Annotated in this window: 52 protein-coding genes, 1 pseudogene and 1 riboswitch (1 of these 54 cut by a window edge); of the genes and pseudogenes, 25 read left to right on the plus strand and 28 right to left on the minus strand. The window is 65.8% G+C overall.

Annotated elements, in window-relative coordinates:
- The coding region (locus tag CHB86_RS19340) for an integrase core domain-containing protein (protein WP_141134936.1) at positions 1–417 on the plus strand (417 nt) is incomplete at its 5' end.
- A gap of 154 nt (positions 418–571) precedes the next feature.
- Here the strand turns inward: CHB86_RS19340 and CHB86_RS19345 are convergent.
- Complete coding sequence (locus CHB86_RS19345; protein ID WP_089234932.1) at positions 572–1291, minus strand: methyltransferase family protein; 720 nt, start codon at positions 1289–1291, stop codon at positions 572–574.
- Positions 1292–1469: 178 nt separating this feature from the next.
- Here CHB86_RS19345 and CHB86_RS19350 point away from each other — a divergent pair, with 178 nt between their 5' ends.
- Positions 1470–1904 carry a hypothetical protein gene (locus CHB86_RS19350; RefSeq protein WP_089234759.1) on the plus strand — a complete coding sequence of 145 codons (435 nt, stop codon included), beginning with the start codon at positions 1470–1472 and terminating at the stop codon, positions 1902–1904.
- 312 nt (positions 1905–2216) lie between these two features.
- Here the strand turns inward: CHB86_RS19350 and CHB86_RS24305 are convergent, their stop codons facing one another.
- From CHB86_RS24305 to CHB86_RS19395, 10 genes are all read right to left on the minus strand, one after another.
- Positions 2217–2573, minus strand: a complete 357-nt coding sequence (locus tag CHB86_RS24305) for a hypothetical protein (RefSeq protein WP_141134937.1) — start codon at positions 2571–2573, stop codon at positions 2217–2219.
- 564 nt (positions 2574–3137) lie between these two features.
- Positions 3138–5729, minus strand: coding sequence for a calcium-binding protein (locus CHB86_RS19355; protein WP_089234760.1), 2592 nt, complete (start codon positions 5727–5729; stop codon positions 3138–3140).
- Between the two features lie 491 nt (positions 5730–6220).
- Positions 6221–6463, minus strand: a complete 243-nt coding sequence (locus tag CHB86_RS24310) for a hypothetical protein (protein ID WP_141134938.1) — start codon at positions 6461–6463, stop codon at positions 6221–6223.
- Positions 6464–6739: 276 nt separating this feature from the next.
- A complete protein-coding gene (locus CHB86_RS19365; protein WP_089234762.1) occupies positions 6740–7621 on the minus strand; it encodes a nucleoside hydrolase in 882 nt (293 codons plus the stop codon).
- On the minus strand, positions 7618–8988 hold the full coding sequence (locus CHB86_RS19370) for a M20/M25/M40 family metallo-hydrolase (RefSeq protein ID WP_089234763.1): 1371 nt from the start codon (positions 8986–8988) through the stop codon (positions 7618–7620). Before CHB86_RS19370 ends, CHB86_RS19365 begins: the two co-directional genes overlap by 4 nt.
- Positions 8985–10310, minus strand: coding sequence for an amidohydrolase family protein (locus CHB86_RS19375; RefSeq protein ID WP_089234764.1), 1326 nt, complete (start codon positions 10308–10310; stop codon positions 8985–8987). The genes CHB86_RS19370 and CHB86_RS19375 overlap by 4 nt, the downstream gene beginning before the upstream one ends.
- Complete coding sequence (locus CHB86_RS19380; protein WP_089234765.1) at positions 10307–11368, minus strand: ABC transporter ATP-binding protein; 1062 nt, start codon at positions 11366–11368, stop codon at positions 10307–10309. The genes CHB86_RS19375 and CHB86_RS19380 overlap by 4 nt, the downstream gene beginning before the upstream one ends.
- Positions 11365–12153, minus strand: a complete 789-nt coding sequence (locus tag CHB86_RS19385; RefSeq protein ID WP_089234766.1) for an ABC transporter permease — start codon at positions 12151–12153, stop codon at positions 11365–11367. The genes CHB86_RS19380 and CHB86_RS19385 overlap by 4 nt, the downstream gene beginning before the upstream one ends.
- A 4-nt stretch (positions 12154–12157) precedes the next feature.
- Positions 12158–12985 (minus strand): ABC transporter permease, encoded by an 828-nt coding sequence (locus CHB86_RS19390; protein WP_089234767.1) that lies wholly within the window; start codon positions 12983–12985, stop codon positions 12158–12160.
- Positions 12986–13050: 65 nt separating this feature from the next.
- Positions 13051–14067 (minus strand): ABC transporter substrate-binding protein, encoded by a 1017-nt coding sequence (locus tag CHB86_RS19395; RefSeq protein WP_089234768.1) that lies wholly within the window; start codon positions 14065–14067, stop codon positions 13051–13053.
- A gap of 331 nt (positions 14068–14398) precedes the next feature.
- On the opposite strand from CHB86_RS19395, the gene CHB86_RS19400 reads away from it, so the two are divergent.
- From CHB86_RS19400 to CHB86_RS19415, 4 genes are all read left to right on the plus strand, one after another.
- On the plus strand, positions 14399–15505 hold the full coding sequence (locus tag CHB86_RS19400) for an ATP-binding protein (protein ID WP_089234769.1): 1107 nt from the start codon (positions 14399–14401) through the stop codon (positions 15503–15505).
- A 56-nt stretch (positions 15506–15561) separates the two neighbouring features.
- Positions 15562–15659, plus strand: a riboswitch (TPP riboswitch).
- Positions 15660–15695: 36 nt separating this feature from the next.
- Positions 15696–16676 (plus strand): thiamine ABC transporter substrate-binding protein, encoded by a 981-nt coding sequence (locus CHB86_RS19405; protein WP_089234770.1) that lies wholly within the window; start codon positions 15696–15698, stop codon positions 16674–16676.
- Positions 16652–18160, plus strand: a complete 1509-nt coding sequence (locus CHB86_RS19410; RefSeq protein WP_089234771.1) for an ABC transporter permease subunit — start codon at positions 16652–16654, stop codon at positions 18158–18160. The genes CHB86_RS19405 and CHB86_RS19410 overlap by 25 nt, the downstream gene beginning before the upstream one ends.
- On the plus strand, positions 18147–18848 hold the full coding sequence (locus CHB86_RS19415) for a thiamine ABC transporter ATP-binding protein (protein ID WP_089234772.1): 702 nt from the start codon (positions 18147–18149) through the stop codon (positions 18846–18848). Before CHB86_RS19410 ends, CHB86_RS19415 begins: the two co-directional genes overlap by 14 nt.
- 103 nt (positions 18849–18951) lie before the next feature.
- On the opposite strand, the gene CHB86_RS19420 is transcribed toward CHB86_RS19415, so the two are convergent.
- Genes CHB86_RS19420 through CHB86_RS19430 form a run of 3 tightly spaced genes read right to left on the minus strand, consistent with a single transcriptional unit; the run spans position 18952 to position 20561 of the window.
- The gene (locus CHB86_RS19420) at positions 18952–19188 is read right to left on the minus strand and encodes a thioredoxin family protein (RefSeq protein ID WP_089234773.1); all 237 of its coding nucleotides are present in this window, start codon (positions 19186–19188) and stop codon (positions 18952–18954) included.
- Between the two features lie 39 nt (positions 19189–19227).
- The gene (locus CHB86_RS19425; RefSeq protein ID WP_089234774.1) at positions 19228–20289 is read right to left on the minus strand and encodes a permease; all 1062 of its coding nucleotides are present in this window, start codon (positions 20287–20289) and stop codon (positions 19228–19230) included.
- Positions 20286–20561: an ArsR/SmtB family transcription factor gene (locus CHB86_RS19430; RefSeq protein WP_245838193.1), complete on the minus strand. Its 276-nt coding sequence runs from the start codon at positions 20559–20561 to the stop codon at positions 20286–20288. The genes CHB86_RS19425 and CHB86_RS19430 overlap by 4 nt, the downstream gene beginning before the upstream one ends.
- Positions 20562–20922: 361 nt before the next feature.
- On the opposite strand from CHB86_RS19430, the gene CHB86_RS19435 reads away from it, so the two are divergent.
- From CHB86_RS19435 to CHB86_RS19450, 4 genes and pseudogenes are all read left to right on the plus strand, one after another.
- Positions 20923–23250, plus strand: coding sequence for a DUF1989 domain-containing protein (locus tag CHB86_RS19435; RefSeq protein WP_089234776.1), 2328 nt, complete (start codon positions 20923–20925; stop codon positions 23248–23250).
- A 29-nt stretch (positions 23251–23279) separates the two neighbouring features.
- Positions 23280–24245, plus strand: coding sequence for an ABC transporter substrate-binding protein (locus CHB86_RS19440; RefSeq protein ID WP_089234777.1), 966 nt, complete (start codon positions 23280–23282; stop codon positions 24243–24245).
- A gap of 59 nt (positions 24246–24304) precedes the next feature.
- A complete protein-coding gene (locus CHB86_RS19445; RefSeq protein ID WP_089234778.1) occupies positions 24305–25354 on the plus strand; it encodes a quaternary amine ABC transporter ATP-binding protein in 1050 nt (349 codons plus the stop codon).
- Between the two features lie 9 nt (positions 25355–25363).
- Positions 25364–26868: pseudogene (locus CHB86_RS19450) on the plus strand (ABC transporter permease).
- Positions 26869–26906: 38 nt separating this feature from the next.
- Here CHB86_RS19450 and CHB86_RS19455 read toward each other — a convergent pair.
- The 3 genes from CHB86_RS19455 to CHB86_RS19465 all read right to left on the minus strand — a co-directional run bounded on the left by CHB86_RS19455 (position 26907) and on the right by CHB86_RS19465 (position 29295).
- Positions 26907–27929 (minus strand): LacI family DNA-binding transcriptional regulator, encoded by a 1023-nt coding sequence (locus tag CHB86_RS19455; protein ID WP_176442940.1) that lies wholly within the window; start codon positions 27927–27929, stop codon positions 26907–26909.
- A 136-nt stretch (positions 27930–28065) separates the two neighbouring features.
- Positions 28066–28863, minus strand: coding sequence for an aspartate dehydrogenase (locus CHB86_RS19460; protein WP_089234780.1), 798 nt, complete (start codon positions 28861–28863; stop codon positions 28066–28068).
- 51 nt (positions 28864–28914) lie between these two features.
- Complete coding sequence (locus CHB86_RS19465) at positions 28915–29295, minus strand: winged helix-turn-helix transcriptional regulator (protein ID WP_089234781.1); 381 nt, start codon at positions 29293–29295, stop codon at positions 28915–28917.
- A gap of 132 nt (positions 29296–29427) precedes the next feature.
- On the opposite strand from CHB86_RS19465, the gene CHB86_RS19470 reads away from it, so the two are divergent.
- From CHB86_RS19470 to CHB86_RS19485, 4 genes are all read left to right on the plus strand, one after another.
- A complete protein-coding gene (locus CHB86_RS19470; RefSeq protein WP_089234782.1) occupies positions 29428–30036 on the plus strand; it encodes an NAD(P)H-dependent oxidoreductase in 609 nt (202 codons plus the stop codon).
- A complete protein-coding gene (locus CHB86_RS19475; RefSeq protein WP_089234783.1) occupies positions 30023–30739 on the plus strand; it encodes a glutathione S-transferase family protein in 717 nt (238 codons plus the stop codon). Before CHB86_RS19470 ends, CHB86_RS19475 begins: the two co-directional genes overlap by 14 nt.
- 425 nt (positions 30740–31164) lie before the next feature.
- On the plus strand, positions 31165–31779 hold the full coding sequence (locus tag CHB86_RS19480) for an NAD(P)H-dependent oxidoreductase (RefSeq protein ID WP_089234784.1): 615 nt from the start codon (positions 31165–31167) through the stop codon (positions 31777–31779).
- Positions 31779–33659, plus strand: coding sequence for a monovalent cation:proton antiporter-2 (CPA2) family protein (locus CHB86_RS19485; RefSeq protein ID WP_089234785.1), 1881 nt, complete (start codon positions 31779–31781; stop codon positions 33657–33659). Before CHB86_RS19480 ends, CHB86_RS19485 begins: the two co-directional genes overlap by 1 nt.
- Positions 33660–33788: 129 nt before the next feature.
- Here CHB86_RS19485 and CHB86_RS19490 read toward each other — a convergent pair whose 3' ends face one another.
- On the minus strand, positions 33789–34826 hold the full coding sequence (locus tag CHB86_RS19490; protein WP_089234786.1) for a zinc-dependent alcohol dehydrogenase family protein: 1038 nt from the start codon (positions 34824–34826) through the stop codon (positions 33789–33791).
- A 140-nt stretch (positions 34827–34966) separates the two neighbouring features.
- On the opposite strand from CHB86_RS19490, the gene CHB86_RS19495 reads away from it, so the two are divergent.
- Positions 34967–35443, plus strand: a complete 477-nt coding sequence (locus tag CHB86_RS19495) for an Lrp/AsnC family transcriptional regulator (protein WP_089234787.1) — start codon at positions 34967–34969, stop codon at positions 35441–35443.
- A gap of 129 nt (positions 35444–35572) precedes the next feature.
- Here the strand turns inward: CHB86_RS19495 and CHB86_RS19500 are convergent, their stop codons facing one another.
- Positions 35573–36253: a type 1 glutamine amidotransferase domain-containing protein gene (locus tag CHB86_RS19500; RefSeq protein WP_089234788.1), complete on the minus strand. Its 681-nt coding sequence runs from the start codon at positions 36251–36253 to the stop codon at positions 35573–35575.
- 375 nt (positions 36254–36628) lie between these two features.
- Entirely contained in the window at positions 36629–37807 is a 1179-nt protein-coding gene (locus tag CHB86_RS19505; protein ID WP_089234789.1) for an MFS transporter, read from the minus strand.
- Positions 37808–37904: 97 nt separating this feature from the next.
- Between CHB86_RS19505 and CHB86_RS19510 the strand changes: the two genes are divergently transcribed.
- From CHB86_RS19510 to CHB86_RS19540, 7 genes are all read left to right on the plus strand, one after another.
- Positions 37905–38798, plus strand: coding sequence for a LysR family transcriptional regulator (locus tag CHB86_RS19510; protein ID WP_089234790.1), 894 nt, complete (start codon positions 37905–37907; stop codon positions 38796–38798).
- A 266-nt stretch (positions 38799–39064) separates the two neighbouring features.
- Positions 39065–40081, plus strand: coding sequence for a LacI family DNA-binding transcriptional regulator (locus CHB86_RS19515; RefSeq protein WP_089234791.1), 1017 nt, complete (start codon positions 39065–39067; stop codon positions 40079–40081).
- A gap of 27 nt (positions 40082–40108) precedes the next feature.
- Positions 40109–41044, plus strand: a complete 936-nt coding sequence (locus CHB86_RS19520) for a substrate-binding domain-containing protein (RefSeq protein ID WP_089234792.1) — start codon at positions 40109–40111, stop codon at positions 41042–41044.
- The gene (locus CHB86_RS19525; RefSeq protein ID WP_089234793.1) at positions 41041–41826 is read left to right on the plus strand and encodes an ATP-binding cassette domain-containing protein; all 786 of its coding nucleotides are present in this window, start codon (positions 41041–41043) and stop codon (positions 41824–41826) included. The genes CHB86_RS19520 and CHB86_RS19525 overlap by 4 nt, the downstream gene beginning before the upstream one ends.
- Positions 41826–42830, plus strand: coding sequence for an ABC transporter permease (locus tag CHB86_RS19530; RefSeq protein ID WP_089234794.1), 1005 nt, complete (start codon positions 41826–41828; stop codon positions 42828–42830). The genes CHB86_RS19525 and CHB86_RS19530 overlap by 1 nt, the downstream gene beginning before the upstream one ends.
- The gene (locus CHB86_RS19535; protein WP_089234795.1) at positions 42827–43891 is read left to right on the plus strand and encodes a phosphotriesterase family protein; all 1065 of its coding nucleotides are present in this window, start codon (positions 42827–42829) and stop codon (positions 43889–43891) included. Before CHB86_RS19530 ends, CHB86_RS19535 begins: the two co-directional genes overlap by 4 nt.
- Before the next feature lie 16 nt (positions 43892–43907).
- Positions 43908–44672: a glutamine amidotransferase gene (locus CHB86_RS19540; protein ID WP_089234796.1), complete on the plus strand. Its 765-nt coding sequence runs from the start codon at positions 43908–43910 to the stop codon at positions 44670–44672.
- A gap of 21 nt (positions 44673–44693) precedes the next feature.
- On the opposite strand, the gene CHB86_RS19545 is transcribed toward CHB86_RS19540, so the two are convergent.
- Entirely contained in the window at positions 44694–45572 is an 879-nt protein-coding gene (locus CHB86_RS19545; RefSeq protein WP_089234797.1) for a PfkB family carbohydrate kinase, read from the minus strand.
- 32 nt (positions 45573–45604) lie between these two features.
- Here CHB86_RS19545 and CHB86_RS19550 point away from each other — a divergent pair, with 32 nt between their 5' ends.
- Both CHB86_RS19550 and CHB86_RS19555 read left to right on the plus strand, forming a co-directional pair.
- Positions 45605–46447 carry a BtpA/SgcQ family protein gene (locus tag CHB86_RS19550; protein WP_089234798.1) on the plus strand — a complete coding sequence of 281 codons (843 nt, stop codon included), beginning with the start codon at positions 45605–45607 and terminating at the stop codon, positions 46445–46447.
- Positions 46440–47105, plus strand: a complete 666-nt coding sequence (locus CHB86_RS19555; protein ID WP_089234799.1) for a TenA family protein — start codon at positions 46440–46442, stop codon at positions 47103–47105. Before CHB86_RS19550 ends, CHB86_RS19555 begins: the two co-directional genes overlap by 8 nt.
- Here the strand turns inward: CHB86_RS19555 and CHB86_RS19560 are convergent.
- Positions 47075–48169, minus strand: a complete 1095-nt coding sequence (locus CHB86_RS19560) for a M20 family metallopeptidase (RefSeq protein WP_089234800.1) — start codon at positions 48167–48169, stop codon at positions 47075–47077. The genes CHB86_RS19555 and CHB86_RS19560 overlap by 31 nt on opposite strands.
- Positions 48170–48304: 135 nt before the next feature.
- Positions 48305–49216, minus strand: coding sequence for a hydrogen peroxide-inducible genes activator (locus tag CHB86_RS19565; protein WP_089234801.1), 912 nt, complete (start codon positions 49214–49216; stop codon positions 48305–48307).
- A gap of 99 nt (positions 49217–49315) precedes the next feature.
- Here CHB86_RS19565 and CHB86_RS19570 point away from each other — a divergent pair, with 99 nt between their 5' ends.
- Complete coding sequence (locus tag CHB86_RS19570) at positions 49316–50281, plus strand: sodium-dependent bicarbonate transport family permease (RefSeq protein WP_089234802.1); 966 nt, start codon at positions 49316–49318, stop codon at positions 50279–50281.
- A gap of 61 nt (positions 50282–50342) precedes the next feature.
- Here the strand turns inward: CHB86_RS19570 and CHB86_RS19575 are convergent, their stop codons facing one another.
- The 5 genes from CHB86_RS19575 to CHB86_RS19595 all read right to left on the minus strand — a co-directional run.
- Positions 50343–51761 carry a radical SAM/SPASM domain-containing protein gene (locus tag CHB86_RS19575; protein WP_089234803.1) on the minus strand — a complete coding sequence of 473 codons (1419 nt, stop codon included), beginning with the start codon at positions 51759–51761 and terminating at the stop codon, positions 50343–50345.
- A gap of 133 nt (positions 51762–51894) precedes the next feature.
- On the minus strand, positions 51895–53082 hold the full coding sequence (locus CHB86_RS19580; protein ID WP_176442941.1) for a HupE/UreJ family protein: 1188 nt from the start codon (positions 53080–53082) through the stop codon (positions 51895–51897).
- Between the two features lie 102 nt (positions 53083–53184).
- The gene (locus tag CHB86_RS19585) at positions 53185–54522 is read right to left on the minus strand and encodes a nucleotide disphospho-sugar-binding domain-containing protein (RefSeq protein WP_089234805.1); all 1338 of its coding nucleotides are present in this window, start codon (positions 54520–54522) and stop codon (positions 53185–53187) included.
- A gap of 57 nt (positions 54523–54579) precedes the next feature.
- Entirely contained in the window at positions 54580–55740 is a 1161-nt protein-coding gene (locus tag CHB86_RS19590; RefSeq protein WP_089234806.1) for an acyl-CoA dehydrogenase family protein, read from the minus strand.
- A gap of 72 nt (positions 55741–55812) precedes the next feature.
- Positions 55813–56380: the end of a non-ribosomal peptide synthetase gene (locus CHB86_RS19595; protein WP_176442942.1), read on the minus strand. Its footprint extends 4166 nt past the window's final position; only the last 568 of its 4734 coding nucleotides appear in the window; its start codon lies off the right edge, out of view; the stop codon is at positions 55813–55815.

Raw genomic sequence — 56380 nt, forward strand, 5'->3', positions numbered from 1 at the left:
TCAAATCAAGAAGGGCAAAGGTGGACGACTTTTACGCCGCCCGCAGCAGGGTCATCCCGCCGCTACCGTGGCCGACTTTCTCACCGCCGTTCTCAGCATCACATCGCTCTGGGCAAACCGATGCAGAACGGCATCTTAGAAAGCCTCAATGGCCGCATGCGCTATGAGCTTTTGAACGAGACCATGTTCCACGACATGGCCCTTGCCCGCTCCGCAATCCGGGCTTGGGCAGCAGATTACAATGAAGAAAGGCTCAATTGCGCCCTCGACTATCCGACCCCGAAGACGTTCGCCGAGCACCTGTCAACCGAAACCAACAGCCGCGCTGCGTCACAGGAAACCTCCGCGCACCTGTCGGTTGCTCCACCTGCGCCAATCGGCGTATCAACCCAAAGGGCTCCGGTTTCCGCTGGATGAAAGTTCACTGGCATGTCAGTGGCCATTCAGATTAGCGGATAAACTCAATCAGAATCCGTCGGCTAACACTGGGTCGGATCAGCGATAGGCGCCCTGGATTGAAACGAAGCTCTATCGATTTCGCCCCAAATAACCCACCCGTTTTGCGTCACTTTCAATATAGGCCCGGCACCAACCGATAGCGTACGCGAAGCGCGTAGTCTCGATAGCCTGGCAACTCCTCCTGCAAAGTCCGATCTTCGAGAGCCGTTCTCAAAACTGAAACGACCAATGCTACCGTCGCAGGTAGCAATGTCCACAACGAGCCCAATGCCAGAACGATACCGAACAGCGCAATGATATTTCCGGCGTAGCCCGGATGACGGACAATCCGGTACGGACCGCTTTCACACACCACGTGCCCTCTATCGATCCGAATTACTACCACGCTGTAGAAAAAGCGATTCTCTTCGATTGCCCAGGCTGCGAAAGCGTATCCAAGCGCTATCAACATGAAACCAAAGAGATTCAGCCAGGGCAGAAAGTCCGGAGACCATGAGTGGCGATGGTCCAGCCCGGCAACGATAACCATCGGATAGCTGATACTCACTGCCAATAGTGGCGCAAGAACCTTATCCCACGATTTCGCATTCTGCAGATTTTCGCTGCTCTGTCTTTCGGCAATCAATCCGGGATGCCTTTGCTCTGCCCACAAGCGCCCGCCAATTCCAAAGCCGATAATGAGCACGGCAAAGAACCACGCTTGCAACCAACCGGGGTCGCCGCTGCATATCAATAACAGCAGTGGAACGAGAAGATACGCCAGCACCAGTTTGATCCACTGACCTAGCGATCCTTTTGGAACTGGCCATTCTGGGCCACTCTTCGATGTCATGTAACACCCCGGGAGGTCAGCTTTGAGCATACACCTGCCTGAAATTAGCATCAAACGGCCAGTCGAGGCAGCCTGAGTCCGCTCTATTCGCATGCCGGGTCTTTTTCATTCACCGCGCAATGTCGTGCTGCGGCCAGATATCATGTTACCCTGACTTCACTCGCGACGGAGGTCAAACATGTCGATTGCTGCTTTTTGGCTTATCCAAGCCCCGGGTTGGTTGCTCTTTGCCTACCTCGCAGTGGCACAATGCACCGCCGCGGTGAACTATTCACTCGGGGTTCAGATGGGGACACAGGAGCCGGCCGACCGGATAACCGAGGTGGGCGTAGCATTTTTCAAAGGCTATGCGGGTGCTGATCTGGTCTTCTACACGCCAGTATTGGGTTTGGGCCTGATCGGGCACCTAATCGGATCGTCATGGGCCGGAATTGCTCTCGGTGCGGCTCTTGGGGTAACCGTGTATTGGCCGACCGCCTGTCTTTGGACGGTGAAGGCCGCTCGGGGCGCCGCTGGCTGGGACTTGCCCAAAGAAGAGCAATACTGGATTGTGCTGCCCCTTATCGCAGGGTGGGGTGCTCTTGGCCTCGCCCTTCTGCTTCTCGGAAAATGACTTTACACGAATTTTATCCCTTCGGCCGGGCGCGGCTCGTCAGCCGTGAAGGTATGAGAGAACTAATGGCCGCATAAGGTTTGGAATTCCTTCGCAGGACCAATCAGCAATCTGCCATTGCGGACCAAAGAGATCACCCAGGAAAAGGACGCCTGCAGCGCCCGAAACCATCAACCCAATGGTATAACACCAACGATATTTCCCTCCCCTGAACAACATGCTTAGGGGGACGCGAGCCGCAGCTTCCACGATCAATCACAATGGCATTAAGAAGCCGCCACAGCACTGCGAAAAATGAGAAATCCGCAATCCTCAATACACATACGGCCTATTGCAGCTTCCGCTTGTCGCAATAGGGCTGACGAGGTCGTAAGGGCCTGGAGAGCAAAGGCAGTTGTTCTGTTGCTGCCCGTGATTCAGCGAACTACAGCAAGTGTTCAGGTTGTTTGCGGCCTGCTCGATCACGGCTTGCTCGTCAGGATCGTCGGATTCTGCATACAGGTTGAGGAGATCGTTGTAGGCGCTGATGGTATTTCTGGCACTGCAGGTCGTGCTTGCACTTGGCTCAGCGGGCGCGATACCGGCGGCGAACAAGTAACTGATAACAAGTCCGCAGCCGAGAACACGAGCCGCGCTCGAACCAACGTTTGCAAACAGTTGTGTCACCATCTTGATCAGCTCCCGGATAGGTCTCGTTCGCGCTTGCTACTCCTGCAACTTGGCGGTCGAATGAGCGATGAGGGGCTTGTACCGACCTTTCCCAAGTAAGTTTTGTTGGGGTCATGGTGCTATCTGCGCGGCTCGCCCGCAACGCTTTTCGTCCTGTAGCGTCTCTTGAAACCTATCAAGTGCGTCCAACAGGCGCGACACAGGCCTTGGTTCGCGCTTCAGTGGCATGGTTGCCGATCGAGAGGACACCGCGGATAATTCGGTCGAGCCGAAGGCCTTCGATCGCGAGGGTCGGACCTGTCAGCATCTCAAGGCCGAAGCTGCCCGTACTCACCGGCTCGCCTCAACGATCGCACGGATCATCGGCTGTTACACAGCCACTTCGATCGGCTGGAAGCTGTTGGCGCGCGCGTGGCGCACCGCCAACCAGCGCGCCGCGGCCAGTGCCATCCACCGCATCTGCTTGCTCAGGCCAGGCAAGCCCTTTGGGACTATGTCGACTCCGGCCCCTACAGCGTGCCGTGAGGGAACTTGTCGCCGGGACACCGGCCCGGATTCTTCGCGTCATGCGATCACTGTGAAGTCCAGGACATCGTAGTTTCCGGACTGACCCTCGATGCGGATTTCGAACAGCTCGACTTCCGCAACCTTCAGGTCGATCGCCGCCAGCGTATTCATTGCATCCACGACGTAGCCACTTCCGAGCTGGGACACGACCGCTGCGGCAGTGGCCGCGTCGGCGACATACAGGATCGCCGTGTCCAGCCCGAGGGCTCCGTTGAAGGTCTGATTTGCGTAGTCCCCCGAAGGGCCGTTCGGTCCGATGACGAAACTGTCGTCGATCGCCGTCAGGTAATCGTCGCCAACGATGTAATCAGTGACGCCGGACGCGTGGTCGGAGGATTGCCGCCAGACAAAAACGTCGTCGCCCAGTCCACCCACGGCCATGTCCGACCCTTGTCCACCGAAGGTCAGGTGATCCCCGTCTTCCTGGCCGAACATCCGGTCGTTGCCGCTGCCGCCGGTAAGTGTGTCTCGCCCCGCATCACCGATCAGCACATCGTCACCGTCGTCGCCGTCAAGCGTGTCGTCGCCGTCACCAGCGCGAAGGACATCGTGGTCGGATAGACCCGCAAGCATGTCGTTCCCCGCCTGACCGACAATGAAGTCGTGGCCCGAACCTCCCCGCAACAGGTCGTTTCCCGCACCGCCGTCGAGGTAGTCGTTGTCTGCCTTGCCGTCGAGTTCGTCGTCGCCGTCCTCACCGATCAGGACATCGTCGCCGCCATCGCCATCGAGCACGTCTTTGCCCCATTGACCGTTGAGCCAGTCGTTGCCGTTCCCTCCGGAGGCATAGTCATTGCCCGCGCCGGCAAATACGGTGTCGCGCCCATCCTCGCCGATGATGTGATCGTCTCCGCGGTTGCCGTAGATCGTATCATTGCTCCATTGGCCGTTGAGCCAATCGTTGCCGTCGCCACCGTAGATCAGATCGTCGTCCGCGCCGCCGAAAACGGTATCGGAACCTTCCCCGCCTTCGATCTGGTCCGGACCACGGTTTCCGAAGAGCGTGTCGTCACCGTCGCCACCATCCAGACGGTCACCATCATCTCCGCCGTGGAGCTGGTCAGCCCCCGCCGCGCCGCGCAACAGATCACGTCCTGCACCGCCGTCGAGGTAATCGTTGTCCGCCTTGCCGTCGAGTTCATCGTCGCCGTCTTCGCCAATGAGCACGTCATCGCCTCCGTCGCCGTCGAGCACGTCATTGCCCCACTGGCCATTGAGCCAGTCGTTGCCGTTTCCGCCAGAGACATAGTCATTGCCGCCGCCCGCGAAGACCGTATCGCGTCCATCCTCGCCGATGATGTGATCGTCGCCGCGGTTTCCGTAGATCGTATCATTGCCCCATTGGCCATTGAGCCAGTCGTTCTCGTCACCGCCAAGGACCATGTCGTCTCCACTGCCGGCGTAGACGCGATCGGCACCGCCTTCTCCTTCGAGAGTGTCATTGCCCTGATTGCCGAAGAGTGTATCGTCGCCGTCTCCACCGCGAAGCCTGTCTTGGCCATCCCCGCCGTAGAGCATGTCATTGTGTCTCTCGCCGTCGATCCAGTCAGCCTGCGCTCCGCCGTAGATCGTGTCCCTCCCGTCACCGCCGAGAAGGACGTCGAGCCCGCCCATCCCACGGATCGTGTCGGCACCAGCGAGGCCCTTGAGGATCTCGTTCGCAGGCGTGCCCACGATCTTGTCCACGCCCCGCGTGTCGCGGATCTCAAGTGGACCGGTCGCCGACAGGACGTAGGCGCCGGTGGTGAAACGCGAGAAGCGAGTGTCGACCGGAGTGTCTTCGGGAAGGGTGCCGTGCACCTGCAGCCGGAAATCGCCAGTGTCTTGCGCCTGGAATTCAAGCGTCACCCGTTGGTCGCCATTGGCGTTGTCGCTAGCTGCAACCACCTGACCAGATGGCGACAGCACCGTCAGTTCGGGGGTCAACTGGCTGGTAGCGATTCCGCTCCGGGGCGCGTTCACGGTAAATCGGTACGTTGCGCCTTCCTGAAGCGCGATCGCGAAGACATCCTTATCGCCGTGGTAGTCGACGGATGATCGGATCGCGTCACGTGCATTTGCGAACTCGGCTATCGGGAAGACCGCCGACGTTGTGCTGTAGGCAAGCGCCAGCATGCCCTCCCAGCCATCGGAATGCAGCACACCGGGCAAGGCCAGCGACTGCGTCTTACCATGGTCATCCGGCGGCCCCGGCGCGATGTCGATCTCGCGCATCTGGATGTTGAAGCGGCCAAAGTCCTTCTTCTCATCAAAGACCTTCAGGTAGAAGGTGCCCTCTTCGAGATCGTTATGGAAGAACAGAGCGGCATTGTTGCCCGCCCCGCCGTCCTCGTCGGAGATCAGAACCGTGCCGGTGCGCAGAATGTCACCGTTCCAACTCCGCAGTTCGACGGCCGGGTCCGGCAGACCCTTGGCACGTGGCTTGCCCTCTGACCGGATGTCGAGCTGGTAGGTCTTGCCCAACTCCAGATCGACCTTGAACCAGCCTTCCCGCTGGCCGGCCCATTGGATCCTGTAGTCAGTGCTGGAGATGGGGCCGATCTCTACGGCGTTCATCGGGTTCATGATGCGTGGAAGATTCTCGCCCATTGTAGTCCCCCCTTGGATGTGTCGGTTGGTCTACCGAGGCTCCACGCGCCGAGAGGCTGGCCCGATCACAAGGTGCTGGCGTCACCACCATCTCCATCCGGGGGCTTCCCCGCCGCATGAACCCTCGATCTCTATTTAACCAGCATACAACACACGAGACTTGCCGGCATTGATGCGGGTCAGATGACAATGCCAGCCGGTGTCGCTCAAAGCGAATTGGGTTGGGGACGCCACCATCGAGCAAACGGCTGCGTTCTGATTTTTCGGACTGGAGGGCCAACTGGAGTTTATCCGACCCGCCAAAGGAAACCGGACAGCTTACGCAACCTCGCTCGCGCGATACCCATCCCCCTAGCTTCCAGCCGTAGTGGAGCACGCAGCGCGCAATAGCTGTCGGCGTGCTTGGGATGATCGTTTCATGAACAAGGCCGAGCCAAGCTGACTGCGGCAGGCTTTGACGAGCTGCGCACTGTAGCACCACCCTTGGGATATCATGGATGTGATGTTTGACTCGGCTGCCGGCCAAGAAGGGCACGTTGCGTAAACCACATGGAAACGCTCACCGGAATGATCGGTCCAAGCAACACCTGAAGGACGTCTAATTCGGCGCCTCGCGTCAGGCGTTTCGCGCCCACCTTCCGGTGCGGCACCTTCGGGATATCATGAATGTAATACGCCGGCTTGCGCACCTGCACCGGCAGGTGGCACGCCATAACCTGAACCACCAGACCCATTGGCTCGGTCCGGTCGGGCACGCTCCTCCGGAGACGCAGCATACCGCATCCCGCGACAGGCATACTGGACCCGCTTTCCGCTGCGGCACCAAGAGATACCAATCGCATGATAAACCTCAGCTGGATGCCAGCCCGGGCGAGGACGTGCTCCATCGCGGCTTTGCGAGACGTCCTGCCGACATCATGCCGGACTCCCGTGCGGCGGCGATGCTGCTCAAGCTCCGGCTGCGCCACTTGTATGAAAGACAGCCCAGAGAGGGTCGAACGGGAACGCGCTCAGCGCGCGAGTCCCTCGAGCAGCGCAGTCCGCAGGGCGTCCGCGTCCAGGCCCATCGCGACGTTCAGCCTGTGCGGCCCGGGCACCAGGGCGCCGGTGTCGAGTTCCACATCGAGGCTGCGTTCCTCGATCCTGAACAACTCCGGGTGCTCAGCCAGCAAGGGCACGCAGGGGTCGTGGAGCGGGCGGCTCTCGGCACCGTTCGTGGCGGCGAAATAGGCCTCGATCAGCGCCGCCGCGGCGATGGCCGGCGACTGGCCGGTTGCACGAAGGTCGGCGATATAGGCGGCGTCGGCCCGCAACTGGCGCGTGGCATCCAGCGGGATCAGGGTCAGCGGCAAACCGGCTGCCAGCACCGCGGCCGCGGCGTGCGGGTCGTGGGCGATATTGAACTCGGCCTTCGGGCCGACATTGCCGGGCTCATCGACCGCGCCGCCCATGGCGATCACCCGGCGGATCCGGCGCGCCACTTCGGGTGCGCGCTCCAGCAGCAGCGCGAGGTTGGTCAGCGGACCGAGACAGTGCAGGTCGACCGTCTGCGGCGGATGCGCCTCGAGCAGCGCAACCATCGCGGCGACGGCATCCGCGCTCGCGGGGGCAGCCTCGGGTTCCGGGAATTCCACGCCGCCGAGGCCGTCGTTGCCATGAATGCCGGTCTCGGGGCGCGGCTCCTTGCCAAGCGGCGCGGCGGCGCCTGCGTAAACCGACGTCGGAACCCTGGCCAGCGCACAGATGCGCCCGGCGTTGCGGGTGGTCACCGAAAGGCCGATGTTGCCCGCCACCGTGGTCAGCGCGGCGACCTCGAGCCGGGGATGCTGCAGCGCGTAGAGAATGGCGATCGCGTCGTCGATGCCCGGATCGGTGTCGATGATGATGGTCATTGCCCCAGCCCCTCCATGATGCGCACCCAGGAGCGCATGCCGCCCCGGAAGCTCGACAGATCGTATTTCTCGTTCGGGCTGTGAATGCGGTTGTCGAAGCGGGCGAAGCCCACAAGCAGCGCATCGACGCCCAGTTTCTCGCGCAAGGCTCCGATGATCGGGATCGTGCCGCCTGTCCCGCAGGTGGTCGAGCGGCCCCATTCCTGCGCCAGCGCTTCAAGCGTCGGCGCGAGGAACGGGTTGGCAGCATCCATCGCCCAGGCAGGCGAAAGGCCGTGATCGGTGAATCTGACGCTGCAATCGGCGGGCAGGTGCGCGCGGACATGGGCCTGGAAGGCGTCGCGGATCTGCGCGGGGTCCTGCCCCGCGACCAGCCGGAACGACAGCTTTGCATGGGCCTGGCAGGGGATCACGGTCTTGAAGCCCGGATCGGTATAGCCGCCCCAGACACCGTGGATCTCGCAGGAGGGCCGCGCCCAGACCTGGTGGAGCACCGGACGCCCCTGCTCGCCCGCAGGCACACTCAGGCCGACATTCCCGAGAAACCCGGCCTCGTCGAAAGGCAGAGCGGCCCATTCGGCGGCGGTCGCTTCCGGCAGTTCGGCCACGCCGTCGTAGAACCCCTCGATGGCGACCCCGCCCTGCGCGTCGCGCAGCGAGGCGAGCACCGTCGACATGACCCCGAGCGCGTTCGCGGCGGCATTGCCGAACATGCCGGAATGCAGGTCGCGGTCCCCGGCGGTGATCGTCATCTGCTGCCCGACCAGCCCGCGCAGCATGGTGGTGACGGCGGGCGTCTCGCGGTCCCACATGTCGGTGTCGCAGACGAGGACCACGTCGCAGGCCAGTTCCTCCGCCGCGTTTTCGAGGAATCCGGGCAGCGAGGCCGAGCCGCTTTCCTCCTCTCCCTCGAACAGGAAGCTGACGCGGATCGGCAGTCTCCCCCTGGTCTCGATCAGAGCGCGGCAGGCCTCGACAAAGGTCATCAGCGCGCCCTTGTCGTCAGAGGCGCCGCGCCCGACGATATGGGTGTCGCCGTCGACCGGGACCAGCACCGGCTCGAAGGGCTCGGTGTTCCACAGGTCCAGAGGATCGGGCGGCTGCACGTCGTAATGCCCGTAGAACAGCACATGCGGCGCGTCCGCCGGGCCGTCGAGATGGCCGACCACCATCGGATGGCCGGTGGTCGGGTGAACCTTCGCCTCCGCCCCCATGTCGCGCAACGTCTGCGCCAGCCACTTGGCAGCGCGGGCGACGTCGGGCGCATGGGCCGGGTCGGTCGAGACAGAAGGGATGCGGATGAAGTCGAACAGCCGCGCAAGACGGTCGTCCATCGTGGCGTCGATATGGGTGAGTGTGTCGGTCATCGGGTCTTTGCGGTCCTGTCGATTTCTACGATGCGGGCCTTGAAACGGCTTGCCACCTGAAGCGCGTCGGCAAGTGCCTTGTCCGCGTCGAGGGTCGAGACCTGGCGGTCCTGCATCAGCCATTGCCCCGCCACCATCGTGCCGCGCACGTCGGTCGGCAGGGTGGCGAAAGTCAGCATCGAATAGATGTCGTAGATCGGGTGGAGGCGCGGGTCCTCAAGCGAAATGCGGATCAGGTCCGCCTGCTTTCCGGCCTCGAGCGAACCGATCCGGTCGGCCATGCCGAGCGTCGCCGCGCCTTCGATGGTCGCCATGCGGAGCACCTCGGTGCAGGGCAGGATGCCGCGCGAGCGGCCGGCGATCTTCTGGAACATCGCGGCCGGTCCGAACTGGCTGAAGAGGTCCAGCGTGTTGCCGGACATCGGTCCGTCGGTGGCGATACCGACGTTGATGCCGCGCACGCGCAGATCGGTGATCGGCGCGATGCCGCGCCCCGCCTTGCCGTTCGACCGGGCGTTGTAGGCGACATGGACGCCGCGTTCTGCCATCAGGTCCATGTCGGCCTCGGTGGGGTACATGCAATGGGCCGCGACCAGCGCCGGGGTCAGCAGGCCGGCGCGGTCGGTCACTTCAACCGTGGTGCAACCGTGGGCCTTATGCGCCCATTCGAGCTCGGGCTCGGTCTCGGCCAGGTGCATCTGCACCGGCAGGCCGGGATGATCGGCAGACCATCTCGCGACCCGGGCCATGACCTCGAGCCCCGTGGAATAGGGCGCGTGCGGCGCGGCCGAGGCGGTGATGCGCGGGTGATCCCGATAAAGATCCGCCAGCGCGTCGAGCCGCGCGAAGCCCTCGTCCATCGTCGCGTGATCGGGGGCAGCGAAATCGGCAAGCGTCTGCCCGACGACGCCGCGCAGGCCGGCGCGGTCCAGCACCGTGCCGATCCGGTCCTCGAAATAATACATGTCCGCGACGGTGGTGACGCCACCCCGGATCAGCTCCAGCGCCGCCAGTTCCGCCCCGATTTCGACCACCTCGGCGGAGACCAGCGCCCGTTCCAGCGGCAGGATGTAGCGGAAGAGGCGGTCGTCCACGTCCTCGCCCAGTCCGCGGAACAGGGTCATCGGCATGTGGCAGTGCGGGTTGACCATGCCGGGCATGACCAGATCGCCACCCATGTCCTGCACCGCGCCCAGGCCCTCGGGCGGGTCCCCTGCCCCGAGCGACGCGATCCGGTCGCCGTCGAGCGCGATCCAGCCGCGCTCGAACTCGGTCATCTGCGCGTCCATGGTCAGGACGCGGGCATTCGCCAGGACCGTCATTCCGCTGGCAGCAGGCAGCACTGCTCGGGTTGCGGGACGAGGGTGACGTTGGCGCCGCTCTCCAATGGCGCGCTCAGCGGGCCGTTGGCCGCAACGCTGCCGCCCGGTGTTTCGCAGGTGTACTGATAGGCGCGGCCGATATACGTGCGCAGACCCAACGTCGCCGGAATGCCCTCGGCCCCGGGCGCGGCGCTGACCAGCAGCCCATCGGGGCGCGCGGCAAAGATGAACTTCTTGCCCGGCACGGTGAACTGGCTCTTGGGCAGCACGATCTGCGCCCCGCCGTCCATCTCCGCCGTGACGCTTTCGCCCATGTCCGAAATCACCCGCATGTCGACCATGTTGTCGAAACCGACGAAATCCGCAACGAAAGCGTTGGCGGGCCTGGAGTACAGCACCTCGGGTGTATCGAGCTGCATGATCCGCCCGCCCTTCATGATCGCCACCCGGTCCGAGATCGAGAACGCCTCTTCCTGGTCGTGCGTGACGTAGAGCGCGGTGGTGCCGTTCGCCTGCTGAAGCCGCCGGATCTCGACCCGCATGTCGACACGCAACTTGGCGTCGAGGTTGGACAGCGGCTCGTCGAACATCAGCAGCGGCGGATCGATGACCAGCGCACGTGCCAATGCCACGCGCTGCCGCTGGCCGCCCGACAGGTTCGCCGGGTGCCGGTCTGCCAGCGCGCCGAGGCCGACACGTTCGATCATCTCGTCGACGCGGCGGGTGCGCTCGGCACCGCCGATCTTTCGCTGTTTCAGGCCGAAGCCGACGTTGTCGCGCACGGTCAGGTGCGGGAACAGCGCATAGGTCTGGAAGACGAGGCCGATGTCGCGGGAATGGGCAGGCAGCCGGGTCAGGTCGCGCGCGCCGAGGCGGATCGCGCCCGAGGTGGGCTCCAGGAAACCGGCGACAAGGCGCAGCGTGGTGGTCTTGCCGCAGCCGGAAGAGCCCAGCAGCGACACCAGCTCGCCCTCGGCGATGTGCAGCGACAGGTCCTCCAGCACCTTGGTGGTGCCGTAGTGGGCCGTGATGTTCTCAAGCGTCAGGGATTGGGTCATTTTGTCAGGAATGTCAGTCCAAGGGTCCGCTCGACCACCGCCATGACGGCCACGGTCACGCCCATCAGCAGAACCGACACCGACGCGATGGTCGGGTCGAAGAACTGCTCCATGTGGGCCAGGAGCTGGATCGGAAGGGTCGAGACGCCGGGTCCGGTCAGGAAGATCGAAATCGACACGTCGTTGAGCGAAGTGATGAAGGCGAGGATGAAGCCGGCGATGATGCCCGCGCGGATGTTCGGCAGCACGACGATGAAAAACGCCTTGAGCCGGGGGCATCCCAGCGACACGGCGGCCTCCTCGATCGAGAAATCGAAGCTGTTGAGCGACGCGCCGACCACGCGCACCGTGTAGGGCAGCACCAGCAGCGCATGGCCGATCAGCAGTGCCGCCATGATCGGCAGGCCGATGCCCGCAGCCAACGACTTCATCAGCGAGAAGCCCAGCACGATCTCGGGGATCAGGATCGGCAGCACAAAGACGTTGCCGAGGAAGGCCGGCAACTCGACCCGGTAGCGCGCCATTGCATAGGCCGCCGGGATGCCGATCAGCATCGACAGCGTGGTGCCGCCGACGGCCAGCATGAACGAGGTGCCCATCGTGCGGGTGAAGGCCGAGATCTCGAAGATGTTGCTGAACCAGCGCAGGGTCAGGCCCTGCGGCGGAAAGGTCAGGAAGCTCGTGTCCGACAGGGCCGCGCCGATGATGACCACCAGCGGCCCCAACAGGAACAGGAAGGTGACGACTGTGGCGGCGATCAGAAGCGGGTGAATGCGGTGTTTCATGTCGTCAGCCCGCCACCGGGTTCAGCTTGCGGGCGACCTTGGACATCACCAGCACCGTGGTCAACGTCACTACCACCATCACTGCCGCGATGGTCGAGGCCCCGACCCAGTCGAAGGTGACCATCGCCCGCTGATAAAGGAACGTGCCCATCATCATCTGCCGTTCGCCGCCCAGCAGTTGCGGCGTCGCGTAGGAGGTGAAGGAGCCGGTGAAGACCAGCACTGAGCCGACGATCAGCCCCGGCACCGCCATCGGCAGCACCACCTGCCGGAAGGTCGCCGCGGGTGTCGCGCCAAGCGATGCGGCGGCGTCCGTCATGTCCTGCGGAATGCCCTCCAGCACGCCCACCAGCGTCAGGATCATCAGCGGCACGAACAGGTAGACCATCGCGACGATGACCGAACCTTGAGTGTAGAGCATCGATAGCGGCTCGGAGATGACGCCGATCTTGAGCAGGAAGCTGTTGAGGATGCCGTTCTTGCCGAGGATGACCAGCCAGGCGAATGAACGCACGACCACGCCGGTCAGCAGCGGAAAGACCGCAGCGATGATCAGCAGGCTTTTCAGGCGCGACGGCGCACGGGCAACGACCCAGGCGGTGACGAAGCCGATCGCGACCGAGATGATGGTGGTGATCAGCGCGACCTCCATGGTGCGCCAGAGCACGGTCATGCGGAACTTGGAATTGAAGAAGGCGGCGTATGTCGAGAACGGCCCCTTCGGATCGCCGAAGGTCGTCAGGAACGTCGCCAGCACCGGAAGTCCGAGGAACACGAAGACCAGCAAAGTAGCCGGTGCCACGAACAGCCAGGCGCGCAGGCGGGTAGACATTCTGTTTCCTTGAATGGGGATGGCAGGGCGCGCGCGGCGCCCCGCCCGTCAGGCAAAGGCCCGGATCAGAGGCCGAAGACCTCGTTCCAGCGGTCGATCCAGTCGATCTTGGCCGCGTTCATCTTGGCGTAGTCCATGCGGTTCAGCTTGGCGATGGCCTCGGCGCCATAGGTCCAGACCGAGGCCTGCTCCGGGGTCAGCTCGACCTCGGCGTTCACCGGGGCGTCGACGCCCTGCGCGCCGTTGGCGTGCTGGACTTCGGTGGAGAGCACGAAGTTGATGAACTCGTAGGCCAGGTCCACGTTCTCGGCCCCGGTGGGGATGTTGATCGTGTTCAGGGTAGCAATGTCGCCGTCCTCGAGCTCGGCCCAGGTCATCGACGGCACGGCCTCTTTCAGGGAGGCCAGCGTGAAGTCCTGCGCGATCGCGACCGAGGCTTCGCCGGTCGAGATCAGGTTCACCATCTCGGACCCGGTGTTGTAGTTCTTGACCGAGTTCGGCTCCAGCGCGGCGATGGCTTCGAAGGCGGCGTCGGTGTCCTCGTAGGCGTCGACACCGGCGTATTTGCCCGCCTGCACGACGACCATCGGCCCGGCGGTCGTGGTGATGCCCGGCAGGGTCACTGCCCCGGCCAGGTCCTCGCGCCAGAGGTCGTTCCACGAGGTGATCGGCTCGACGGTGTCGGCGTTGTAGACGATGCCGGCGCGGCCGACGGCATAGGCCGGGCCATAGCCGCCCTGCGGGTCCTGCGCGATGTCGTAGAGCTTCTCGATGTTCGGGATGCGCGAGCGATCGATTTCCTGGAAGGTGCCCGCCTCGATGCCGATCTGCGAATAGCTGTCGGTCAGGTAGATCACGTCGACACCGCGGCCGCCGCGCGCCTGCAGCTTGCCGAGGCGGTCAGCGTTGTTGCCGGTCTCGAACACGACCTCGCAGCCGCAGATCTCCTGGAACGGCTCGACGATGTTCGCCTGGAGCTTTTCGCCGTTGTAGCCCCACCACGAAATGGTGAACGTCTCGGCGTGTCCGGCACCGGCCGCCATCGCGGCGATGCTCGCAGCTGTCGCAAACACAATCTTCATCGCATGATCCTTCTCATTCCGTGGGGACATCCCGAGGTGAAGCGCCATACCGGAATCCCCCCTCGTTGCAAGCGAGCCTGCCCATTATTTCGGCCATTGGGAAATATCTGCTGCAATTTGCTCGAACATGCCTATCGCGGAGGCAATCGATGAATGCCCGACCTTCCCGCCGCCCGCCGAATGGGCGACCGGGAGCGGCCTCGTCCGGGTGCCTGAAAACGCGATGGCATCGAGCGTAAATGCGTATCCGGGCTTGCATTATCCTCGGAGTACCCCAAAGTATCTGCATAAGGTATACCGCACGCTTCAGATCGACACTCAGGAGCACCCCATGGCGACCTCCCTGTTCGTTCCCCGCCCCGAGGAGGCCGCGCGGATAGCAGACCTGCTGACGCCCGACCCGCTTTTCGGCGAAATCGCCGGGCTTTTCCTCGCCGCGCCGCGTCGCACCGGCAAGAGCACGTTCCTGAGGCGGGATCTCATGCCGCTCCTGCAGGAACAGGGGCGCATCGTCCTCTATGTCGACCTCTGGGCCGACAGGGAGGTGGATCCCGGCAAGCTCATTGTCACCTGCATCGCCCGGGCCCTCGAAGAGAGCGACGGGCCGATCGCGAAACTGCGCAGGAACGTCCCCTTTTCCGGCGTCGGCGCGCTCGGTTTCCGCGTCGAACTCAAATCCGCCGGCACGTGGGAAGGAACGATTCCGGATGCGCTGCTCCTTCTCGTCAAGGCGACCGGCAAGGATGTGGTGATGATCGTCGACGAGGCCCAGCACAGCCTGATCTCCGAGACCGGCAAGAACGCCATGTTCGCACTGAAGGCCGCCCGGGACGCGGTCAACCAGTCCGATCTGGAGGGGAAGCTCTACCTCGTCATGACCGGATCACACCGGGACAAGCTTGCCGCGCTGGTCCACGATCACCAGGCGCCGTTCTTCGGCGCGAGCGTCAGGGACTTTCCGCCGCTCGGCAGGGAATACACGGCGGCGCTCACCGGGCATCTCAACGCACGGCTGGCGGACAATGCAAAGCTCGACCCCGATCTTGTCGAAGCGGCCTTCGACCGGCTTGGCCGTCGTCCGGAGCGGCTGAATGCCTGCCTGAGGGAGATGATCCTCGGAACCGAGTTCGGCGAGGCGGCGCTGAACAAGCTCGTGGACGCGAGCATCGACGCGGCGCGGGAACAGCTGCTCTCGGAGATCTCGACACTTTCCGACCTGCAACAGGCCCTCCTGCGACGGATGGCAGAGGACGGCATCGAATTCGCCCCATTTACCGAAGCGACGCGGAAACGACTGGGTGCGCAGGGCAAGGCACCAAGCAAGGGGGCGGTCCAGAAGGCCCTGAACGCGCTGCGGGACAAGGGGCTGGTCTGGCGCCCCGGTTTCGGCCGCTACGTGCTCGAAAGCGCCGAAGTCGCCCAGGCCCTGCGGGGATAGCTGTGAAGCGGCGGGCAGGATTCACCCTTGTTTGATTGGCCCGGGTGCACTACTTCGATCCCACCTCGGGGTGCTCTGAGAGCTGAGATGCGCACGCGAACCCGTTGAACCTGAACCGGTTAGAACCGGCGGAGGAAAGGTCGACACTCCCAAGCCGTCCAGACTCCGCCCACAACCCAAGGAGTCTGCCATGAAGGCATATCCTCTTGTTGCGGGCCTGATATTCGCCACCTCCGCGGTGGCCGAGACGCCCACACTTACCGTCTACGCACCCGACTACTTCGCCTCCGAATGGGGCCCCGGCCCCGGCATCGAGACGGCCTTCGAGGAACGCTGCGGCTGCGACCTGGTCTACAAGACAGGTGAACTGCTGCCCCGCCTGCTGCTCGAAGGCGAGAAGACCGAGGCCGACGTGGCCATCGGCTTCAACTCCGACATCACAAAGAAGGCGCGCGAAAGCGGGCTCTTCGCACCGCATGGGCTCGACACGTCTGCTCTGACCTTGCCCGTCGACTGGTCGGACGACACCTTCCTTCCGTTCAACTACGCCCACACGGCCTTCATCTACGACAATACGAAGATCACCGAGCCGCTCACCAGCTTCGACGCGCTGCTGGAGGCACCGGACGACCTGCGGCTGGTGATCCAGGACCCGCGCAGCTCGATCTCGGGCCTCGCGCTGGTGCTCTGGGTGAACCACGTCTACGGCGACGAGGCCGCTGACGCCTGGGCCAAGCTCGCGCCGAAGATCGTGACCGTCACCAAGGGCTGGTCCGAGAGCTACGGCATGTTCACCGATGGTGAGGCCGACATGGTGCTGAGCTATACGACCTCGCCGGCCTATCACATCATCGCAGAGGAAGACCTGACCAAGTCGGCGGCGATCTTCGAGGAAGGACATTACTTCATGGTCGAACTGGCCGCGAAACTGGCCGGGACAGACAATCCCGACCTCGCGGACCAGTTCATGGCGTTCATCCTCACCGAGGAGTTCCAGTCCATGATCCCGACCTCCAACTGGTCCTTCCCGGCGGCACTCCCCAAGGACGCCTGGCCGGACGGGTTCCAGGACCTGCCGGTCCCCGAAAAGGTGCTGTTCTACAGCGAGGATGAAGCCGCGGCGATGCGGGATGAGGCCATCGAGGCATGGCGCAGCGCGCTGTCGCAATAACCACCGCAACGCTGGTTGCGGGGATGGTCCTCCTCCCCGTGGCCGCGGTGCTCTGGCGCGGGGGCGGCCCGGGAACGCTCGGGCCGGCCGACTGGGCGGCGCTGCGTTTCACGCTCTGGCAGGCGGCGGTCTCCGCCGGGCTCTCGGTCGCGCTGGCCGTGCCGGTGGCGCGGGCGCTCTCCCGCCGCAGCTTTCCCGGGCGCGTTGCGCTGATCGCGCTGATGGGCGCGCCCTTCATCCTGCCGGTCATCGTGGCGATCCTCGGTTTGCTGGCCGTCTTCGGCGGACGCGGGCTGATCAACCAGATCGGCGCGCCACTCGGCCTTCCGAGGCTCGATATCTACGGATATCACGGCGTGATCATCGCCCATGTCTTCTTCAACCTGCCGCTGGCGGTGCGCCTGTTGCTCCAGGGCTGGCAGGACATCCCGGCCGAACGCTTCCGGCTCGCGGCCTCGCTCGGCGCGCCGGTCTGGCGGGTGCTGGAATGGCCGATGCTGCGCCGCATCTGCCCCGGGGCTTTCACGGTCATCTTCGTGATCTGTCTCGGCTCCTTCGCCGTGGCGCTGACGCTCGGCGGCGGGCCGCGCGCGACCACCGTGGAACTCGCCATCTACCAGGCGTTCCGCTTCGATTTCGATCTCGGCAAGGCTGCGACCCTCGCCGCGCTGCAACTGGCTCTCGGGCTGGCCGCGGGCGCCTTCGCCCTGCGCGTCGCTCCGAAAGGCGGCTTCGGCGTGGGCCTCGACCGGCAGATCGACCGCTGGGACGGAACCGGCGTCGCGGCCCGTCTGGCCGACAGCCTCTGGATCGCGCTGGCGGCGGGTTTCCTGCTGCTGCCGCTTCTCTCCGTCGCTCTCGCCGGCCTGCCCGGCCTCGCAAAAATGCCACCCGAGGTCTGGGCCGCAGCCGCCCGGTCGCTCGCGCTCGCCCTTGGGGCGACGGCACTGACCCTCGCACTGGCGCTGCCGTTGCTGACCGGCGCGGGGGAAACGGCGGCACTCATGGGCATCTCCGTCTCCGGACTGGTACTGGGCACGGGGTACTTCCTGCTTCTGCAACCCGTCATCCGCCCCGGGGACGCCGCCCTGCCGGTGACGATGCTGGTCAATGCGCTCATGGCGCTGCCCTTCGTCATCCGGATCCTGAGGCCGGGGCTGGAGGGTGCGCGCCGCGACTACGCGCGCCTCGCCGCCTCGCTTGGCCTGAGCGGCTGGCACCTCTGGCGCATCGTCTACCTGCCGCGCCTGCGCCGTCCCCTCGGCTTCGCCGCCGGCCTGACGGCGGCGCTCTCCATGGGCGACCTCGGGGTGATCACGCTCTTTGCCGATGGCGACAACGCAACCCTGCCCCTGCAGATCTATCGCCTGATGGGCAGCTACCAGATGGAGAGCGCGCGGGCCGCGGCGCTGCTACTGCTGGCCCTCAGCCTCGGGCTGTTCTGGGTCTTCGACCGGGGAGGTCGCCTGCATGCTGCAGCTTGAGCGCCTGAGACTTGTACAGGGTGACTTCGAACTCTCGGCCGACATCACCATCACCGCACCGATTACCGCGCTCCTCGGCCCGTCGGGCGCCGGCAAGTCGACCCTGCTGAACACCATTGCCGGCTTCACGCCCCCGACCGCCGGGCGCGTGATCTGGCGCGGCGAAGAGATCACGCCGCGCGCCCCGATGGAACGCCCGGTGGCGATGCTCTTTCAGGACAACAACCTTTTTCCCCATCTCGACGTGACCCGGAACCTCGCGCTCGCGTTGACCCGCGGGAGCCCGACGCGCGAGGCGCGCGACCGGACCGCCGAGGCGCTCGCCCGCGTCGGCCTGCCCGGGTACGAGAACAGGAAACCTTCCGAACTCTCCGGGGGTCAGCAGAGCCGCGTGGCGCTGGCGCGCGTGCTGCTGCAAGCCCGCCCGCTGATGCTGCTCGACGAACCGTTCGCGGCGCTTGGCCCCGCCCTCAAGTTCGAGATGCTCGACCTTGTGGCCGAGGTCGCCGCCGAGAATGGCCTGCAGGTGATCATGGTCTCCCACGACCCTCAGGACGCCGCCCGGATCGCCAACGAGGCTGCGGTTGTCGCGGATGGCGCGGTGACACCCCCCGAACCGACAGCCGAACTCATGCGCTCCCCGCCACCATCGCTGGCCAGCTATCTCGGCATCGATGGCACGCCATAGCGCCGGCGGACTCCCGCCTGGCATTGGCGTTGCAAGACCAATGTGACAGCAGCGCCCTTCTTGACGCGACTGCCGCAGCCTTCCTGAGAACGACGGCGCCCGGTCAGTCCGCGAGCCAGGTTTCCAGTCGGGCCGCTTCCGGCAGGCCGCCGGCGTGGACGAGCCTGCCGTCGACCGAGATGCCGGGAGTGGACATGACACCGGCCATGGCGATGGATTTCGGGTCCGTGACCTTCTCGACATCGACCGCGACACCAAGCTTCGCGGCGGCGTCCCGGACCATGGCTACGGTGGTTTCGCAGCGCTTGCAGCCGGGGCCGTAGACCTTGACGGTTTTCATCGTAAGATCCTTTCAAAGGATGGTGGGTTCGCGCGGCGTCTACATCAGGAAGTTGAACAGGAAGCCGGTGGCGAGGATGCCCATCGACACCACGGCGATGAAGATCGCGATCAGCCGATAGGTCAGCACCTGCTTGAGGATGACCATCTCGGGCAGCGACAGCGCGATCACGGACATCATGAAGGCCAGCGTCGTGCCGAGCGCCGCGCCCTTGCCCAGCAAAGCCTCGACGATCGGGATCACCCCGGCCGCGTTGGTGTACATCGGCACGCCAACCACGACGGCAGCCGGAACCGACCACCAGGCTTCGCCGCCCATGATCCTCAGCATCATCGCCTCGGGCACGTAGCCGTGGATCGCGGCGCCGATGCCGATGCCGAACAGAACCCAGATCCAGACCTTGCCGACGATCTCGCGCACCTGCTCACCCCCTATCTTCAGCCGGTCCACCAGCGTCAGGTGTTCTTCGGGCAGATCGCCCACGGGGCCCGCTGTCATCTCGCGCACCCAGTCCTGCAGGTATCTCTCCAGCCCCATCCTGCCCAGAACGAAGCCCGCAACGGTGGCGATGGTGAAACCGAAGACGAGGTAGATCGTGGCGACCTGCCAGCCGACCAGACCGTAAAGCAGCCCGAGGCCCACCGGACCGACCATCGGCCCGGCGATCAGGAAGGAAAAGGTCACGCCCAGAGGGATTCCGGCCGAGACGAACCCGATGAAGAGCGGCACCGACGAGCAGGAACAGAAGGGCGTCAGCACACCAAGCAGCGCGGCAAGCGGGTAGCCCCAGAGATGATGCCGGCCGGCGAGGATCGCGCGGGTCTTTTCCGGGCTGAACCAGCTGCGCAGGACCCCCACGACAAAGACGATCCCGGTCAGCAGCAACAGCACCTTCGGCACGTCGTAGAAGAAAAAGGCGATGGCCTCGCCGGTGTGACTGTCGCGGGCGACCGGAAAGAAGGACGTCACCCATTCCGAGAACGGGATCAATTGACCGTAAAGCAGGTAGAGGACACCACCCGCCGCCGGAACGCCGGCATACCAGAGCCAGTCGGAGGCATCCCGGCCGTGCGGAGCCGGAGTGTGGGTTTCAACGGTCATGCGACTTTCCTTTCGGACCTGCGTTCCGCGGCCAGCACCGCGTCGATGACGGCCACGAGGTCCGGCGCGAGCTCGGGGTTGCGGCGAAAGCGAACCCACTGGGCATCGCGCCGGTCGGTGACGATACCTGCCTCGCGCAACACCTTCATGTGCCGGGACATCCGGCTTTGACTGGCCTCCAGTTTGGCCATGAGTTCGCAGACACAATGCTCGCCACCGTCCCAGATGATGGCGAGGGCGGCGCGGCGGGTCGGGTCGGAGATGGCAGTCATGAACTCTTGCATGACACCCGCATATGCCTCAGATCGCATATGCGCAATGAGACATATGGCGCATGCGGGCCAGGAGTTGGCAGCCTTCTTTTATCTTGAGGGGCGACTCGCCCAACCGGCCAGCCGATCGGGCATCAGGCAGCACCAGCGCCCCATCGAAGTCAGCGCCAGGGCAGCGCCCCTCGCCCCAAGTTCGCCCAAGCGTGCCTGCCGGCGCCTGCGAGGCGGAATGTTGCCAGAAGTGCCGATTTATTGTGCGCCCGCCTGACGACGAACCCGCTCATCGCGACGAGGTCCTTGACACATCGACGTGACGGAACTCAGGATTGTAACCGGTTACATTGTCATTCGAGAGACGCGGATGCTCGCATTCGACACCATACGGACGCTGGACAACATCGGCTTCAGGAGCGACCGGCGTTCCTTTCCCGGCTTCACCAAGAGCGACACGCCCCGCACGGTCACACTGCCCCCCCGCGCGGCAACCCGAGTCGATTTTGAAACAGGCGACCTCCTCTCCCTGTCCTCCCCGGCAGGCGGCAACGGGCTGAAGCTGCTCGCGTTCGGCCCGACCGGAGAGACCGCGCTTCAGATGCTCGGTCTTTCGGAGACCGCCCGGATTGGCGCATACGCATTCGACAGCCGTCCCCTGGCGGGCTGGGTCGCGGCCATGGGCGGGGAAGCAGCGAACGCCTGGGCCTGCGCGGCAATCGCGCCGAGCGACGAGGCGATCGTCGTGCAATCCTCCGCGGCATGCACGGTCTGGGTCGTCAACGTGGAGCCTGCGGAGACGCTCGTTTCGGGTGAGGCGCTTGGACCTGTCGTCATGTCTCACCAGCCCGCACGCCCGAGTTCCCTGCGATTGCCGCCGCCGCTGGGCGACGTGAAGGACGAGTTCACCGTCAGCCGCGCCACCGCGAGGGCATATGAACTGGCGGCCGGGGACTTGGTTCAGATCATCGACGTGGACGGGCAGCAATGTTCGGACTTCATGGCCTTTCGCAGCGACGGCCTGGAGCGTGGCCGGGAACTGCTGATCGACGGCACGGCCACCCGCTCGATGGTGCGGCGGTCCTATCCGGGACCCGGACTGTTCGACAAGTTCTTCGACCAGGACATGCGCCCGCTGCTCAACGTGGTGCAGGATACCTGCGGGCGGCACGACACCTTCGGTCTGGCCTGCACGTCGCGCGGTTACGAAGATCGCGGGTTTCCCGGGCACATCAACTGCTCCGACAACATGTCCTACGCGCTTGCGCCTTTCGGCGTGGCCCGGCGCGTGGCCTGGCCGGCGATCAACTTCTTCTGGAACACCTGGGTCGATCCATCGAGCCACCACATCCTGACCGAGGAAAGCCACTCCCGGCCCGGCGACTACGTGATCATGCGGGCGATGGACAACCTCGTCTGCGTGTCGACGGCCTGCCCGGACGACATCGACCCGATCAACGGCTGGAATCCGACGGATATCCACGTCCGGATCTACCGGCCACATAGCCTGATCCGGCGCGCCGTGGCCTATCGCGAGAAAGAGGACGCCCCCATGTCGGTCAGCCAGGAATCGGCTTTCCACCCACGAACCTCCGTGTTGACCGAGCATTTCGCCCCCGCGCGCGATCTCTGGGCGCCGGTCAGCTACCCCGCCGTCGGCACGCTGGCCGAATACTGGGCCTGCCGCGACGCGGTCACGGTTCAGGACATGAGCGGCTTGCGGAAATACGACATCGTCGGGCCGGATGCCGAGCGCCTGCTGCAACGGGCCATGACACGGGACATCTCCCGACTGGCGATCTGGCGCGGGACCTACACGCTCATGTGCGACGACACCGGCGCCGTGATCGACGACGGCACGCTCTTCCGCATGGGCGACAGCCTCTTCCGCTGGTGCTGCGGGTCCGAGGAAAGCGCGCGGGTTCTGGACGAACTGGCGCGCGAACTGGGGCTGCAGGTGCGGATCAACGCCATGGGCGGCGCGCTGCCGAACCTCGCCCTGCAGGGGCCACGCTCCCGCGACCTGCTGCGCAAGATCGTCTTTACCCAGCCGCATGTGCCGGGGCTGGACCAGATCAAGTGGTTCGGTGCCACAATCGCCCGCCTCGGAGACCGCGAAGGGGCGCCCTTCATGCTCACCCGGTCAGGGTACACCGGCGAGCTTGGTTACGAGCTGTTCTGCGCAGGCGGCGATGCGGTCGCGATCTGGGACGCCGTGATGGAGGCCGGAGCGGAATTCGGCATCCAGCCGATGGGTTCGGCGGCGCTGGAAACCATCCGGATCGAGGCGGGCCTTGCCGCTGCTGGCCGGGAATTCGCCCCCGGCGTCGATGCCTTCGAAGCCGGGCTGGGCTTTGCCGTCGACCTGCGAAAGACGGAGTTCACCGGAAAGGCCGCGCTGGAGCGCAACGCGGAGGAGCCGCGGCGCGTGCTCAAGGGGCTGCGCTTCGAGGGCGACGACGTTCCGCATCATGGCGCCCCGGTCCTGCTTGGCGAACGCCAGGTCGGCGTGGTGACCTCGGCCACCCGGTCACCGACGCTGCAATGCGCCATCGCCATGGCGCGGCTCGCGGTGGAGCATTCGGCAAACGGCACCTCCCTCGAGGTTGGCCAGATGGACGGCCGGATGAAGCGGCTGCCGGCCAGCGTCACCGACATCCCATTCATAGACCCGCAAAGAAAGCGGGCACGGGCATGAACCCACAACAATCCAACAGGAGAAACGCGATGAAGACTCAGGGACTCATTCCGACTGCGATAGCCCTCGCCCTTGCCGGAACCTCGGCCATGGCGCAGGAGAAGGTCATGATCGGCGAGCCAAGCTGGCCCGGTGCCAAGATCATGACCAACGTCATCGGACAGGTCATCGAATCCCGGCTCGGTGGCGAGGTGGGCTATGCGCCGGGTGCCAACGCGGTGATCTTTGCCGCGATGGATGGCGGGCGCGGCGACATCGACGTGCATCCCGACGTATGGCTGCCGAACCAGGCGTCCTTCACCGACGAATACGTCGACCAGAAGGGGACGGTCGCGCTCTCCGCGGGCTCCTACGAGGGACGCGCCGGCTTCTGCGTGCCGAGCTACATGGCCGAGAAACACAACATCAAGTCGGTCTTCGACCTGGCCACGCCCGAAGCGCAGGCGCTCTTCGATTCCGACGGAGACGGCATGGGCGAGATCTGGGTCGGTGCGTCCGGCTGGGCGTCGACCAACGTCCACAAGGTGAAGGTGCGCGACTACGGCATCGAGACCTTCCTGGCGCCCGGCACCGAAGACGAAACCGTGTTCTACGCCCGGCTGAAGGACGCGATTGCCGAGGAAAAGGGCGTCGTCTTCTACTGCTACAAGCCGCACTATGTCCACGCGCTCTACGACGTGACGATGATCGAGGAGCCGCCCTACGAGGCGGAGCAGTACACCATGGTCCAGCCGGACCAGGATGCCGACTGGTACAACAAATCCTCGATCATGACCGGCGACATCGTGAAGACGGTGACCGTCGCACATTCGAAATCCCTGGAGGAGCGGAACCCGGCCGCCGCCGCTTTCCTGTCCGCGATCGACATGGACGATGCCACGCTCTCGCAACTGACCTACGAGGTCGTCGTGGAAGGCAAGGAAATCTCCGACGTCGTCGGCGCATGGATCGATGCAAATGGCGATACGGTCGACAGCTGGCTCGGTCTGAACTGATCGCTCACCGAAGCCCCGGGTCGCGGCCCGGGGCGCCGCAACTGCAAGAGGAGCCCGGAATGGACAGGGATATTGCCATCGACGTCCGAGGCGTCTGGAAGGTCTTTGGCGATCGGGCCGAGGAAGCGCTGGCCGCGATCCATGCCGAGGGCCTGGGCAAGCCCGAGGTGCTGGAGAGGTTCGATTGCGTGGTCGGGGTGGCAGACGCCACCTTCGAGATCGAACGGGGCGAACTCTTCTGCGTGATGGGGCTCTCGGGTTCCGGCAAGTCCACGCTGGTTCGGCACGTGAACCGGCTCCTCGAGCCGACGGCCGGGCATATCTATGTCGGCGGTGTCGACGTGATGGGGCTCTCGCCGGAGGAACTGCGCGAGCTGCGCAACCATCGCGTCGCCATGGTGTTCCAGAACTTCGGCCTGATGCCGCACCGGACCGTCCGCGACAACGTCGCCATGCCGCTCGAAATCCGCGGCACCGGCAAGGCGAAACGCTGGGAAGAGGCGGACCGCGTGCTGGAGCTGGTCGAACTGACCGGCTGGGAGGACCGCTACGCACAGGAGTTGTCGGGCGGCATGCAGCAGCGCGTCGGGCTCGCCCGCGCCATCGCCTCCGACCCCGAGATCCTGCTGATGGACGAGCCCTTCTCGGCGCTCGACCCGCTGATCCGCAAGCAGCTTCAGGACCAGTTCATGGCGCTGTCGCGGGAGCTCCGAAAGACCACGATGTTCATCACCCACGACCTCGACGAGGCGATCCGCATCGGCAACCGGATCGCGATCATGAAGGACGGGCGCGTGGTGCAGATCGGGACGCCGGAGGAGATCATCCTCAACCCGGCCGACGACTACGTGGCGGATTTCGTCGCCGGCATTTCCAAGCTCAACATGATCTTCGCCCATTCCGTGATGGTCCCCGAGGCGCAGTTCGAGGCCGAGACCGGCCCGGTCCCCGAGGACGCGCGCGAGGCGCATCCGGAGATGGATCTCGACACGCTGCTGGGCCTCTGCATCGACGGGCACGGCATCCTGCGCGTCAAGGACGACGGCCAGACCGTCGGCGTCATCAACCGCCCCGGCCTGATCCGGGCGATCCAGAAAAACCACGCGTAGGAAGGCGTCATGGCAGAGATCAGACCGGATACCGCCGAACGGCTCAATGCGCTGGTGAAGGAATTCGTCGGCCGCAGCGAGGATTACTATTGCCGGGCCTTCGCCTCCATGATGGAGGCCCCGGGCTATCGCTTCACCTTCAACAAGGCGGCCGCCCTGCTCGGTCCCATCTGGTTCGGCGCGCGGGGGCTCTGGTCGTGGTTCCTCGGCTTCCTCCTGCTCGAGACGCTGGCCTTCATCCAGATCGGCCGCGGCCTCTTCGGCGACCTTGGCCGCGAGTTCCGCGAAAGGGCGGACCGGATCGCCGAGACGCTGGAGCTGCGCCAGCAGCAGATTGCCAAGGCCGAGGAATCCGGCGCGGCCACGCTGGACGCGCTGAAGCGGGCGGCGGCCTCGCTCGAGGGCGCGCTGGCCGACGCCGAGGCCGCAGCTGCGGCTGCGGACTCGACCGGGATGGTCTACATCCTCAGCGGTCTGGCGATCCTGGCCGCATTCAAGCTCCTTCAAGGCGCGCTGGCGAACTGGACGCTTGAGGGTCAGTTCGCGCGTTGGCGCTCGGACCGGCAGGTGGCGCATGGTTGGTCCACCGAGCGGCTGGCGGTCGCGCTCGGCCTCGCCGTGCCGGTCATCGGCCTGTCTGCCATCAAGTTTGCCCAGCCCGATGCCATCGAACTCCTCAAGACCTTTCCGACCAACCGCAACTGGCGTCTCGACGTGGGTGACGGGGTGCAGGCGGCGTTCGACTGGACCAAGACCGCCGGTCGCGGGTTCTTCGACGGCCTGACGCTCGGGATGCGGACGCTGCTCGACTGGATCGAGGTGCTGCTCGTCGACACGCCCTGGCCGGTGGTGGCGACCGTGGTCATCATGCTGGCCTATCTCTCCGCCGGTGCGCGCGTGGCGATCTTCACCGGGGCGGCGCTCGCCTATCTCGGCCTGCTCGGCTTCTGGGAAAAGGCGATGACGACGGTGGCGCTGCTCGGCGCGGCGGCGCTGATCTCGATCACGCTCGGCATCCCGCTCGGCATCTACTGCGCACGGCGCCCCCGCGCCTTTGCAATCGTTCGGCCGATCCTCGATTTCATGCAGTCGATGCCCTCCTTCGTCTACCTGATCCCGGTCGTGGCCTTCATCGGCTCCGGCAAGCCCGCAGGCGTGGTGGCCACCATGATCTTCGGCAGCCCGCCGGTGATCCGCTTCACGGTGCTCGGCCTTCAGCAGGTTCCCGAAGCGGTCCGCGAGGCGGCGCTCGCCTTCGGCGCGACGCCCCGCTACCTGCTCTGGAAGGTCGACCTCCCCTCGCAGCGCCGACCATCATGGCCGGGGTGAACCAGACCATCCTCCTGTCGCTCGCAATGGTCGTCGTGGCGTCGCTGATCGGCGCCAAGGGGCTGGGTGAGGACGTGCTCGAGGCGCTGCAATATGCGGCGGCTGGGCAAGGGATCCTGGCCGGGCTGGCGATCCTGTTCTGCGCGCTGATCCTGGACAGGATCGTGGCAGGCAAGCGGGGCTGACGCGGCGGCCGGGCCTCTCCCCCCTGGCCGGATGCCCGTCAGCTCCGCTTCGCGGTCGACCCCCGCAGAACAATCGTCCCGTCGAGCTTGAGCGGCTCGACGGGACGGCCCTCCTCGAGATTTCGGACCAGGGCGAGCGCCGCGGCCTCGCCCATCTCCAGCACCGGGACCCGAACCGTTGTCAGCGCCGGGCTGGCATGGCTGGTCCAGGGCTGATCGTCGAAGCCGACCACGGAGACATCGCCCGGCACCGAGATCCCCAGTCGGGCCAGTTCGAACAATGCCCCAAGCGCGATGACGTCGGACAGGCAGAAGAAGGCATCGGGCAACTCGCCGTCATCTGCGCACTGCCGGACGGCATCCGCGCCGCCCTCCTCGCTCAGATCGACCTCGATCATGCGGATCTCGCACCGCCCGGCATAGGCCTCCGCAGCGGCAATCCGCGCGCGCGTCCGGTCGTTCTCCGCCGCCGGCCCGTGGATGATCGCGACCTTCCCGTGCCCGGTGTCGACAAGATGCTGCATCGCGAACCCGGTCAGCTCAGCATTGTCGTAACCGATCGTCGGGTAGTCGGCGCCGGGATCGAAGATCGAGGTCAGGACCACCGGCACGTTGTAGCGCTCCGCCAGTTGCCGGAACTCGTCTCCGTGGTCGCTGCCGGACAGGATCAGCCCTTCGACCCCCATCTCGAGGAACGACCGCGAGCGACGAAGCTCCCTGTCCTTGTCGTTCTCCGTCGAGGCGACGACGAGGGAATAGCCGTGCTGGTCCAGTGTGACCTCCAGCGCCTTGAGGAACCGCGCAAAGATCGCGTGATCGAGGGTCGAGATGACGGCACCCACTGTCCTCGTGCGTCCGGAGTTCAGCGCCTTTGCCAGCGGGTTCGGCGTGTACCCCAGTTCCTGGATCACCGCGTTGATCCGTGCCTTGGTGTCGGCGGTCACTGTCGGGGCGTCATTGATGACGCGGCTGACCGTCGCGACGGAGACACCGGCGGTGCGGGCGACGTCCCGCAGTTTGACCTTGGGCTGTTTCGACGTGCCCCGTCCGCTGTCGTTCAAATGCGTCCCTCCGCGGCCCCGATGCTGGCAAACGGCCGAGGTAACCGGTCTCAATTGTCGCCTGCCCCAGTCTGGACCAGGGAAATGCCGGAGAACAAGCCGCGTCGCGGCGCAAAATCCGTATGAGTTCTCGCCTTCAGAGGCAAAGGCCGTGGGCGCGGCTCTTCAGGACCCGGCAGGCCGCCAGCGAGGTCAGGGCGGAGGTCTTCGGGTTGTCGGGCAAGGTTGCCCCGCTGCTCGTGAAATCGAAATGGAAGTTCGGGCCCTCGGCGAGGATATGGTGGGTATTCCGCACCGCCTTCGGGTCGGCCACAAGGCGAACGCGGGTCCGGTCGAAGCCGAGTCCGGCCAGGGCGACCGTCGCGACCACGTTGGCGTTCTTGGGGAACCGCTGTGCCGCTTCACGTGCCGTGCCGGAGAACACCTCCGTTGCCTCGGTGAGCGCCGAAAGATCGTGGGTGCGTTCCGCCGGGGTGCCGGTCCAGCTCAACGGCGCTTTCGTGCCGTCATAGGTGACCCTGTCCAGGCCCTCCGGGCCGGCCGCTGCGATGGCGTCGATGCCGCCGATCGCGCCGGGCACCACCACGATCCGCGCACGCCCCTCCCGGGACGCCCGTTGCAGGTCATCCCGCAGCGCGTCGTTCGCAAGGGCGCCGACAGAGAGCACGCCGAGGTCCAGGCCCCGTCCAAGCACCTCCAGGCCGTGCTCCTGCACCGCGCCGTGACCTGCGCATTCGAGCACGAAATCCACGTCGGCGGAGATCTCCGCCACCGAGCAGATCGCCTCGGTCCGGTCTCCCAATGCCGCCTGGATCTCCGCCCTGCGGTTCGGGCGCACCAGGACCTGCGCGACCCGCAGCAGAGGATCGCCATCGATCCGGTGCATCACGTCACGGGCGATGGCGCCATGGCCGATCAGCGCGATGGATTTCATGGTATCAGCCCTCCGAAACCATAGCGGCCGCCCCCTGCCCGGTTCTCGCTCTCAAGCCCCTGACGCTTCAGCAATCCCTTCCGGCAGGTCCTCGCTCCATTGCCGCAACTGATCGAGGAAACCAAGCGCCGTGCGTCCGAAATCGGTGATCTCGTAGTGAACCGAGACCGGCGAGGTGTCGAGCACCTCTCGCTTCACCAGCCCCTGGGCTTCGAGCTGCCGCAGGCGCTCGGTGATCATCTTCTTGCTTGCCCCACCGATCATGCGGGAGAGGTCGTTGAAGCGGACCGGGCCGTCCTTGAGGTGCCACAGGATCGAGCCGGTCCACTTGCCGCCGATGATCCGCATCCCCCGCTCGATCGCGCAGGGTTCGAGGCAGGCATCATGGACCTGCCGCCGCCCGCTTTCGTCGTCGTCAACACGTGCGCGCATGTCGGGCCTCCCATGAATTGATCTAGGTTACCAAAAGTATACTGGTTGATTTCCGTTCTCTGGGCACGCAACTTCCCCCCGAACCCGCCGCGAGTCAAGCGGCGGCAGAAACGAGACCGAAGGAACAGACCCGTGAGCAAGATCCTCATCCTGAACGGACACCAGCCCTATCCCTTTGCCGAAGGCCGGCTCAACGCGACGCTCGTCGAGCGCGCAAGAGACTTCCTCGAAGGCCAGGGCCACGAGGTCCGCGTGACGACAGTCGCCGATGGCTACGATGCCGATGCCGAGGTCGGGAACCACCAGTGGGCCGATACGGTCATCATGCAGTTCCCGGTGAACTGGATGGGCGTGCCGTGGTCCTTCAAGAAATACATGGATGACGTCTACACCGCCGGAATGGACGGCCGCCTATGCGCCGGGGATGGCCGCTCGCCCGAGGCGCCCAAGGCGAACTACGGCATGGGCGGCACGCTTGCGGGTACGACATACATGCTGTCGGTCACATTCAACGCCCCGAAGGAAGCCTTCGACGACACCTCCGAGCCCTTCTTCCGGGGCGCATCGGTCGACGATCTGCTCCGCCCGATGCACCTCAATGCGCGGTTCTTCGCAATGCAGCCGCTGCCCACCTTCGCCGCATTCGACGTGATGAAAAACCCGGAGATCGAAGCCGATCTCGCCCGTTTCGACGCGCATCTGGCGCAGGTTTTCCGGGAGACCCGCAATGCCGCGGCCTGACATCCACCTCTACACTGCCGCGACGATGAACGGCTACAAGCCGGTCATCTTCCTCGAGGAAGCCGGGGTGCCCTACGACCTGACCTTCATCGATTTCTCGAAGCAGGAGCAGAAAGCGCCCGAGTACCTGAAGCTCAACCCGAACGGCAAGATCCCGACCATCGTGGACCGGTCGGAAGGTCGCGCGATTTTCGAATCCGGCGCGATCCTGTGGCACCTCGCGGAGAAATACGGGAAGTTTCTGTCGGACGACCCGATGACCCGGTCGGAGACGCTGCAATGGCTGTTCTTCCAGGTCGGACATGTCGGCCCGATGATGGGCCAGGCCATGTACTTCCAGCGCATAGCAGCGCCCAACGGCCACGAGGAGCCCTTCTCGATCAAACGCTACGTGGCCGAAAGCCGCCGCCTGATGGAGGTTCTGAACGCCCGGCTGGAGGGGCGCGACCACATCGTGGGCGCGTACTCCATCGCCGACATGATGATCTACCCCTGGGCCCGCGCCTACCCCTGGGCGGGTGTCGAGGTAGATGACCTGCCGCATCTCGCAGCCTGGTTCGACCGGATCGACGCGCGCCCGGCGGTCCGGAAGGCGCTCACGATCCCCAAGGCGCAGCCGCAGTTCTGGGATGCTGCGGCGGATGCCGACGCCTTCGTGCAGGAAAACGCCGCCCGCTTCGCATCCGACGTCCGGGGCAGCTGACCCGTGCTCGACGCCGAGGACGCCCCACCCTCGGATTCGGCTTCCAAACGGACAGCACCCCCAAGGTATCGAAGCAGCACCCATGGCTCGCGGGGCTGGACGCCAGGATCGGCATCCTGAACCCGGCCTTTCAACCCCGCCACCACAGGATGGCCATGGGCGGGATGTCCGGTGCCATCCTGCAGAACCAATGACATGGCCCATCCTTGTCCGATCCGAAACACGTCGACCGACAGCGCGAGCCGCGATTTTCTGGAAACGCATGGCCATATCGGCGACGATCGCCTTCAAGCCTTCTTCAGCGCCGGGGCTGACCGCGGCGGATAGAACACGCCCGGGCCAGCCGACGACCGGTGAGCGCCCGAAACCGACTGGACGCGCCCGGATGCACATTGCCGGGCACGCCCCTCTAACACGGAAGATCCATGAAGCCTCTCGTCTACCTCGCCCACCCCCGCCTCGACCGCTCCGAGATCAGTGGCCCGCTCTTCGAGGCCGCGCGGCAGACCGAGGGGATCACCTGCGTCGACCTCTACGCGACCTACCCGACCTTCGAGATCGATGTGGCCCGCGAGCAGCGGCGCCTGGTGGACCACGATGCGATCGTCTTTCTACACCCGATCTACTGGTATTCCGCCCCCTCGATCGTCCGCGAATGGCAGGACCTCGTGCTGGAGTACGGCTTTGCCTACGGCAAGCATGGACATGCGCTCGACGGCAAGGTGACGTTCAACGCCGTTTCCTGCGGCGCGCTGGAAACCTCCTATCGGCCGGGAGGCGGAAACGGCGCGCATCTGCGGGACCTTCTGATGCCGTTCGAGAAGACCGCCGATCTCTGCCGGATGCGATACCTCGCACCTTTCGCGATCTACGGCGCCGGACGGGCAGTCGAGGAGGACCGTCGCAAGGGCCATCTCGCGGCCTGGCAGGGCCTGCTGACCGCGCTGCGAGACGAGAGGCTCGACCTCCGGGCCGCCCACGCCGCGCTTACGCTCAATGACATCGCCGCGTCCCACGCGGCCAAGCCGGAGACAGCCTGATGGAGATCCTCGCCGCCGGTTTCGTCTATCTCGTCGCCGCCGTCGTGGCTGTTCCGATCGCCGACCGCCTCGGCCTCGGCTCCGTTCTCGGCTACCTGATCGCGGGTGTGGTGATCGGCCCGGTGCTTGGCATTGTCGGGCATGAAACGGTCGAACTGCAGCATTTCGCCGAGTTCGGCGTTGTCATGATGCTCTTTCTCGTCGGGCTGGAACTGCAGCCGGCGATGCTCTGGCGGATGCGGACGCAGCTGCTGGGGCTTGGCGGGCTGCAGGTCATCGGCACGACGGCGCTGATCGCCGCCGTCGCCCTGGCCTTTGGGCTGGTGTGGCAGGCGGCGCTGGCCCTCGGCATGATCCTGGCGCTCTCCTCCACCGCCATCGTGCTGCAGACGCTGAACGAAAAGGGATGGATGCAGACGATCGGCGGCAAGAGCGCGTTCTCCGTCCTCCTGACGCAGGACATCGCGGTGATCCCGATGCTGGCGCTGATGCCGCTGCTGGCCGTCGGCGGCACCCATGGCGACGACCACGGCACCGATGCCCATGGCCACGCCGCACCCACCGCCTTCGACGCACTGCCCGACTGGGCCCAGGCCCTGGCGATCCTCGCGATCATCGCCGCCATCATCCTCGGCGGTCGCACGGTGATGCGCCCGGTGTTCCGGTTCATCGCCGAAGCCCGGCTGCGCGAGATCTTCACCGCCGCGGCTCTGATGCTGGTGATCGGCATCGCGCTCGCCATGAACTACGTCGGCCTTTCGCCCGCGCTCGGCACCTTCCTTGCCGGCGTGGTGCTCTCCGACAGCGAATACCGGCACGAGCTGGAATCCGACATCGAGCCGTTCAAGGGCCTCCTGCTCGGGCTGTTCTTCATCACCGTCGGCGCAGGCGTGGATTTCGGCCTTCTGTTCTCCAACCCGGCGGGGCTGGTCGCCCTGGCGGTCGGGTTGATGGCGCTGAAGGCGGCTGTTCTCTACGGGCTGGCCACCGCCTTTGGCCTTGGCGGGGCGGACCGCTGGCTCTTCACCCTCGGGCTCGCACAGGCGGGTGAATTCGCCTTCGTCCTGTTCGGCTTCACGCTCGGCGCGGGCGTGCTGCCTGCCGAACTGGTCTCGACCATGACGCTGGTCGTCGCGCTCACGATGCTGCTGACGCCGCTCCTGTTCATCCTCCACGAGAAGGTGCTGGCGCCACGCTCCGTGACCTCGGCAGACCGCGCGCCGGACGAGATCGACGAGGCCGGGACCGTTGTCGTGGCGGGCATAGGGCGGGTCGGACAGATCATCACCCGCCTCCTGATTACCAACGGCTACAAGGTCACCGTGCTGGACCACGACCCCGAGACCATCGACAACCTCTCCAGAATCGGTTTCCGGGCCTACTACGGCGACGCCACCCGGCCCGACCTGCTGCACAGCGCGGGGTTGGAAACGGCGACGCTCTTCATCGCCGCGCTCGACGATCGGGACAAGCAGACGGCCCTCGTCCGTCACGTCGCGCACAGCTATCCCGACGTGATCATCCACGCCCGCGCCCTCGACCGGCACCATGTCTATGAACTGGAAAACGCCGGCGCCCACATCGCCGTTCGGGAGACCTTTGAAGCGGCGCTGAGCATGGGGCGCGATGCGCTGGTCGCGCTCGGAAATCACCCCTTCCGGGCGGAAACCGCGCGCCGGACCTTCCGTGCGCATGATCATCGGCAGCTCGATGCGCTGCACGCAACCTGGACTGCCGAAGGCGTGTCGGCCTCCTATATCGACGCCATGCGCGCCCATTCCCAGACGCTGTTCGACCTGATGAAGGAGGACCGGCTGGACAGTTTCGACCGCTCCGATCACGGCTGGACCCCGCCGCCCAAGGGCGACGCGAACCTGTGACCCTCAAGAGGAACAACTCGGCAGCGCCGCGCTTCAATCGACCCACGGCACAGCCCCGCACACAGCGGGCACCTTCCGCCCCCGCCCGGCCACGCAGCCGCCACCGGTGAACCGAATTCGTCGTTCGCGTCAGAACCGGGTGATGACCGTCGCTCCGACAGATGTGAACTTGTCCATGTTCATCAGCGCCTCCGGGGCTGCCGCGAGGCTGATCCGATCGCCCACCAGCCTTGCCGGATCCAGCTTTCCGCAGGCGACCATGTCCAGCATCGCGCCGTAGCGGTGCGCCTGCATCCCGTGCGACCCAAGCAGCTCGATCTCCTGCCCCACGATCTTGGGCATGGGCACCGCCGGGGCGGCGTGATCGCCCAGCATCAGGCCAACCTGGATGTGCTTGCCCCGCGGCCGCAGACAGAGGATCGAGTTTGTCATCGTCACGGGGTGCCCGAGCGCATCCAGCGACACATGCGCGCCGCCCCGGGTGGTGTCCCGTATCGCTTCGGGAACATCGGCCTCGCCGCCATGGATCACCGCAGCCGCGCCAAGCTCCCGTGCAAGGTCGAGCTTCGCCGGGTCGAGATCCACACCGATCACGTTGGCCCCGGCCGCCGCGGCGATCATCACGGCCGACAATCCCACACCGCCACAGCCATGCACGGCGACCCACTGGCCCGCAGAGACCTTGCCCTGGTCCACCACCGCCCGAAACGACGTGGCGAACCGACATCCGAGGCTCGCCGCGGTGGCGAACTCCATGCCGTCGGGCAAAGCCACGAGGTTCAGGTCGGCCTGGTGAATTCCGACGTACTCCGCGAAGGAACCCCATTGGGTGAACCCCGGCTGTTCCTGGTGCAGGCAGACCTGCTGGTGACCGGCGTGACATTCGGGGCAACTGCCGCAGCCGCAGATGAACGGAACGGTGACCTTGTCACCCACCTTCCACTGGCTCACATCCTTGCCCACGGCTTCGATCACCCCTGCCAGCTCGTGGCCGGGCACATGCGGCAGTTCGATGTCGCTGTCATGCCCCATCCACCCGTGCCAGTCGCTGCGGCAAACGCCGGTGGCCATGACCTTGAGCACGACGCCATGATCTTCGGGGCGCGGGTCCTGCACCGTGACCAGCTTGGGGGCTTCCTGGAACTTCTCGAAAAGGACGGCTTTCATGGCAGGATCTTTCGGTTTCGTCTGTGATTGGAGGAGATCATAGCGACGCTCGTGGGAATACCTTTGCCAGTCTTGTGGGGATAGCGATAATTTGGGGCAGATATCCCTCACTTGCCGCGAAATTCGAGGGGTTTCCGCCCTTGCCCGAGATCGATGCCGTCAACGCCCGGATTCTGACCCTGCTGCAGCGCGACGGGCGCATGAGCAATGCCAAGCTCTCGGAGGCGCTCGGCATGAGCGAAACACCTTGCTGGCGCCGCCTCAAGCGACTGGAGGAAAGCGGGATCGTCGAAGGCTACCAGGCCAATCTGAACCGCCGCAAGCTGGGGCTGGGTGTGCTGGCCTTCGTACAGCTTCGCTGTTCGGAGCATGACCCGGCAGCGACGGCAGAGTTTCAACGAACCGTGGAGGCGACCCCCAACATCCTTGCCTGCCACAACACCACCGGGGCCGACGACTTCCTGCTGATCGTCGTCGCGCGCGACCTGGACGACTACAGCGCCTTCGTCGACAGCACCCTGCGCCGCCTTCCGGGGGTGACCAGCATCCGCTCGAACCTGTCCCTCAAGGAGATGAAAGCGTCCAACAGATTGCCGGTCGCACCGCCCTTCGCCTGATGGCGACAGGGCGAAGCCCTCCGGTATGCCGGCACCTGCGCGAACGACGTCCGCGGCGCCCGGCCTCGCCCGCCCACCCCGGATGATTCAACAAGGGAGGGCGAGCAGTTCCATGACCGCGTTCCCGCGTCAGCCGAGATGTTCCATCAGCAGCTTCGCCACCGCTTCCGAGGACATCGGGTTCTGCCCGGTGATCAAACCTCCGTCAGCGACGGCCTTCGGCTGCCAATCCGGCCCCGGCTGGAAGTCCGCGCCCAGTTCACGCAGGCGCGTCTCCAGCAGGAAGGGCACCACGTCCTTCAGCCCGGTTCCCTCTTCCTCGCTGTCGGTAAAGGCGGACACCTTGCGCCCCTTGACCAGCGGCTCCCCTTCGGCCTCGACCCCGACCAGGGCCGCCGGGCCGTGGCACACCGACGCCAGAAGCTTGCCCCCGGCCCAGGTGTCGGACAGGAACCGCGCCACCTCGTCCGAGCTCGCCAGGTCCCAGACGGCGCCGTGGCCGCCCGGTATGAACACCGCGTCGAAATCCTGCGGGGATTGATCGGAAAGTTTCTGCGGCCGCTTCAGCACGGCCATGGCCTCCGGGTCGTCCGCGAAACGCCGTGCGGAGTCGGCGGCATCGTCTCCCTTTGGTTCGGAGTTCGGATCCACCGGGATCGGCGCGCCGCCGATGGTCGCTACGGTGACGTCGTGGCCGCCATCCTTGAGCGCGTAGTAGGGTGTTGCGAGTTCTTCCATCCAGACGCCGGTCTTGTTGCCGGTGTCGCCCAGATCGGCATGGGCCGTGGAAAGAATGAGGATCTTCTTCATGGTCGTCTCCTGTCGTTGATGTTGGAGTTCAGTCCCGGCTCGAGGCGAGCCCGCGAGGGGAAGCGATACGTCCGCACAATCGCGTCTCCGTGTCGTTCCGGACGAGGCCTCCCCCGGTCAGCGTGGTCTCCGCCGCGGGCCGGGCGAATGGAGCAGGTCGGTAACACGCGTGCGAAGCGCCCGAAGTGCACGTTCAGGCCCGGCCCGAAAGTCGGCTGCGACGAGGCCGCGCCTCTCGCCTTCAGGCATCCGTACTGCCCCGAAGCCGAGATAGTGCACGGCCGCCGCTCCGGCGTGTCTCGTGGTCATCTGTGTCTCCATGTTCCGAGGTCGAAACGAACGGGGCGGCGCGATTGTTCCGCTGCCCTCCCGTCTTCATTCCGCGGGAACCACGTTCGCGACCGTGTCCAACTGGCCGGAAAGGCGGACCAGAACGATCCCGGTGGCAACGACGCCGGCACCGATGAAGGGCGTGACCGACAGGCCGAATTCGACAACGATCAGCCCGCCGGCCCATGCGCCGAAGGCAATGCCAAGGTTGAACGCGCCGATGTTGAGGCCCGAGGCCACATCGACGGCGCCCGGGGCGACCTCGCGCGCGATCTGGACCACGTAGGATTGCAGCGGCGGCACGTTTGCAAAGGCGAACCCGCCCCACAGGCCGACGACAGCGACCGTGAATACCGCATTCGTCAGGCCGAAGCCGAGCGCCACCAGCATCAGCGCAAGCCCGGCAAAGATGAGTGTCAGGGACGGAACCGGCCCCAGACGGTCAGCCAGCTTGCCGCCGAGAATGTTGCCGGCGGCGACCGAGGCGCCGTAGAGCAGGATGACGAGGCTCACGGAGCCGGCGGAGAGCCCGGTCACATCTGTCAGCATCGGGGCGAGGAAGGTGAAGGCGATGAAGTTGCCGCCATAGCCGACCGCTGTGATCAGATAAACCAGCAGCAGGCGCGGCGAGGTCAGGACCTGCACCTGCGCGCTCAACGAGGGCGCCTCGGCCCGGCGCAGGTTGGAGGGCACCAGCAGCGCCGACGCCACGAGCCCGATCAGACCGAGCGCCACGACACCGAGGAAGGTGGATTGCCAACCGAAGGTCTGCCCGATCCAGGTGCCGAGCGGTACGCCGGTGACGAGCGCGACGGTCAGGCCCATGAAGACCAGCGCGATTGCGGAGCTCTCCTTCTCCCGGTCCACGAGATCTGTGGCGATGGTCGAGGCGATGGCGAAGAACACGCCGTGGGCCAGGCCGGTGATGAACCGCGCCGCGACGAGGCTGTCATACCCGGGCGCAAAGGCTGCAAAGGCGTTGCCGGCGATGAACAGGGCCAGGAGCGCCAGTAGCAACCGCTTGCGCGGCATGCTGCCCGCGAGCGCCGTCAGCACCGGCGCGCCGATGGTCACGCCGAGCGCGTAGAGGCTGACCAGCAGGCCGGCCGACGGCAGGGACACGCCGAGATCTGCGGCGATGGTGGGGATGAGGCCGACGATGACGAACTCGGTCGTGCCGACGGCAAAGGCGCTGATCGTCAGCGCCCAGAGTGCGAGGGGCATTGGGGATCTCCCAGAAGAGGTTTCTGTCTCGACGGGAGAGATGCATGCGCTTAGCCTTTGCGTGAACAGACAGGTTTTCAAAAGGCCTTTGCGCTAGATGCACGAATTGCCCCAGACCCGCGACCTTGCCGTCTTTCTTGCCGTGGTCGATCACGGCGGGTTCGCCGAGGCCGGGCGCGTCCTTCGGAACGCCCCTTCGACACTGAGCCGGACGGTGTCGCGGCTGGAGGCGGAACTCGGGGTTAAGCTCCTGCGCCGCAGCACGCGAGCGATCGAGTTGACCCCGGAGGGCCGGGACCTGCTGGGGGCAGCGCGCGAGATCGTCGCCAGGGCCGAGCGCCTGTCGGACCTCGCGAGCCAGAGCAGGGCGCCACGCGGCCCCCTCCGCGTCGATGCGCCTGTGCCCTTCGTCCTGCACCGGCTTGCGCCACGGCTCGCCGAGTTCCATTCGCTCTACCCCGAGATTGCCCTGACCCTCGACATGAGCGACGCCGTCCTCGACCTCCTCGGCAGCCAGACGGACGTGGCGGTCCGGTTCGGCACCTTGAGCGACAGCGGTATGCTGCGGCGCAGGTTGGGCCGCACCGGCTGGACGCTTGTCGCCGCCCCCGCCTATCTCGAAAGGCTTGGCCATCCGAAACGCCCCGAGGATCTCGCCGAGTTCGGCCAGGTCCGGTTCGCGGCGCCCGAACATATCAACGACCTGCGGTTTCGGGGGCTACCCGCCCCCATCCGGCCGCGCCCCACGGTCACCGCAACCAACGGCGAAGCGGTGCGCAGACTGGTCCTTGGCGGCCTCGGCATCGCACGCTTCTCGGACTACATGGTGGCCGACGACCTTGCCGCCGGACGCCTGGTCGCCCTGTTTCCCGGAGAACTCGATGCCGAACCGCTCGATATCACGGCGCTCTACCTGACCCGCGCCTCGGGCCTCCGGCGCCTCGCGGCATTCCTTGACTGGCTCGAGGAGATCCTGCGGCCAGATTCCTGATCTCCGGCTCCGGAGAGGCCGATGTCGACCCGCGACTCCGGCGCAGACCGGATGAGCGGGGGCCTGCCACCGGGACTCCCGGGCAGGTTTCGCCGTCCGCGGTACATGACAGGCCCAAAGATCAGGCAGCGCCGCGGCATTTGCCGCCGTGTGGAGCACGGCAGGGCGGCGCTCTCGCGAAATGTCTTTACAGGACGAAATGATTCGGCTTACCGATTTTGTATACCGGTTTACTGAACCGGTTTACCGACCGAAAGCGGGGCCTCATGGCGAACTTGCAGGACGTGGCACAGCGAGCGAAAGTATCGAAGACGACGGTCTCGCGGTACCTCAACGGCTCGCTCGAACTGCCGAAACGCACTGCCGAGGCGATCGATACCGCGATCCGGGAACTCGACTACGTCCCCAATGCACACGCCCGCCGCCTGAGCCTTGGGCGGTCCGAAACCATCGCGCTGATGGTGCCTGACATTTCCACCCCCTTCTTCTCGACCTTCGTCGCCTCGGTCGAGGCCGAGGCGGACCGGCGCAACCTGTCACTGTCGCTCCATGCCACGCTGAACCGGCGCGAGCGCGAGATCTCCTATCTCGATCACATCCGGCAGGGGCGTGCCGACGGGCTGATCTTCATCACCAACCATGCCGGCGACGCCGCGCTGGCGGACAAGATCAACACCGCCGGCCCCTGCGTCGTGGTCGACGAGGACGTACCGGCGGCCCGGGTACCCAAGCTGTTCTGCGACAACGAGGCGGGAGGCTATGCGGCCGGCCGGCATCTCGCAGAGATCGGGCACCGACATTTTCTGTTCATCGGCGGCGTCGACGAGATGATCAGCGGCGCCCGGCGCCATGCCGGTTTTCTGCGCGGTGTTCACGAGGTTGCGGGCGAAGCGGCGCGCGTGGAGCGCGCCTGCGGTCCCTACACGTTCGAGGCCGGGCGGAGCGCGGCGAGGGCCTTCGTCGCCCGTGGCGACACCCGGCCGACGGCGATCTTCGCCACCTCCGACGAACTGCTGATCGGACTCTACGAGGTGCTTAGGGATTCCGGTCTCTCGGTGCCGCGCGATGTCTCCATCGTCGGCTTCGACGACGTGGGCCCCCTCCATCTATTCGCACCGGCCGTGACAGCGGTGCGGCAGCCGGTCCGGGAACTGGGCAAGCGGGCGCTTGAACTGCTCCTCGATCACAAACCGGAAGAAGACGGCACGCTCCCACAAGAGGAGCTGCTGCCTGTCACTCTGATCGAGCGGGATTCCGTTGCGCCGCCGATCCGATCTGCCTGAGCAACTACAACAGCGAGGATAACGAAAATGACCGACCACCTTACCCGCAGACAGCTTGGCGCGCTTCTGGCCACCACGATGATCGGCACCATGGCCCTGCCGGCCCTGGCCCAGGAGGAAAAGACCTTTGCCCTGGTCCAGATCAACCAGCAGGCGCTGTTCTTCAACGAGATGAACCGTGGCGCCGAGGAAGCGGCTGCCGAGGCCGGCGTGAACCTGGTGATCTTCAACGCCAACAACGATTCCGCGGCCCAGAACAGCGCCATCGAGACCTACATCCAGGAAGGTGTCGACGGGCTGGCCGTTGTCGCCATCGACGTCAACGGCATCATGCCGGCGGTCGAGCAGGCCGCGGCGGCGGGCATCCCGGTTGTCGCCATCGACGCCATCCTGCCCGAAGGTCCGCAGGCCGCCCAGATCGGCGTCGACAACGCCCAGGCCGGCGCGGACCTCGCGGCCTATTACAACGAGAGCATGAGCGGCGAGTCCAAGCTCGGCATCGTCGGCGCCCTGAACTCCTACATCCAGAACGTCCGCAAGGACGGCTTCGAGGGGGCGCTCGACAGCGGCATGGTCACCGTGGCCGGCACGGTTGACGGGCAGAACATCCAGGACGTGGCGCTTGGCGCGGCCGAGAACCTGATCACTGCCAACCCCGACCTGACCGCGATCTATGCCACCGGCGAGCCCGCGCTGATGGGCGCCGTCGCGGCCGTAGAAAGCCAGGGCAAGCAGGAAGACGTGGCGATCTTCGGTTGGGACCTCACCGCGCAGGTGATCGACGGGATCGACGCCGGCTACGTCAAGGCGGTGATCCAGCAGGATCCCTCGCTGATGGGCGCAGCCGCGGTCACCGCGCTGATGACGCTGTCGGAAGGCGGCGAAGTCGAAAAGGAGATCTCGGTGCCGGTGACCATCGTCACGAGCGAGAACGTGGACAGCTTCCGGTCGCTCTTCGAATGATGGCGGCAGAGGCACAAATTGCGGAAGGGAGGGGGGATGCCCCCCTCCCGGCCGAGCCGATCCTTCGGCTGAGAAACATCCACAAGACATTCGGCTCGCACGAGGCGCTGCGTGGGGTCGACCTCGACATCCGGCCCGGCGAATGCCTCGGGCTGATCGGCGACAACGCGGCCGGCAAGTCCACCCTCTCCAAGGTGATCTCCGGCACCTACATCCCCGACGAGGGCGAAATCGAGCTCGAGGGCCGCAAGGTGCGCTTTTCCACGCCGTCCGAGGCGCGCGACCTGAGCATCGAGATGGTCTACCAGGACCTGTCGCTCTGCGATCACGTGGACGTGGTCGGCAACCTGTTTCTCGGGCGCGAACTGAAACGCGGCCCCTTCCTCGATCAGAAACGGATGCTCGCGCAGGCCGAAGAGATGCTCGCCGCGCTTGAGATCCGCATCCCCCGGTTGACCGCCAAGGTCGAGAAGCTTTCCGGCGGCCAGCGCCAGGCCATCGCCATCGCGCGCGCCGCCAGCTTCGAGCCGAAGATTCTGCTGATGGACGAACCGACCTCGGCGCTGGCCGTGGCGGAGGTCGAGGCGGTTCTGGCCCTCATAAACCGCGTCAAGGCGCGCGGCGTGGCCGTGGTGCTCGTCACCCACCGGATGCAGGACCTTTTCCGCGTCTGCGACCGGGTGGCGGTGATGTACGAAGGCACCAAGGTCGCCGAACGCAACATTGGCGAAACCGATCTCCAGGAACTCGTCGACCTCATCGTCGGAAAGGGAGGCCACTGATGGCGACCTATACCGAGCGGCAAGCTGGCTCCCGGCTGGCCGACTACCTGTCCGAACACGCACAGGTGCTCTCCATCGCGCTGTTCTTCGCGATCTGCATCCTGTTCTTCAGCGCCATGACCACGACCTTCCTCACCTCGGGCAACCTGCTCAACGTGGTGCGGCAGGCGGCGCCGATCCTGATCGTCGCCGTGGCGATGACGCTGGTCATCACCACCGCCGGCATCGACCTGTCGGTCGGCTCGCAGGTCGCCCTGATCAACGCGCTCGCAGCCATATTGATGGCAACCGGCATCCCGTGGCCCGTGGTCGTCGTCTTGATGCTGATCGCGGGCGCGGTGATCGGCGGCGCGCAGGGCTGGTTCATTTCCTACCAGGGCATCCCGGCCTTCATCGTCACGCTTGCGGGGCTGTCGATACTGCGGGGCTTCGCCCTGCTCCTGACCGAAGGTTATTCCATTCCAATTCGGGACGCTGCGGGCTTCTTCTGGCTCGGGCGGGGCGAGATCCTCGGCTTTCCGGTGCCGGCCCTGATCGCGATCCTGATCGCCATCCTGGGCTTCGTCGTCATGCTTCGCACACAGTACGGCCGGCAAGTGGTGGCCGTGGGCTCCAACATGGAGGCGGCGCGGCGCGTCGGCATGCCAGCCAAGAAGGTACTGGCCTCGGTCTATGTCGTCTCGGGCGTGGCCAGCGCCATCGCGGGCATGCTGATCGCCGCGCGGCTCGGCTCGGGCTCGTCCAACGCCGCACAGGGGTTCGAGCTTCAGGTGATCGCCGCGGTGGTCCTTGGCGGCACCTCGCTGATGGGCGGGCGGGCCTCCATGCTGGGCACGGTGCTCGGCACGCTCACCATCGCCGTGATCGGCAACGGGCTGATCCTGATGCACATCTCGCCCTTCTTCACCCAGATCGTGACGGGCACGATCATCCTGGTGGCAATCTGGATGAACACCCGCCTGTTCGACCGCAACTGGCGTTTCGCGAGAAAGAAACCGGCATGAGCGAACTGTCCCAATGCCATATCGGCTCGGGCCGGGTGATGACCGTCGACGGGCCCATCCCGTCGGCGGCGCTCGGCCACACGCTGATGCACGAGCACCTTCAGAACGACTGCTCCTGCTGGTGGAACCCGCCGCAGGAGCCGGAGCGCCAGTACCTCGCCGAGGCGCCCGTCTCCATCGAGATCCTGTCGGAGCTGCGGCAGGATCCCTTCGTCAACAAGCACAACATCTCGCTGGACGAGCTGGAGCTGGCCATCGACGAGGTGAAGCAGTTCGCCGCCGTCGGGGGACGCAGCATCGTGGACCCGACCTGCCGCGGCATCGGGCGCGATCCGGTCAAGCTGCGCCGGATTGCGGCGGAGACGGGCGTGCAGATCGTCATGGGCGCGGGCTACTACCTCGCCTCGTCCATGCCGGAGCGCGTCGCCTCCCTCACCGCCGACGAAATCGCCGACGAGATCGTCGCCGAAGCGCTGGAGGGCGTTGACGGGACCGATGCGAAGATCGGCCTGATCGGTGAGATCGGCGTCTCGGCGGATTTCACCCCCGAGGAGGAAAAATCCCTGCGCGGCGCGGCGCGGGCGCAAGGCCGCACCGGGCTGCCGCTGATGGTGCACCTGCCGGGCTGGTTCCGGCTGGCGCACAAGGTGCTCGATATCGTCGAGGAGGAAGGGGCCGACCTGCGCCACACGGTGCTGTGCCACATGAACCCCTCGCACATGGACCCCGTCTACCAGGCGACGCTGGCCGCGCGCGGGGCCTTCATCGAGTTCGACATGATCGGCATGGACTACTTCTATGCCGACCAGGGCGTGCAATGCCCCTCCGACGACGAGGTCGCCGGCGCGATCATGGGCCTTGTCGAGCACGGCTACCTCGACCGCCTGCTGCTCTCGCACGACGTCTTCATCAAGATGATGCTGACCCGGTACGGCGGCAACGGCTATGCCTTCGTCACCCGGCACTTCCTGCCACGGCTGCTGCGCCACGGCGCCACGCCGGACCAGCTCAAAACACTGATGGTGACCAACCCACGCCGCGTCTTCGACGCGACGATCTGAGACACAGGAGAAAGACATGAGCACAAAAGTGCTGCTGGTCGGCGAGAGCTGGACCACTTCCGAGACCCATTACAAGGGGTTCGACCAATTCGGCTCGGTTCATTTCCACACCGGCGCCGACCCTCTGCTGAAGGCCATGGCCGGCAGCGGCTACGAGATCGACTACATGACCGCCCACGCCGCGGCCGAAGGTTTCCCCTTCGAGGCCGTTGGCCTGGAGAAATACGACATCATCATCCTGTCCGACATCGGCGCCAACACCTTTCTGTTGCCGCCCGACGTCTGGCTGCGCTCGAAATGCGTACCCAACCGGCTGCGCATGCTGAAGCAATGGGTCGCCGATGGCGGCAACCTTATCATGATGGGCGGCTATTTCTCCTTCCAGGGCATCGACGGCAAGGCCCGCTGGCGCAAGACGCCGGTCGAGGATGTCCTGCCGGTCACCTGCCTGCCCTGGGACGACCGCGTGGAAATCCCCGAAGGCGCGATCGCCGAGATCGTGCAACCGGAGCACGAGACGGTTGCCGGCCTGACCGGCACCGCCTGGCCGCCGATCCTCGGCGTCAACGAGGTCGAGCTGCGCGAGGGCGCCGAGGTCGTGGCGAAACTGCCGGAGGATCAGGGCGGCCATCCGCTGCTCGTGCTCGGCAGCCATGGCAAGGGACGCACGGCCGTCTGGACCTCGGACATCGGTCCGCACTGGCTCTCACCAGATTTCTGCGAATGGGAAGGATACGCGACGCTGTGGCGGAATGTGTTCGGCTGGCTTGTCGCACGCTGAGGCACGCGTCCGGCCGGGCTGTCAGGTGGCGAGGAAACGCGCCATCTCGGCCCGGTCGGGAAAGGCGCTCACGGTGCCGGCGCGCGCCACGGCATGTGCCGCGGCGCGGGCCGCGTGGCCGAGCGCGCGCGCGTCCAGCGGGCAGCCGCGCAGTGCTGCCGAGGCCAGCGCGACAGCCATGAAGCAATCCCCTGCCCCGGTGGTGTCGACAACCGTGCAGGGCTCGGCCGGCACGTCGATGCGGCCGTCCTGCCGGATCAGCGCCGCCCCCTGCCCGCCCAGCGTCAGCACCACGTCGGTCACGCCCGCCGCCAGGATCGCCTCGACCCCGCCGAGCGCCTCGGCCTCGCCCTCGTTCACGAAGGCGCTGTCCACGAGCGGCCAGAGATCGGCGAAGTACGGTTGCAGCGGAGACGGGTTGAGCGCCGTGCGCACACCGCGCGCACGGGCCTCGGCCAGCGCGGCGCGCGTGGTCTTTGCCCCGAGGTTGCCCTGCATGACCAGCAGGTCGCCCGCTTGTGCCCCGTCGAGCGCGCCCCGTGCCATCTCCGGCGTCATCGCGGCGGCCGCCTCGCGGGTGGTGATGACGGCGTTCTCCCCCTGCTCGGCCATCAGGATGATCGAGAAATCGGTCGCGGTGCCGTCGATCTCGATCAGCCGCGCCTCCAGTGCCTCCGCCTCCAGCCGGCGTGCGATCTCCTGTCCGCGGCCGTCCCGGCCGACAGCCCCGGAAAAGCGGCACGCGAGCCCGGTCCGCGCCATGGCGATCGCCTGGTTCGCCCCCTTCCCGCCCAGGTCATGCGACAGCGCCGCGCCGAAGATCGACGCGCCGGGGCGGGGAAAATCCACGATGGAGAGTGTCTCGTCCAGAGCCACGTTGCCGATGACAAAGGCCTTCATCTTCAAGTCCCTCCATACCGAAAGGTCATGACATGCAACTCATATCCGACCGGACTTCCGGTGCGATAAGAGATATCTTCGGGCGCGACAAGGCGTTGATCGGAATGATCCATTGCCCGCCCTTCCCCGGCGCCCCCCGTTACCGCGGCGAGACGCTGGACGAGATCTACGACGCCTGCATGCGCGATGCCGAACGGCTGGTCGCCGGCGGGCTGCACGGGCTGATCGTCGAGAACCATGGCGACATCCCCTTCTCCAAGCCCGAGGATATCGGCCCGGAGACCCCGGCATTCCTGTCGGTCGTGACCGACCGGATCAAGCGAGCGTTTGGCGTTCCCATGGGGATCAACGTGCTTGCCAACGCGCCCCTGCCGGCGCTGGCGACCGCGGTTGCGGGGGGCGCCGATTTCATCCGGGTGAACCAGTGGGCCAATGCCTATGTCGCCAATGAGGGCTTCATGGAAGGCCGCGCCGCCGAGGCGCTGCGCTACCGGGCGCTGCTCAGGGCCGAACGGGTGAAGATCTTCACCGATGCCCATGTGAAGCACGGCAGCCACGCCATCGTCGCCGACCGGCCGATCCCGGAACTGGCCCGCGATCTCGCCTTCTTCGACAGCGACTGCATCATCGCCACCGGCCAGCGCACGGGCAACAGCGCCACGATGGAAGAGATCGAGGAGATCGGAGGCGCGACCCACCTGCCGCTGCTGGTGGGCTCCGGCGTCACCGAGGCGAACATCCTCGACATCCTGAAGCGGACCAACGGCGTCATCGTCGCCTCGTCGCTCAAGGAAGGCGGCGTCTGGTGGAACCCGGTCGATCCCGCGCGGGTGCAGAGCTTCGTGGCCGCGGCGAGCGAGGGGCTCGATGACTGAGCGCCTCACGGACCGGATCCTCGAGGAAAACGCCGCGGTCTTCTCCGCGATGCTCTCCCATCGCTTCGTGCAGGATATCGCGACGGACGAGTTGCCGGCGGAGGTCTTCGATCGCTACCTGCTGATCGAGGGCGCCTTCGTCGAGACCGCGATCGCGATCTTCGGCTATGCGGTCGCGAAGGCGAGGGATCTCGAGGACAGGCGCAAGCTGATCGGCACGCTGGACGCCCTCGCGAACGAGCAGATGGCGTATTTCGAGACCGCGTTTGCACAGCGCGGCATCGTGACCGACGCCGCGCTGCAGGCCGATCCGCGCGTGGCGGCCTTTCGCGATGGGATGCTGGAGATCGCCCGGGACGGGGATTTCGGCGCCATCGTCACCGCGATGTTCGCCGCCGAATGGATGTACTGGACGTGGTGCACTGCCCTGAGCGACGCCACGATCAGCGATCCCATGGTGCGCGACTGGGTGGACATGCACGCAGCCCCCGGCTTTACCGCCCAGGCCGCCTGGCTCCGTGACCGGCTCGACGCGCTCGGCGCCGACATGACGGAGGCGGAGTGCGATGCGACGGTGCGCCTGTTCGGCCGTGTCCAGCAGCTCGAGATCGACTTCCACTCGGCGGCTTACGCGGACTCCTCGATCAGCGCCGCATAGATCTCCACGGCCTCACGGAGACGCGCCGTGCTGACGTATTCGTCGGTCCGGTGCGGCTGATCCGGCGCGCCGGGCCCGAGGATCATCACTTCGGGCCCGCCCATCGCCGGCTTAAGTATCGAGGCGTCCGTGAAATAGGTCGCACATTCCGGACCGCCCTCGCGCCCGGTGATCGCGTGCACCCGCTCGGCGGCCCTGGCGAACCATGGTGAGGCCGGGTCCGTCCAGACCGAGGGCAGGTCCAGCAGGGTTTCGATCTCGATGGCCGCATCGCACAGCGCGCGCACCTTTTGCGTGAGCGCCTCATGCGTAACGCCTTCGACCGACCGCAGATCCACCGTCAGTTCGCAGAGATCGGGCACGGAATTCACGTTGATCCCGGCGCGGATGGTCCCGAGATTGCAGGTCGCCCGGCCCATCTGCGGATGGCTCACCGCGGGATCGAAGGCGCACAGGCGCCGCAGTGTCTCCGTCATCCCGGCGATGGCGTTCACCCCGAGTTCCGGCGTGGCTCCATGGGCCGTCTGCCCGCGCGAGACGAGGTTCAACCACAGGGCGCCCTTGTGGCCGGCCAGCGGGTGATTGTCGGTGGACTCGCCCACGATGACGGCCCGCGCCTGCGGCAGGTCGCCGGCCTCCGCAAGCCAGCGCGCGCCATCGCACCCCGTCTCCTCGCCGGCGGCCAGCACGACGGAGACCGGCGCATTGCTGCGTGCGGCAGCGACGAGGAAAGCCGCCACACCGCCCTTCATGTCGCTGCTGCCGCGTCCGAACAGCCGATCGCCTTCCACCACCCCGAGATGCGCCGGCCGGCTCCAGTCGACGCGCCCCAGCGGCACGGTATCGAGATGGCCACTGAAGCATAGCCGCGGGTCGGCCCCGCGTTGCGCGACGAGGCTCGCACGGCCCTGACCGTGATCCACGAGGCGACAGTCGAAACCTGCCGCCGAGAGGAGTTGCGCGCAGTATTCGGCGGCCTCCCTCTCGCGCCCCGGCGGGTTGACCGTGTCGAATGCAATCAGGCGTTGGGTGATCGCGACGACGTCGGTCGGTATCGAACTCATCTGCAAGCGGCTCCAATCCTGGTGATCCCTGGCCATCCCTTACCGGCCCCATCGCACCGGCGCCACACCCGGCCCGCAACACCCAGCCTTTTCTCGGCATCAAAGCCGTCGGGAGCAGCGTGGGCGCCCCCATCCTCAGCCGTCGATCACCTGCAGTTCCAGATCTTCGGCGGACCGGCGCAGGATGCCCGCAAGCGACCGCGCCAGGCCCTTGGGGCGGTTCACCGGCAGGAGAAGGCTGATCGTGCGGTCGGCGTCCGGCATCGCGAGCGGCATCAGGCGCACCTCGCTGCGGTGGACGCCCTGCTTGCGCGCGAAAAGATCCGGCAGGATGCCGATCCCCGCCCCGGTCGCCGCCATCAGCACGATGGAATCGAGGCTCGTTCCTTCGTAATCGTCCGACACCATGGCCCCGCTTGCGCCGGCTATGGCATACACGATCCGCGCCAGCCGGTGGCCGGAATCCAGTGTCAGAAGCCTCTGGCCGGCGAGGTGCGCGGCCTCGACCTCGGACGCACCGACCAGCGGATGGTCCTGCGCCACCGCAACCCAGAGCGGCTCGATGAACAGAGGGTGCTGGAAGGCGTTCGGGTGGTCCTCGGGCGTCGATATGATGGCATCGAAGCGCCCGTTGCGGATCCCTTCGTCCAGGCTCAGCGTGTTCTCCTCGCGCACGATCACGCGCAGCTCCGGCTCCTCCTCGTGCAGCGCCTTCATCGCCTGCGGCAGCAGGTAGGGCCCGATCGAAGGAAGCACGCCCAGCCGCAGCCGCCCACCGAACGGAACATCCGACAACATCGCCGCACGCAGCGCCTCGACCTCCGACAGAATCCGCCGCGCCCGCGTAACGAACTCCAGTCCCTTCGCCGTGGTCAGCGAGCCCCCCCGTCCGCGCTCGAACAGCCGCACTCCGAGCTCGGCTTCAACCGCCGCCACCTGGTTCGAAAGGCTGGGCTGGCTGACGTGCTTCACTTCCGCCGCCAGACCGAAGCTGCCCAGCTGATGGACCGCCACGATGTACTCCAGTTGCCGCAACGTGGGGCGCATTCATAGCCTCAAACTATCCAAAATGTCACTGATTTGTATTTAAGCTATGATACGTAACCGAGCAATAGGCAGGCACCCTTCGTCAGGAGTTACGGAAAGATGCATGCCTTCGACAGCTTGATCGGCAATCTCATGGTGCCGACGATCCTGTTCTTCGTTCTCGGTCTCGTGGCCGCCGTGGTCCGCAGCGACCTGTCGATCCCCGAGGGCGCGGCCAAGTTCATGTCGCTCTACCTGCTGCTCGCCATCGGCTTCAAAGGCGGCCACAGCCTCGCCGAGCACGGGCTGAACGCGGAGATCTTCATCGCCCTTGGCGCCGGGCTGGTCCTGTCTTTCCTGATCCCCTTCGTGGCCTATGGGCTGTTGCGCAGCATGACGCGGCTGAACGTTTTGAACGCGGCGGCGGTGGCCGGGCACTACGGATCGATCTCGATCGTGACCTTCGTCGCGGCGTCCAGCCTGCTGGACCTGACAGGCATCGCCTCGGACGGCTACATGGTCGCGGTGGCCGCAACGATGGAGGTGCCGGCAATCCTCTCGGCCCTCTGGATCGCGCACCGGTTCGGCAGCCCGGAGGGCGCCGGCAGCGTTTCCTTGCGCGAATTGTTCGCCAACGGCTCCATCGTTCTGCTGACCGGGGCGTTCCTGATCGGTGCGGTCACGCAGGACAAGGGGATGGAGATGATCGCCCCCTTCGTGGTGACCCCGTTCACCGGGATCCTCTGCCTGTTCCTGCTCGACATGGGCCTTTCCGCCGGCCGCAGCCTGCTGCGCAATCGGCACCTGCTGAGCGCGGGGCTGTTCGCCTTCGGCCTGCTCATGCCGATGATCGGCGCGGTGCTGGCGTTCGGCCTCGGCGCCCTGATCGGGTTGCAGACCGGCAGCCTGTTCCTGCTGATGGTGCTGTCGGCCTCGGCCTCCTACATCGCGGTGCCAGCCGCCATGAAGATCGCCCTGCCGCAGGCGGAATCGGGGATCTACCTGACCCTGTCGCTCGGCGTGACCTTCCCGTTCAACATCACGCTCGGTCTTCCGCTGTACCTCTGGCTGGCCGGGCTGGCGTGAAGCTGCAGGGCGGGCGGCACGTTCCCTCGCACCTCCCTGCCGGTCCGCTCTTCAGCTGCTGCTAGAGACGGAGGCCCCAGACTTCCACGCCGGGAGACTGCAGCACGGGTTCCTCCAGCACCGCCCGGAACGCACCATGCTCCGGGTGGTCGTGGCGGCCGATGTCGGCGGCGCTGAATTCCTCCGGCGTGAAGGTGCCCCAGTTGCGGACCATCTGGAATTTCACGCCGTCGCATCCCAGGCTCCTGGCCAGTTCGGCGAAGGCCGGCATCTCGCGGAAATTGCGGGCCTGCACCACGAAGTCCAGCCGGAAGACCCGGATCCGGTTGTCCCGCCGCAGCTCGGCGATGAAGTCGAGCGCGCGCAGAAGCTGATCGAACGTCGCCCCGCGGCGAAGTTCCGCATAGGTCTCCGGCGTGGCGGCGTCGGCCGAGACCAGCATCTGATCGACCCTGCCCTCAAGCCCGAGACGCTCCCAGAGCGCGGGCGTCAGCAGCACACCGTTCGTCTGCAGATCGATCTTGAGGTTTGGGTTCTCGATGTCCCGCAGACGCCGCAGCACGTACTGGAAATGCGCGCTGCCGAAGGGATCGCCGCTTCCGGTCAGGCGCACGCGCCGCGCCCGCCCCATGAGGGGAAACAGCACCCGGTCGGCCAGCGCATTCAGGCGTTTCTGTTCCTCCTTGCGGGCAAGCACGAGTTCGCTGCGGCAGGTGGGACAGGACAGGTTGCACGACCGGTCGTGCGACAACACCAGCCGCTCCGGCATGTCCTCGAGCGCCGTCGCTTCGGATTGCGCGATCTCGGCCATGCGGGCGTGCGTGAGTTCGGTCGTTTCGGGCAGGGAATTGCCCGAAAGTTTCGGGCAGTGGCTCCGGCTGCAATAGCGGTAGCTTCCGTCGTGGATCGAAGCCCGGATGTCCCTGGCCGCCGCCGAGTTCCAGATGGCTTCGGCGGAATCGTCGCCGAGGTTGCCGATCGGCTTCGGGAGCCAGGCCGGACAGCAGAAATAGACATCTCCGCCCGGTGCGGTCTCGATAGTGCGAAACGGCGCATCGCAGAACCGGCCCGTGAAGCCGACATCCGCCGCCCCGCCCCGCTGTGCCTGGTGCAGGATCGCCTGAGCCCCGAGGTCGTTGGACACCCGCGCCAGTGCCCGGGCGGCCCGCGACTGGGCCAACGCGAAATCGTCGTTCTCGAGTGCATGGAAGGCCGCGCAGGTCCAGTCGAATTCCGTCGCGCCCTTGCGTTCGACGAGAGCCGACCAGAGCGCGGCGCTCAGAGCCGGCGTTTCCGCCTCCGCAGCCTGTTCGGCACGGGCGACCGCATCCCGGATGCAGGCGCGCGGATCCACGTAAGCCGGATCGCTCTCCGTGAGCCTCGCCGACGCCTTGTAACGCGCCCGATAGTCCCGAAGGACACTGGCCGCAGCCTGGAGGTCAGGCGTGGCCGGAGCGGTCTGTTCGATTGGCTGATCCATGATCCGGCGATGCTATCACATGCCCATATCTGACGTCAGCACCCACCGGAGCGCGTTGGCGCTCCAGCGCGCGCGCGGCGATTTCTGCACGGGAGCGCCGGGGCTGCTCCGTGCCCCTCGAAGGGGAAAGCGCTCACAACCCGAGTCCCCGTGAGATCGTCCAGTATCCCGCAATAGCGGCGATCACGAGGCTGCCGCCCTGAAAGATCCAGCGCCGGAAGAACGCGGTCTTTCGGATCATGTAGAACAGCGGCAGCAGGAGGAAGAGGATGATCAACTGGCCGATCTCGATCCCGACGTTGAAGTTCAGCAGGATCTTGATCGGCTCGACGAGGCGGAACTGAAGGTCGCTCATCGCCGAGGCAAAGCCCATTCCGTGGAACAGCCCGAAGAACACGATCAGCAACCAGCGCCCGCTGTCGAGAACCGGGAACAGGTTGTTGAGCGCGACAACGACGATCGAGAGCGCGATGAGGGACTCGATCAGCTGGATGTTCGGCTGGAGAATGCCAAGGACCGTCAAGGCCAGCGTCGCCGAATGCGCAACCGCGAACAGTGTGATGACCCAGAACGCGTTCCACGCGACCTTCCCCATGCCTTCTGCAGGTTCCCAGTGCCGTGGCGGCGCCATGCGCATGACCGCGGAAAGGAGCAGAGCGGCGAGAAACAGAACGTGATCAGGACCGGCGATGACGTGGAGGATGCCCTGCCACACGAACTCCCGCGGCGTCAGGATCGTCTCGAGGTTGGTGAAGTCCAGCGTCTGAAGCGTCTTGTTGGGTCCGTAGACCTGGACAACGTGGTCCTGCGGATGGGTCAGGCCACGCTTTCGGTCGTATTCCGCGACGATGAGGCTTCGGTAGAGCGGGGACTCCCATGACAGCAGGATCTCGTTCCAGATCTCTATCTGGTCAGGCGGGTCGATCGGGGCCGTCTCGAAAGCGAAGGAGGCAAAGCGTGTCTCCGCGCCCGGCGCGAGCCCGGCCTCCCCGAAGATCACCTGAAGCTCCGCGCCATCGATCAGGAAGTCGAAGTTTTCGTCGATGTAGCGCTGTATCTCGGCCGCGTTCTCGCGGACCGCGGCTTCCCGCGCATCCTGCTCCTCCGGGATCGCGATCCCGAGCCTGTCCCGGAGGTCGTCGAACGCGATCTCGAAGCGCCCGCTCAGCCGATCCGTCTCGACGTTGATCCAGACGTAGTTCTCGTCACGCGCATGGGCCTGCGATGCGGACGCGCCTGAAATCACACAGAGCGCGGTAAGCGCCCACAGGAACAGCATCTGGCGGACCCACCGGATCGGCGCCGTTTGAACTTCACACACTCTCATCTTCCCTCCGAAACAATCATCCTGAAACTCCACCAGGCACCGGACAGGCCCTCTTGGCCATTCCGTTGCCGCACATCCCATTCTCGGACACCGCGTTCATGTCCGCTCCTCGTCCAACAACTGTCTCACCGCGCGCTCGGCGACCCGCCTCGCGGCGTAGCTTTGCGAGGCCTCCGACATGCGGGCACAGGCTGCGGCGATGCCTTCGTCCGCGAGAACGGCGTCGATCGTCCCCGATATCTGCTCTGCTGTTTCACGACCGGCCAGGCGAGCGCCCAATCCATGGGAGAGAACCCGCGCGGCGCCGCCTGGACGATCCATCATGTCGGCCGCGACGACGATCTGCGGCACACCCCGGTGCGCCGCCTCCCGAACCGATCCGACGCCGCCGTGGTTGATCATCAGGGACGCCCGTTCGAGCGCGGCAGGCTGGTCGAGCCAGTCCACCACCGTCACGTTGTCCGGGGGTGACCGCCGCGGCGCGTCGGCTTTGGGCGGGACCACGTGGATCAGGACACGGTCCGGGCGCGCCTCGAAGGCCGCCCAGAGCGCCTCGAGGAACGCGGGCGGCGGTGAGTTCACCGTGCCGAAGGAGGCCAGAACGACAGGCTTGCCGTTGGCCGCGGCCTCCGATCCCAGGATGCCCGGGACATCGGCTCGCGACACCCCCTCTGGCCGCGTCCCGGCGATCATCGGACCTATGTAGCGAACGTCATCATCCCCCTCGCCGGGAAAATCCAACTCCGCCGGACTGGTCATCAGGCAGGGCAGCCGATAGCCCCAAGGATACTGCCACCGCCTCCGCACGAACATGTCGCGAGCAACCCGGTGCTTGCGCGCCAGATGGCCCAAGGCCGACGGGATGTCCCCGCCCCAATGCCGCAGAGCGCCGACGATCTCCTGCCGGCGTTTCCAGCGGAGCAGATCTGACCATTCGTTCATGACAGGCTCGGGCGCGCCCTCAGGCTCGCTGCCCGGCACCGTAAAGGAACCGAGCGGCGGGTTCCGCGGGCCGACCATTGTCGAAAAGAAGCAATGCAAAAGGGCGGTGCGCTGACCGCGTCCGAGGGCCGCGATGATCGGCCCGTGCAGTTCGAAGTCGATCACTGCAAGGTCCGGGCTGATCTCGTCGAGCATCGCGCCGAACTCGGCGGCACCGAGCATGGCTGCTGTCTCTTCCAGTCGTTGCCGGCGCCGCGCCGGGGTCCGGACAAACGGGTTCTTGCCGAGCCCCTCCAGTGGACAGGCAAGTGGCGTGATCGGCACCTTTGGCATCGCCCGGAACGCCAGCCCGAACTCCCGCACGCGATCGCCGTGGTTTTCGGTCGTGACGAGCAGGGCCTCGTGGCCGTCACGGACAAGCCGCCGACCGAACTCGGCAGCGACGAAGACGCTGCTGAGCATTCCGGTGCTGGCGACAAGGATTCGGGCCATGCTACGTCCCGTCACCGGGCGCCAGCAGGGCACGGATCCTGCGAGGACGCCGCGGCATCAGGCGCGCCCTCCCATCAGGATCGCGGAAATCACCTGCCGCTGGATATCGGACGTGCCGCCGTAGATCACACCGCCAAGCGCATCCCGCAGATCGCGCTCTACGCCGGTTTCGGTCATGTACCCCGCACCGCCATGGATGCGCAGCGCGTCCGTGCTGTTCGCGACGAAGGCCTCGGAGATGTGGAGCTTGGTCATCGCCGCCGTCATCGTGCAGGGCTCGCCGCGATCTTTCATCTCGGCGGCGTGGTAGAGCATCAGCCGAGACGTCTCGAGCCGCAGGCGCATGTCCGCGAGCCGGTTGCCGACCGACTGGTGGTTGGCGATGGCCGTTCCGAACACCTTCCGCCTACCGGCGAAGTCCACGCATTGCTCCAACTGGCGCGCCATCGACCCGACGTGGCTGGCAAAGATGAAACAGCGCTCCCATTCGACCGAGTGCTGGAAGATCGCGCCGCCATCGCCCTCGCCTCCGAGGAGGCGGTCTTCCGGGACGAAGCAGTTGTTGAGCGTGAGCCCGCCGAGCGGGGCCGTGCGCAGGCCCATCTTCGAGGCCGGCAATCCCCGCTCGAACCCCTCGTCGCCAGCCTCCACGATGAAGGCGGAAACGCCCCACCGCCCGGCCGCCGGATCGGTCGAGGCGAAGACCAGCGCGATGTCGCATCTTGGAGCAAGGCCGATCAGGATCTTCTCGCCGTTCAGCACGTAGCCGCCGTCCACCCGTTCGGCGGTTGTCTCCAGCGCGAAGGCGTCGGACCCTGAGTCGCGCTCGGTCATGCCGTCCGCCCCGATCAGGCTGCCATCGCCCAGCCCCGGAAGCCAGCGGCGCGCCTGCTCATCTGTCGCAAAGGTCTTGATCGCTTCGGTCACCGCCCAGACCTGCCCGTTGACGGCGAGGGTCAGGCCGTTGTCGGCGCATCCCATCCCCAGTCCTTCGAGCATCGCGGCGGTCGAGGAAACACTCATGCCCCGGCCGCCGAACTCGACCGGCAGTTGCACCGACAGGAACCCGTATTCCGCGCATTTCCGCCAATCCCCCAACCAATCCTCGGCGTCCTCTGCCCCGCGCCGGTCTCGCGCTTCCAGATCGCGGCCGAGATTGGCGGCGGCAAAGTCCCGCGCGGCGTCCCGCAGTTCGATCTGCTCGGTCGTCAAAGGCATGGTGGTTCAACTCTTCCTGTTCTTGACGGGGTCCGGTCTGTTCTGGGTCCTGTGATGGAAACGGAGGGAAACTCAGCGGCTGCGGGGCCGGATGGTGTCGACAAGTTTCCCGGCCCATCGGCGCGGGGCGTTCAGTCGGGCGAGGTGGTAATCCACAAGCGTTGCAAGTTCGGCATCGGGAGACAGGCGCTTTGCCTTCATCATCTGCAGGATGGCGGAGATCGGCCGGGATTGCGCCTGCCTCAGGCGACCAAGGGCGAAAGTCGCCCAGGGATCCTTCGGCGAAAGGCGCGCAGCAGCCAGTAACGGCGGCCCGGCCGCGGCGACGTTTCCGGCTTCGAGGGCGCATAGCCCCTCCTCGATCAGTGCAGCGGCGTAGTCCGGGGCTTCGGAGGTCGCGATATCCAGTCCCCCCGCCACGTTCCCCGACGTCCTGGAATGCCTGAGCCGGTGCACGTAATCGGCCAGCGGGTCGGTCCTGACCGGCGTCTCTTCCTCCGACTGCCGCGCGGTGGGGATACTTTCCTGACCGGCTGCCCGGACCGGGTCGGCAGGCGCCGACCGAACCACGAAACACTGCACCGGAGCGCCGCGGTCGGAGAAATGCGAAATCCCCTCTTCGACGATATCGAGTTCGAAG

The organism is Tropicimonas sediminicola (assembly GCF_900188335.1).
Lineage (GTDB): Bacteria > Pseudomonadota > Alphaproteobacteria > Rhodobacterales > Rhodobacteraceae > Tropicimonas > Tropicimonas sediminicola.

Bases quoted from the DNA above. Each gene is read 5' to 3' on its own strand.
- CHB86_RS19475 (WP_089234783.1), top strand. From the start codon at position 30,023: ATGCCGCGGCCTGACATCCACCTCTACACTGCCGCGACGATGAACGGC.
- CHB86_RS19420 (WP_089234773.1), bottom strand. From the start codon at position 19,188: ATGAAAACCGTCAAGGTCTACGGCCCCGGCTGCAAGCGCTGCGAAACC.
- CHB86_RS19530 (WP_089234794.1), top strand. From the start codon at position 41,826: ATGGCGACCTATACCGAGCGGCAAGCTGGCTCCCGGCTGGCCGACTAC.
- CHB86_RS19520 (WP_089234792.1), top strand. From the start codon at position 40,109: ATGACCGACCACCTTACCCGCAGACAGCTTGGCGCGCTTCTGGCCACC.
- CHB86_RS19415 (WP_089234772.1), top strand. From the start codon at position 18,147: ATGCTGCAGCTTGAGCGCCTGAGACTTGTACAGGGTGACTTCGAACTC.
- CHB86_RS19375 (WP_089234764.1), bottom strand. From the start codon at position 10,310: ATGACGGTCCTGGCGAATGCCCGCGTCCTGACCATGGACGCGCAGATG.
- CHB86_RS19525 (WP_089234793.1), top strand. From the start codon at position 41,041: ATGATGGCGGCAGAGGCACAAATTGCGGAAGGGAGGGGGGATGCCCCC.
- CHB86_RS19505 (WP_089234789.1), bottom strand. From the start codon at position 37,807: ATGCCCCTCGCACTCTGGGCGCTGACGATCAGCGCCTTTGCCGTCGGC.
- CHB86_RS19500 (WP_089234788.1), bottom strand. From the start codon at position 36,253: ATGAAGAAGATCCTCATTCTTTCCACGGCCCATGCCGATCTGGGCGAC.
- CHB86_RS19575 (WP_089234803.1), bottom strand. From the start codon at position 51,761: ATGGATCAGCCAATCGAACAGACCGCTCCGGCCACGCCTGACCTCCAG.
- CHB86_RS19550 (WP_089234798.1), top strand. From the start codon at position 45,605: ATGCAACTCATATCCGACCGGACTTCCGGTGCGATAAGAGATATCTTC.
- CHB86_RS19380 (WP_089234765.1), bottom strand. From the start codon at position 11,368: ATGACCCAATCCCTGACGCTTGAGAACATCACGGCCCACTACGGCACC.
- CHB86_RS19490 (WP_089234786.1), bottom strand. From the start codon at position 34,826: ATGAAAGCCGTCCTTTTCGAGAAGTTCCAGGAAGCCCCCAAGCTGGTC.
- CHB86_RS19590 (WP_089234806.1), bottom strand. From the start codon at position 55,740: ATGCCTTTGACGACCGAGCAGATCGAACTGCGGGACGCCGCGCGGGAC.
- CHB86_RS19440 (WP_089234777.1), top strand. From the start codon at position 23,280: ATGAAGACTCAGGGACTCATTCCGACTGCGATAGCCCTCGCCCTTGCC.
- CHB86_RS19560 (WP_089234800.1), bottom strand. From the start codon at position 48,169: ATGAGTTCGATACCGACCGACGTCGTCGCGATCACCCAACGCCTGATT.
- CHB86_RS19460 (WP_089234780.1), bottom strand. From the start codon at position 28,863: ATGAAATCCATCGCGCTGATCGGCCATGGCGCCATCGCCCGTGACGTG.
- CHB86_RS19555 (WP_089234799.1), top strand. From the start codon at position 46,440: ATGACTGAGCGCCTCACGGACCGGATCCTCGAGGAAAACGCCGCGGTC.
- CHB86_RS19405 (WP_089234770.1), top strand. From the start codon at position 15,696: ATGAAGGCATATCCTCTTGTTGCGGGCCTGATATTCGCCACCTCCGCG.
- CHB86_RS19410 (WP_089234771.1), top strand. From the start codon at position 16,652: ATGGCGCAGCGCGCTGTCGCAATAACCACCGCAACGCTGGTTGCGGGG.
- CHB86_RS19585 (WP_089234805.1), bottom strand. From the start codon at position 54,522: ATGGCCCGAATCCTTGTCGCCAGCACCGGAATGCTCAGCAGCGTCTTC.
- CHB86_RS19430 (WP_245838193.1), bottom strand. From the start codon at position 20,561: ATGACTGCCATCTCCGACCCGACCCGCCGCGCCGCCCTCGCCATCATC.
- CHB86_RS19565 (WP_089234801.1), bottom strand. From the start codon at position 49,216: ATGCGCCCCACGTTGCGGCAACTGGAGTACATCGTGGCGGTCCATCAG.
- CHB86_RS19365 (WP_089234762.1), bottom strand. From the start codon at position 7,621: ATGACCATCATCATCGACACCGATCCGGGCATCGACGACGCGATCGCC.
- CHB86_RS19355 (WP_089234760.1), bottom strand. From the start codon at position 5,729: ATGGGCGAGAATCTTCCACGCATCATGAACCCGATGAACGCCGTAGAG.
- CHB86_RS19345 (WP_089234932.1), bottom strand. From the start codon at position 1,291: ATGACATCGAAGAGTGGCCCAGAATGGCCAGTTCCAAAAGGATCGCTA.
- CHB86_RS19400 (WP_089234769.1), top strand. From the start codon at position 14,399: ATGGCGACCTCCCTGTTCGTTCCCCGCCCCGAGGAGGCCGCGCGGATA.
- CHB86_RS24310 (WP_141134938.1), bottom strand. From the start codon at position 6,463: ATGGGTCTGGTGGTTCAGGTTATGGCGTGCCACCTGCCGGTGCAGGTG.
- CHB86_RS19535 (WP_089234795.1), top strand. From the start codon at position 42,827: ATGAGCGAACTGTCCCAATGCCATATCGGCTCGGGCCGGGTGATGACC.
- CHB86_RS19385 (WP_089234766.1), bottom strand. From the start codon at position 12,153: ATGAAACACCGCATTCACCCGCTTCTGATCGCCGCCACAGTCGTCACC.
- CHB86_RS19465 (WP_089234781.1), bottom strand. From the start codon at position 29,295: ATGCGCGCACGTGTTGACGACGACGAAAGCGGGCGGCGGCAGGTCCAT.
- CHB86_RS19390 (WP_089234767.1), bottom strand. From the start codon at position 12,985: ATGTCTACCCGCCTGCGCGCCTGGCTGTTCGTGGCACCGGCTACTTTG.
- CHB86_RS19570 (WP_089234802.1), top strand. From the start codon at position 49,316: ATGCATGCCTTCGACAGCTTGATCGGCAATCTCATGGTGCCGACGATC.
- CHB86_RS24305 (WP_141134937.1), bottom strand. From the start codon at position 2,573: ATGGTGACACAACTGTTTGCAAACGTTGGTTCGAGCGCGGCTCGTGTT.
- CHB86_RS19395 (WP_089234768.1), bottom strand. From the start codon at position 14,067: ATGAAGATTGTGTTTGCGACAGCTGCGAGCATCGCCGCGATGGCGGCC.
- CHB86_RS19435 (WP_089234776.1), top strand. From the start codon at position 20,923: ATGCTCGCATTCGACACCATACGGACGCTGGACAACATCGGCTTCAGG.
- CHB86_RS19515 (WP_089234791.1), top strand. From the start codon at position 39,065: ATGGCGAACTTGCAGGACGTGGCACAGCGAGCGAAAGTATCGAAGACG.
- CHB86_RS19545 (WP_089234797.1), bottom strand. From the start codon at position 45,572: ATGAAGGCCTTTGTCATCGGCAACGTGGCTCTGGACGAGACACTCTCC.
- CHB86_RS19370 (WP_089234763.1), bottom strand. From the start codon at position 8,988: ATGACCGACACACTCACCCATATCGACGCCACGATGGACGACCGTCTT.
- CHB86_RS19350 (WP_089234759.1), top strand. From the start codon at position 1,470: ATGTCGATTGCTGCTTTTTGGCTTATCCAAGCCCCGGGTTGGTTGCTC.
- CHB86_RS19425 (WP_089234774.1), bottom strand. From the start codon at position 20,289: ATGACCGTTGAAACCCACACTCCGGCTCCGCACGGCCGGGATGCCTCC.
- CHB86_RS19480 (WP_089234784.1), top strand. From the start codon at position 31,165: ATGAAGCCTCTCGTCTACCTCGCCCACCCCCGCCTCGACCGCTCCGAG.
- CHB86_RS19445 (WP_089234778.1), top strand. From the start codon at position 24,305: ATGGACAGGGATATTGCCATCGACGTCCGAGGCGTCTGGAAGGTCTTT.
- CHB86_RS19510 (WP_089234790.1), top strand. From the start codon at position 37,905: ATGCACGAATTGCCCCAGACCCGCGACCTTGCCGTCTTTCTTGCCGTG.
- CHB86_RS19540 (WP_089234796.1), top strand. From the start codon at position 43,908: ATGAGCACAAAAGTGCTGCTGGTCGGCGAGAGCTGGACCACTTCCGAG.
- CHB86_RS19485 (WP_089234785.1), top strand. From the start codon at position 31,779: ATGGAGATCCTCGCCGCCGGTTTCGTCTATCTCGTCGCCGCCGTCGTG.